This window comes from Nonomuraea fuscirosea (genome assembly GCF_003001935.1).
Taxonomy (GTDB): Bacteria; Actinomycetota; Actinomycetes; order Streptosporangiales; family Streptosporangiaceae; genus Nonomuraea; species Nonomuraea fuscirosea.
On sequence record NZ_PVNG01000029.1, the window covers coordinates 112,564 to 168,828 of the forward strand.

Genomic DNA, 56,265 nt, shown 5'->3' on the forward strand with positions numbered 1-56,265 from the left:
TCATGGTCAGATTCCTCACTTCGATCACACCGCGTCCCCTTCGTCCGGCCGGGCTCGATCGGCTCGTTCCGATCGAGCCCGGCCAGCCTCGCGCGCCGGAGAGCCGGTTCCCATGGGCGCCGGCCCACCCTCCGGGGTGGGAATCGGCCACCCCGGAGGGTGGGCCTGGCCCTACCGTCTTCACCTCGCGAGCACGGCAGACTGGCAGCCGTGAGGGGAAGACGACCCGCGTCCGGCGGGCTGAGGAGGTCCGTGCGGAACGGGGTGGCCGGGCTGGGGGCGCTGGGACTGAACGCCGTCACCGGCCTGGCGGCGCTGGCGCTGCTCTGCCTGGTGCCGGTGAGCGGCGTCCTGGTGCCGCTGGGCCGTATCGGCCGGGCGCCGCTCGGCTTCGTGCTCGCCCTCGTCCACCGCCTGGCCGCCTTCCAGCGCCGCTGGGCGGGAGGGGTGCTCGGCGGGCACGAGACTCAGGGTCACAGGCCGGCGTGGCGCGAACTGGCGTGGCTGGCCGTCCACGGTGTCACGGGCCCCGCTCCGGTGGCGGCGCTGGCGGCGATGCTGGCCGCGCTGGAATACGTCTTCTTCCGCCTGAAACCGGCCGAGACGAGCGTCCTGAACACGTTCGCCCTCAGCCTGTCCACCGTGGCCATCGCGGCGCTCGTGATCGCCGCCGTTCCGCTGTTCCGCACCGGCCAGGCGCGGCTGGCGCGAGCGCTGCTGGACGGCGGCCAGGAACCGGACGCGCGGATCCGGCAGCTGACCGCGTCCCGGGCCGCGGTGGCCGACGCCCACGCGGCCGAGGTGCGCCGCATCGAACGCGACCTGCACGACGGCGCCCAGGCCAAGCTCATCGCCGTCCGCATGCACCTGGGCCTGGCCGGCGGCTCCCGCGACCCGGACGAGCTGGCCCGGATGATCGACGAGGCGCGGGAGCTGGCCGGTCAGGCCCTGACGGACCTGCGTGATCTGGTACGCGGCATCCATCCGCCGGTCTTGGCCGATCGCGGGCTGTCCGGCGCCATCGAGGCCTCCGCGCTGTCGTGCCCCATGCCCGTGGAGGTCGACCTCGACCTGCCCGGCCGCCCGCAGCCGCCGGTCGAGTCGGCCGTCTACTTCGCCGCCGCCGAGGCGCTGACCAACGCGGCCAGGCACAGCGGCGCCTCCCGCGCCTGGATCCGGCTGCGGCACACCGGCGGCGTGCTCCGCCTGACCGTGGGCGACGACGGCCGCGGCGGGGTCCGCCCGGCCGGCGGCACCGGCGTGCGGGGCATCGAGGACCGCCTGTCCGCCTTCGACGGCGCGCTCACCGTGAGCAGCCCACCGGGCGGACCCACCGAGCTGACCATGGAGGTCCCGTGCGCGTTGTCATAGCCGAAGATCTCGCCCTCCTGCGGGACGGTCTGGTACGCCTGCTGACGGCGCACGGCTGCACCGTGGTCGAGGCCGTCGACAACGGCCCCATGCTGCTCAACGCGCTGGTCAGGCACCGCCCTGACGTGTCCGTGATCGACGTACGGCTGCCGCCCGGCTTCACCGACGAAGGGCTGCGCGCCGCCCTGGAGGCCCGCCGCCGGGTCCCCGGCCTGCCCGTGCTGATCCTGTCGCAGTACGTGGAGCAGCTGTACGCCAGGGAACTGCTGTCCGACCGCTCCGGCGGGGTGGGCTACCTGCTGAAGGACCGGATCGGCGACGTCGGCCGGTTCGTCGACGCGGTCCGCCAGGTGGCCGCGGGCGGCACCGCGATGGATCCCGAGGTGGTCTCGCAGCTGCTGACCCGGCACGTCCGCGACGAGCCGCTGGCCGCCCTGACCGTCAGGGAGCGTGAGGTGCTCACGCTCATGGCGGAGGGCATGTCCAACCTGGCCATCGCCGCCCGCTTCCAGGTCACCGACAAGGCGATCGGCAAGCACACGAACAACATCTTCGCCAAGCTCGGGCTGCCTCCGTCCGACGACCACAACCGGCGCGTCATGGCGGTCCTGGCCTACCTCCAGGCCGCGCCCGCCCCGCCACGACCACCGAAGTAGCCCGCAGCGGTGCCGGATGCGGGTCAGGCGCCGGTGAGCCGGTCGAGCACGGCGTCCACGAGCGTGTCGGTGAACTCCTCCGGCACGCTCTGGCCGGTGACCAGGACGCGGTAGTAGACGGGCCCCATGACCTGGTCCACGGCGAGATCGAGGTCGGCGCCCGGATCGAGCGCGCCACGGGTGACCGCGCGCTCGAAGGGGAGCCGGTCGTAGCGGCGCTGCTTCCCGAGGTGCTCGGCACGCAGCCGCGCGGCGAGCACGGAGTCGTGCTGGGCCTGCGCGGTGAGCGCGCGGAAGACCGCGCCGGCGTCGGACTTCGTCAGGAAGAGGGCGACCTTCCGGGCATGGGCGCGCAGGTCCCGCCGCAGGTCGGCGGTGTCCGCCGGGATGAGGTCCTCGGCGGCGTCCTGGACGAACGCGTCCATCAGGATGTCGTTCTTCGACGGCCACCAGCGGTAGATCGTCTGCTTGGCCACGCCCGCGCGCTCGGCGATCCCCTCGATGGTCAGCCGGGTGTAGCCGACCTCCACGAGCAGGTCGTCGGCCGCCTCCAGCACGCTCTGGCGGGCCTCTTCGCTGCGGCCGTGCCGGTTGCCGGTGTGTCTGGCCGTGGTGGCGCGGCGATTGTCGGTGGTGCCGCCGGCGTCAGCGCCCATCGGGTTCCCTTCCGTCGATCGCCTCAGCCTATCACCTTGCCTAGACGCAACGGTGCGTCTACGGTAGCGGTCATGAACACACTCAGCACACCCGAGACCGCCGCCGTGCTCGACCGGCTCTTCGCCGCCGCCGACCGGGAAGAGGCCGATCCCGCGCCGTGGCCGCTGGACATCCCCATCGCCGAGGCGTCGGCGAGACAGCGGGCCGACGCGCTGGCGGGGGAGTACATGCCGATCTCCAAGCCGGCCGGCCGGCTGCTCTACACGCTCGCCCGCCACGGCCGCCCCGAGACGATCGTCGAGTTCGGCACCTCGTACGGCATCTCCACCATCCACCTGGCCGCCGCGGTCGCCGACAACGGCGCCGGCCACGTGTGGACGACCGAGCTCAGTCAGGTCAAGGTCGAGGCCGCGCGCGCGAACCTGGAGCGGGCCGGCCTGGCCGGGCACGTGACGGTCCTGGCGGGCGACGCGCTCGAGACCCTGGCCGGCATCCGGGGGCCCATCGGCCTGCTGCTGCTCGACGGCTGGAAGGACCTCTGCCTGCCGGTGCTGCGGCTGCTCGAAGACCGCCTCGCCCCCGGCGCTCTCGTCGCCGCCGACGACAGCAGCTTCACGAGCATGGCCGATTATCTGGCCTACGTCCGCGACCCGGGAAACGGCTACGTCACCGTCGAGTTCCCGGTGGAGGACGGCATGGAGATCAGCTGCCGGGCCTGACGCCGTCCCTCTCCTGGCCGGCGGGGCTCGCCGCGGCCCGGTGCAGGCGCCGGGCGGCCTGGGCGCCGAGGCTGGTGTCGACGTGCTCGCGCATGACGGCCGCCGCCGCGTCGGCGTCCCCGGCGATCACGTACTCCAGCAGGGATTCGTGCTCGGCGGCCGTACGGTCGCGGTCCCGCTGGTCGCGTCCCGACGCCAGGGCGAGGCGGCGGTAGCGGTCGGACTTGTCCCACAGGCCGTCGAGCGACTGGACGAGCAGGTCGTTGTGCGAGGCGGCGAAGAGGGCGGCGTGGAACGCCCGGTGGGCGGCGAACCGCTCGCCGGCCGGGTCGCCGGGCAGCGGCGCCAAACCCTCGTGGGCGGCGCGCATGGCGGCGATGTCGGCCCTGGTACGCCGCTCCGCGGCCAGCGAGACGGCCAGCGGATCGAGGCTGCGGCGCAGCTCCAGCAGGTCGCGGGCCTCCTCGGCGGACAGGGGCGCCACACGGGCGTCCCGGTGGGCGTCGAGCTCCACCAGCCCCTCGCTCTTGAGCCGGCGCAGCGCCTCACGCAGGGGAGTGGTGCTGATGCCGATGTCACGGGCGAGCCGGGCCTGGGCGATCACCGACCCAGGAGCCAGCGTCCCGGACAGGATCAGCTCCTTGACCCGCAGGTAGGCGATGTCCGCCTTGGTGGTGCAGAGCTCCGCCGCCGATCCGCTCATCGCCGTCCCGTCTCGCTGTCCGATGACGTCACAGGTTATAAGCAAGCGGGACGTACGGGAGCGATGCGACAGCCAGGCTGGACTCTCCCTCCGAGGGAGACGCCATGCTGGGGGCATGGACGAGGACCTGCTGCCGATCGGGCAGTTCGCCAGGCTCGGCCGGCTGAGCGTCAAGCAACTGCGGCACTACGCCGAGCTCGGGCTGCTGGTGCCCGCGTACGTGGACGAGCACACCGGCTACCGCTACTACCGGCCCCAGCAGGCGCGCGACGCGCTGTCGATCGGGCTGCTGCGCTCGCTCGACGTGCCGCTCGCCGTCATCGCGCAGGTGTTGTCCGGCAGCTCCGGCGTACTGGAAGGGGTGCACGAACGGCTGGAGGCCGAGCTGGCCAGGCGCCGGTCGACGCTGGGCGCCCTGGAGCGCGTGATGGCGGAAGGGCTGCCGTCCGCCCCCGTCACGGTGGTCACGGAGTCGGCGCGGCGGGTGGCGGTGATCACCACCACGGCGGCGGACTCGTCCGACATCGGCCGGGCCACCTCGGCCGCCGTCGCCGGCCTGCTGGCCGCGGCGGCGCCCGCCGCCGCTCCCGAGCTCATCGGCCTGTTCCCGCTCGACTTCGGCGAGCCCGTTCCCGTCACCGTCGCGCTGGTCAGCGAGGAGCCGGTGCCGGGGGCCGAGCTCGACGTGCTGCCGGGCGGCCGGTTCGCCCGAGCCACCCACGTCGGCCCGTACGACCAGGTCGGGCTGACCGCGCACGCGCTGCTGTCGTGGTGCGCCGAGCGGCTGTGTCCCGTCCGCGGCCCGATCCGCGAGGTGTACGTGTCCGACCCGGCCACCACCCCGCCCGACCGGCTGATCACCCACCTGATGATCCCCCTGGAGGAACGATGACCCCGCGCGTGGTCCACTGCGGCCCCGTCACCTGCCTGAACGTGACCGGCATGGGCGAGCCCGGCGGCGCCGAGCACGTCTCCGCCATCGGCGCGCTGTACGCCGTGGCCGCCGCGATGGGCGGCGCCGCGAGCCCGCTGGAAGGCCGGTGGTGGGTGGAGGACACCTCCCGGCAGCCGCTGGAGGTGCCGCGCGACCAGTGGCGCTGGCACCTGCTGCTGCCGCTGCCCGCCACGCCCGAGCCGGGGGCGGCCGAGTCGGCGCGTGAACGGGCCCGCGCGTCCTGCGCGGCCGTGGACCGCGTGCAGGTGGTCACCTTCACCGAGGGCGAGTGCGTCGAGCTGCTGCACGAAGGCCCCTACGACGAGGAGAAGGCGTCGCTCGACGTGATGGACGCGTTCATGGCCGAGCACGGTTTCGCCCGCAACGGCCCGCACCACGAGATCTACCTGACCGCGTTCACCGATCCCGAGCCCAGGACGATCCTGAGGCAGCCGGTGACCCGCTGACCCGCGCCTCCGGATCACGCGGGCTGGACGGCCTGCATGGCGTCGGCGATCCAGACGTAGGGGATGGGGTCGTGCTCCTGCCCGGTGGTTCCGTTGATCGCCGCCACCAGGGCCAGGTACCGGCCGTGGGTGTCGCCGTAGCCGGGCCCGCCGGCGGCGGCGTCCTCCTCGTCCAGCTGACGGAGGATGCCGGGAATCTGCCGGTAACCGTCGGCCATCCGGTCACGGGCCTCGGCCGTGAGCGGCGTGCCGGACAGCGCGGTGACCGCCTCCAGGAAGAGGGTGACCGTCCGCTGCACGCGGCCGGACAGGGGCGACTCGCCCGCACGGTGCGCCGCGAGCAGCTCCTCCATGAGCGCGGCCCCGCTCCCGTGCATGAACTCCTGGAACGGCTCGGTCGCCAGCGTCCTGGCCTCCGGCGCCGCGTACGTGTCCCGCAGGTAGGTGCGGACCGCGCCGCGGAACGCCGGGTCCGACACCAGGTCGGCCAGCTCGATCCAGGCTTCGAGCTGGGCGGCCGTCGGATCCGCCGGCAGGACGGGGCGCATCGCCCGCAACCGGTCCACGAAACCGTCGGGGACGTCGAGATTCGCGCCGACCTCGGTCCAGAAGTCGTCGATGGTCCGCTCGCGTTCCTCGTCCGTCATCGAGACGAGCTTGTGCATCAGATCGGCCTGAGCGGTCGTGCCGCCCTGCTTGATCAGCGTCCTGAGCACCGCCCGCCTGGCCCGCAGGGTGCGCTCCTGGCGCTCGACGATCCCGAGGTGCGTCGTGAGCAGGTCGTGCAGGGTCGTGCCGCCGTCGAGCAGGCGGCGGATCTCGGCCAGGTCGGTGTCCAGCTCACGCAGGGTGCGGACGAGCTCCAGCCGGGCGATGGCCTGGATGTCGTACATCCGGTGGCCGGCCTCGTTCAGCCTGGTGGGCTCGATGAGGCCGGCGTCGGCGTAGAACCGGACGGCGCTCACGCTCAGCCCGCTGCGGCGGGCGGCGTCGCCGATGGGGTACAGCTCATGGTCGCTCATGGATGCCACTGTGCTACCTCAAGCAACTTGAGACGCAAGCCGCTCGCGTCCCGATCCGGGCGGGGATCCTGTACGGCTACGCGGCGGCGTACAGCCCGGCCAGCCGCGCGCCGAGCTCGGCGCCGTAGTCCTGGTGGTACACCTGGGCGGAACAGTAGACCGGACCGCCCTTCCTGACCAGGCCCGCGGTCCACACGGCCGCGTTCTCCACGCCGGGGTCGCTCAGCTGCAGGCCCGTGGCCACGATGTCGTCCACACCGGCGTCGACGAAGTAGTCGCTCACGCCCTTGCGCTCGTACAGCCGCCACTCCAGCGTCGCGCTCGTCGCCCCGGCGAGCGCGGCCGTCAGGTCGACCGTGACCCGCTGCCAGGCGGTGCCGTCGGCGGTGACGTCCCGCTGCCACACCACCCGGCCGTTGAGCAGCAGCTGCTTGACGTGGTATCCGGCGGGGTGCCCGGCGCCCCGGCCGTCCCGGTGCCAGAAGCTCACGCTCCGCTTGGCCGCGCCGGACGTCAGCTTGACCTGCCGGCTCGCGCCGCACGACATGCCCGCCTCGGTGGCGGTCTTCGTCTGGACGACGAAGCTCAGCCGCCCGTCGCCGGTGCGGGCCAGGTTGTCGGTCGGCGGACGCGTCCAGCCGGCGTCGGCGGCGAGGAAGGGCAGCTTGTACTGCACGACCCCGGCGAGTTCCCCGGCGCGGACGTGCTCCAGGGACTTCCTGGTGACGGCCTCGACGTAGGCGACCGTCGGCTTCTGGGCAGCGTGGCTGAGCGGGTGGGCGTACGGCATCAGGTAGACGTCCGTGCCGGGAAGCCGCTTCGCGAGCTGCTTGACCTGGTACGACAGGCTCCACGTCCACGAGGTGTCCCGATGCGGCTCGTCCCTGAAGGGGAAGACGACTCCGTCCAGCAGCGGGATCTGCTCGGCGATGAACGCGTCGGTGAACTGGCCGTAGTAGACGGTGGGGACGAACTTCAGCGACGGGTTGACCGCCTCGGCGGCCGCGGTCATCTGCTTGACGTACGCCGGCGTGAACGTCTTGAGATCGTAGCCGTAGTCGTCCACGGTCCAGCCGGTCAGGTTCGGATGGCTTTTGGAGGCGGTGGCGATCTCGCGGGCCCAGGTCACGTAATCGTGCTTGTACGGCCGGGAGACGCAGCAGACCGCCTGGCTCGGCGAGTACACCAGCACCCAGACGTCGATCCCGGCGGCGGCCGCCGCCGGCAGGAACTCGCGGCGCAGGTCGTCCCAGTGCACGTTGTCGCCGGCCATCGGGTAGACGTACGTGTTGGCGTTGAGCGCCGTCAACCCCGCGATCATCGCCTTGGAGTCGACGTGCCTGATCCCGTCGGCCCGCGGTTGTGCCTCGCGGATGAGGTTCCCCGCGGTCCCCACCACGGCGGGGGTCTCGGCCCGAGCCACACCGGGGAGTAGGGACAGCAGCACGGCGATGAGCCCTGAGAACGCGAGACGGGACACAAGACTTCCTTCGGCATGATCGTGAACGAGCGCGCGTCAGCCTAGGAGACGCCGGTATGCCGCCGGTATGCCGGGCTACACCAGGCCGAGCTCGCGGGCCCGTACGCCGGCCTGGAACCGCGACTCGGCACCGAGCGCGGCCATCAGCTCGGCCACCCGGCGCCGGTAGGTGCGCACGCCCAGGCCGAGCCTGCGGGCGGCCGCCTCGTCCTTGACCCCCTCGCTGAGCAGGTCGAGCACCGAGGGCGCGAGCTCGCGGATCTCGGCCACCTGGGCGTCGTAGACCGCGAGGTCGGTCGCCGACCGCCAGGCCGTCTCGAACAGCGACATCACCCCCTGGACGATCTCCGGCTGACTGATCACGCTGTAGCCGCGCCGGCCGGCCTTGAGGTCGCCCGCCAGGATCACCACCCGGCGGTCGAGGACGACCGTCTCGTTGATCTCCTCGGTGGTGATGCGGATCTGCGCGCCGAACTCGTCGCGGCGCCGCGCCAGCTCGCGCGCGGACGCCGAGTTGAGCAGCAGCTCGGGCCGGTAGAGCTTGCGGACGCGCATGCCGCGCACGTGGCTCTCCGTCGCCGCGGCGAGCGTGTCCGCCCGGTGGTCGGTCATCCAGCCGGCCAGGCCGTCGGCCGCGCAGGCGAAGTCGGTGGCGGCCGTGAACAGATGTCCCGCCCGCCGGAACAGCTCCTCTTCGCCGTACACGATCGTGACCGTCTCGCTCACGCGCGTGAGTTCGTCGCTCGTCAGCACACCACTGATTCTGCCTCAGCCGTCCGCGCCGTGGGCGGCCCGGCAGCTTGTTGCCATTCCCGTACGGGTGGCGAGCGCTGCCCGCAGGCTGGACTCATGACGATCGACAGCAACCTGAACAGCACCCCGTCCGCCGCCGCGGCGGGCACCTGGCGTCTCGGCGACCGCACCGTCAACCGGATCGGGTACGGCGCGATGCGCCTGGCCGGCATGCCCTGGGACGAGCGGCCCAGGGACCGCGCCGACTCCGTCGCCCTGCTGCGCCGCGCCATCGAGCTCGGCGTCGACCACATCGACACCGCGGCCTTCTACTTCCTGCCCACCCGCTCGGTCAACGAGCTGATCAGCACGGCGCTGCAGCCGTACCCCGACGAGCTGGTCATCACCACGAAGGTGGGGGCGGGCCGGTCCCGTGACGGCGCGTTCGAGTACGCGCGGCCGGACCAGCTGCGCTCCCAGGTCGAGGAGAACATCCGCCAGCTCGGGCTCGACTGCCTCGACGTCGTCAACCTGCGCTGGGGCGCCGGGCTGGAGAGGGAGGCCGGCTCCGTGGCCGAGCACTTCGGCGCGCTCGCCGAACTGCGCGAGGCGGGACTGATCCGGCATCTCGGCATCTCCAACATTGGGGCGGAGCAGCTGGCCGAGGCGATGGAGATCGCGCCGGTGGTCTGCGTGCAGAACCGGTACGGCCTGACGGACCGGCAGGACGACGCCCTGGTCGACCTGTGCGGCCGGCACGGCATCGCCTTCGTGCCCTTCTTCGCCGTCGCGGCCGCCGTGCCCGGTGGCCTCCCCGGCGCCGCCGGGCACGACACGACCGGCGAGAGCGAGGTCGCCAAGGTCGCCGCGGCCCACGGCGCGACCCCGGCGCAGGTCCGGCTCGCCTGGACCCTGCACCGCGGCGACCACGTCCTCGCCATCCCCGGCACCGGCGACCGTACCCACCTGGAGGAGAACATCGCCGCGGGCGGCCTGCGGCTGAGCGAGGAGGAGCTGGCACTGCTCAACGGCATCGCCACGGCCGGGTGACGCGGCGGCGCGGGGCCGGCCGAGCGGGCGGACCGCCGACGTGTTGACGTTGGTCAGACCGGCCGGCCGAGGGGGCGGACGACCACCGTGTCGACGTCCACGCCGGACGGCTGCCGGAGCGCCTGGATCGCGGACCGGACGAGCATGGCCGGCCCCAGGACGTTCGTAGGCCCTAGAGCCGGCTCTAGGGCAAACCCCTAGTCTTGGGCACATGCCGTCCACGTCCTTCACCATCGGCCAGGCCGCGGAACGCACCGGCCTCAGCGTGCACACCCTGCGCTTCTACGAGAAGGAGGGCCTCTTCGCCACCCCCGTGCGCCGGGTCGGCGGGCAGCGCGTCTACAGCGAGAACGACCTGCGCTGGCTCCACCTGTGCACCAGACTCCGCGCCTCCGGCATGCCGCTGCCCGCCATCCGCGAGTACGCGGCGCTGGTGCGCGAGGGAACACGGACGATGCGAGCCCGCCACGCCCTCCTGCGCCACCACCGCGAGCACATCACCGACCAGATAGAGGAACTGCACCGCTGCCTCGACCTGGTCTCCCTCAAACTGGCGATGTACGAGGAACACCTCGCCACGGACGCCGACGACCCGCTGTGGCCCGGCACCTGCCCCACCGAGGAGCAGCCCCTCACCTGACCCCGCCCGCAGCCCCGTCAGGCGATCAGGAGGCGGAGGCCGAGTTCGGCCGTGTCGAGGTCGGTGAGGTCGGCGTTGCGGGCGGCCCAGCGGCCTGAGGCGAGGTCGGTGCGGAGGGCGTGCACCGCGCGCTGTTCGGCCTGCGGCCCGACCTTGGTCCAGACCGAGGTTCCGCGGCGGACCTGCTCGTCCAGGTACGCCTCCGGCCGGCGCCAGTAGGCCTCGAAGAAGCCGTCGGCGCAGTCCCACGGGATGGGCACCGGCTCCGTCCTGGCGCCGATCGCGTCGGCCAGTTCGGTGATCGAGGGCCGGCCGGACACCAGGTCCCCGACCTCGGGCAGGTAGTCGCGGGTGAGCCAGAACCGGTGCAGCCAGCCGGCCTCGGTGGTGTCGTGCGTGAACACCACCACCCGGCGGGCGACCCGGCGCAGTTCGCGCAGGCCCGCGATCGGGTCGGGCCAGTGGTGGATGGAGGCGACGGACATCGCGGCGTCGAAGGACCCGTCGTCGAACGGCAGCCGCTCGGCCGACCCGATCAGGCAGGGCGCCGCGCCGGGGCGGCGCTGCGAGCGCATGAGCGCCGACGGTTCGACCGCGAGGACGTAACGGTCGGAAGGCTCGTAGGAGCCGGTGCCGGCCCCGACGTTCAGCACGGTCCTGGCGTCGCCGAGCGCGGCCTCGATCTGCGCCGCGATGCGCGGTTCGGTACGCCGGGTGACGGTGTAGGAGGCTCCGATGGTGTCGTACAACTGCGCGCTGGACATGGACGCTGCCTTTCCGGCCGGCACCGACGCCGTCGTCGCGCCGCCCCGTGCCGTGCGAGAGGTCGTTCCGAGCGCCATTCCACCACATTGATCGGCACCGGGCGAGCGTCCTCGTGCTCAGTCCAGTTCGGCGGCGCCGGCCCTGCTGTGCGGATAGTGGATGTCGAAGGCGGGCCGTTCCGAACGGATGCGCGGCATGCTGGTGAAGTTGTGCCGGGGCGGCGGGCACGAGGTGGCCCATTCCAGGGAATTGCTGAAGCCCCAGGGGTCGTCGATGGTGACCTTCTTCCCGTGACGCCACGTGTACCAGACGTTGTAGAGGAACGGCAGCGTCGAGGCGCCCAGGATGAACGCCCCGACGGACGAGATCTGGTTGAGCAGGGTGAAGCCGTCGGCGGGGCTGTAGTCGGCGTAGCGGCGCGGCATGCCGAGCGCGCCGATCCAGTGCTGGATCAGGAACGTGGTGTGGAACCCGATGAACAGCAGCCAGAAATGCCACTGGCCGATGGTGTCGTTCAGCATCTTGCCGGTCATCTTCGGCCACCAGAAATAGAATCCGGAGAACATCGCGAACACCACCGTGCCGAAGACCACGTAATGGAAATGCGCGACGACGAAGTACGAGTCGTGCAGGTGGAAGTCCAGCGGCGGCGAACCGAGAATGACGCCGGTCAGCCCGCCGAGCAGGAAGGTGACGAGAAACCCGATCGCGAACATCATCGGCGTCTGGAACGTCAGATGCCCGCGCCACATCGTGCCGATCCAGTTGAAGAACTTCACCCCGGTCGGCACCGCGATGAGGAACGTCATGAACGAGAAGAAGGGCAGCAGCACCTGCCCGGTGGCGAACAGGTGGTGCGCCCACACCGTCATCGACAGCCCGGCGATGGCGATGGTGGCCCCGACCAGCCCGATGTAGCCGAAGACCGGTTTGCGGCTGAAGACCGGGATGACCTCGGTGACGATGCCGAAGAACGGCAGCGCGATGATGTACACCTCAGGATGGCCGAAGAACCAGAACAGGTGCTGCCACAACATCGCCCCGCCGTTCTCGGGGTCGTAGATGTGCGTGCCGAGCTTGCGGTCGGCCTCCAGTGCCAGCAGCGCCGCCGCCAGCACCGGGAACGCCATCAGCACGAGCACGCTGGTCAGCAGCACGTTCCAGGTGAAGATCGACATCCGGAACATGGTCATGCCCGGCGCCCGCATGCAGATGATCGTGGTGACGAAGTTGACCGAGCCGAGGATCGTGCCCAGGCCCGACAGCGCCAGCCCCATGATCCACAGGTCCCCTCCGACGCCGGGCGAGAAGGTCGCGTGCGACAGCGGCGTGTAACCGGTCCAGCCGAAACTGGCCGCCCCGGCGGAGCTGACGAACCCGGTGACCACCATCAGCCCGCCGAACAGGAACAACCAGTAGCTGACCGCGTTGAGCCGGGGAAAGGCCACGTCCGGCGAGCCGATCTGCAGCGGCATCACCACGTTGGCGAACCCCGCGAACAACGGGGTGGCGAACAGCAGCATCATGATCGTGCCGTGCATGGTGAACAACTGGTTGTACTGCTCGTTGCTCACCAGCGCCAGACCGGGATGGGCCAGCTCGCTGCGGATCACCAGGGCCATCAGGCCGGCCAGCGTGAAGAAACAGTAGGAGGTGATCAGGTACAGGTAGCCGATCACCTTGTGGTCGGTCGACGTCAGCCAGCTGACGATCAGCCGGCCCGCGCGCTCCGGCCGCGCTGGCGGGCTGGGCGGCGGCACGTCCGCACGCTGCTTCTGTACGGTCATCCGAACGGGTCCCCTCTGGCACGACGACAACTGGCCTTCGGGGGAAGCGGGCGGACGGCGCCGGCGGTGCCGACCGGAAGTCTGAGATCTCCTTACCCTCTTGCACCTGGGCATATGCCGCATGGCGCCCGGCCGCCGCGGGGACCGGCGTCGGGCATCGTCAGGACTTCTCGTACGGGATGATCTCGGCGAGCGAGGAGGCGCCGCCCATGCCGTAGTCCACGCGCAGCCGCACGTACCTGGCCGGGACGCCCTTCATGTCGACGTCGTTCGGCGCCGTCATGCGCGGCCACTCCACCCGCTCGACATCCCTGAAGGTCGTCCCGTCGTCACTCACCTGCACCACGCCCTTGAGCACGGTGCCGTTCATGTCGTAGCCCAGCTTGGGCTGGAACCGGACCGCGGACAGCTTCCTGACCCGCCCGAGGTCGACCGTGACGAAGTGCGGCTGCGGCGCGATCTCGGGATGGTCGGAGTGGTAGTCGGTCGTGACGTCGCCGTCGACCGCCCTGGACGGTTCGCCGGCACCGGGCTTGAAGGTGGTCGCCGTCGCGCTCAGCTCGGCCGGCGGGATCCGGGTTCCGGCCGGGGTGGCGGGCCAGACGCCGGGGGCGTGCTCGGGCTCCTCGCTGACCACCGGACGGTCGGGCCCCGTTCCGTTGCCGCGGATCACCACGTCGGTGACGACCGAGCTGTGGTCGGAGTAGAACGGGTAGGTCTGGTCGAGGGCGCTGCCCTGGTGGGCGGGCAGGCGGCGGTCGTCGATGCGGGAGCCGAGGACGCGGACGGCGCCGCGGGCGAAGATGTAGTCGATGCGGGCCGGCGCGGAGCGGTAACCGCTGAGCGAGCTCCACGTGCGGCCCGGATACCGTCCGGCGTCGGGGTTGGCGTGGCGGAAGGTGTCGACGAAGCCGGCGTCGGCGTACATCTTGGTCAGCGGCCACGGCAGCACCATCCCCGCGTGCCCGCGCGCGTTCCTGAACTGCTCGGTCCAGTCCAGGTACGGCCAGGCGTTGAGGTCGCCACCCATGAGCACGGGTGCGTCGTCGTCGCCGATGAAGGACGGCAGGGCCTTGTCGAGGATGGCTCTGCCCATGGCGACGCGACGGAAGCGGTCGTCGTCGAGGAGCTGGGCGTCGGTCTTCGTCCGCGGCCGGCCGTAGAGGTTCTGCACGGCCGCCTCGTGCACGTCCCAGTTGGCGGAGATCTCGTGCCAGGTCCACATGCTGAAGGCGTGGACATGCCGGCCGTCCGGCAGGCCCAGCCGGGCACCGCCGAGGTTGAACGAGGAGATGTCCGCGTCGGCGTAGCGCGGATAGACCTTCTCGACCTTGAGCTTCGTGTAGAGCCACAGGTTGTCGCCGTTGGCGCTGTAGTCCTCCGGCCTGGTGAGCCGCACGCCGGTGAACCGGTCATCCGCCGGCCGCCCGGCGTTCAGGCCGTCGAGGATCTTCTGCCCCGAGCCGTAGCCCTCGATGACGAACAGGACGTCGGGATCGACGTCGTTGAGGTACTCGATCATCTGCCTGAGGTTCTCGCCCGTCTTCTCCTGGCCGTTGATCGTGCCGCCGACGAAGAGGTTCCACGACATCAGCCGCAGCGGCGTGCCCGCACGCCTCTCGGGCAGCGAGGTCACCAGCGCCCTGACCGTCACGTCCTGCTCGGGCAGCACGAACGGGCGGCTGCGCGCGTGCCCGTCCCGGCTGTAGAGGGTGTCGCGGGCCCACACCTGCTCGCCGCTCCTGACGGTGATGGCGAACTCCTCCACGTGGCCCGGGCTCGGCCTGCCGGTGGCGAGCACCGTGCAGGTGCTGCCCGGCCCGTCGCCGTCGCAGTCCAGCTGGTACGCGGCGGGCCTGGGAACGGGCGGGCGATAGGCGATGGGGTCCGCGGCGGCGGAGACCGGGGCGAGCAGGCCGGTCAGGGCCAGAACCGCGGCGGCCAGGGGAGGGACGGCTGATCCGCGCATGGGCGTCTCTTTCTGCGAGGGGGGTGTGTCAGACGAGGCGTCGGGGCGCCGAGGGGCGGGAGATCGAACCGTCGGGCGAGAAGAAGTGCTCGTCCACGTGGGTCAGCGCCAGGCAGGCCGCGCCGAGTGCGGCGCATTCCTCGCCCAGCGTCGAGGGCCGGATGTCGGGGACGCGCAGGCAGTGGGGTTCGAGGGCGCGCCGGAGGGCGGGCAGCAGGACATCGGCCGAGCGGGAGAAACCGCCGCCGAGGACGACCAGTTCGGGGTCCAGAGTCAGGACCATGGCGGCCGTGCCGAGCGCGAGATGGTGGGCGTAGGCGTCGACGGCCGCCAGGGCGGCGGGATCGCCGGCGCGGGCGGCCGTGAAGACCACCCTGGCGGCGTCCTCGGGCGGGGCGTCCCGGGCGGCGGGAGAGTTCTCCAGGTCTGTGGCCATGGTGCGCCAGCCGGTCATCTCCATGAGGCCGACCTCGCCGGTGGCGCCGCCGAAGCCGTGGTGCAGGCGGCCGCCGAGGATGAGCGCGGCCCCGGACCGGCGGCCGGCGTGCAGGTAGACCAGGTCGCTGACGCCCGCCGCGACGCCCAGCCGCTGCTCGGCGAGAGCGGCCAGCTTGCTGTCGTTCTCGACCGTGATCGGGCAGGACAGCCGCTGCCCGAGGTGGCCGGCCAGGTCGACCCCTGGCCAGTCGGGCAGGGATTCGACGCGGGTGACCGTGCCCTCCCGGTTGACGACGCCGATGCTGCCGACGGCGACGCCCCACAGGTCGGTCCCGCTCAGGCCCGAGGCGACGAGCGCGGCGTCGACGGCCCGCCACACCGCCTCCAGGCGCTCGGGCCGGGCGGCGTGCGGGTCGACCGCGACCCGGCCGCTGGAGACGGTCCGGCCGGCCAGGTCGGTGATCACGGCGAGGACCTTGTGCACTCCTATGTCGATGCCGAGCACGTGACCGGCGTCGGCGCGGAAGCGGTAGCGCTTGGCGGGCCGGCCCATCCCGCCGGGAGCGGGCTCCACTTCGGCGATCCAGCCGCATTCGTGCAGGCCGGTGATGACGTCGATGACGGAGTTGCGTGACAGCCCGGTGCGCGCCGCGAGCTCGCTCACTGTGAGCGGGCCGGAAGCCTCACGCAGGGCGCGGATGCTGCCCAGCGAGTTCAGCTGACGCAGCCGCTGAAGGTCACCGCCGCTGACCTGCACAGGTCGCTCCTTACTAATGTCGGTCTCCGCATTATCTTCGATCCGAAGCGATTCCGCTAGCTGGATCATCCGGTACGAAGGGTCTTGACTGCAAGAGCTGATCCGTGACTATCTATGGACTCCACCATAAGTCGGGGAGCGGAATGACCATGACCACAACCGTCGCCGATGGGGCCGCCGAGCGGGCCCGCGAGATCCGGACGGTGCACACTCGGTGACGACGAATCCGGCACGTCCCTTGGCGGCGATCCCCGCCCCGTCCCGCCTCACCCCGGCCGAGGGCCGCTTCACCATGACCGCCGCGACCCCGCTGACCGCCGATCCGCCGCTGGCCAGGGCCGCGGCCTGGCTGCGCGAGACTCTTCAGCCGGCCACCGGCCTGCCGTTGCCCGAAGGGCCGGGCGGGATCGAGTTCCGCCTGACCGGTGGGCTGGGGCCGGAGGAGTACCGGTTCACGATCACGGCGGAGTCTGTGCTCGTCGAGGCCACGGCCGCGGCGGGCGCCTTCTACGGGGCGCAGACGCTGCGGCAGTTCCTCGGCCCCGCCGCGTTCCGCAAAGGACGCACGGGGACCCGGACATGGACTCTCCCCGCCGCCACGATCGCCGACGCCCCCCGCCACGGCTGGCGCGGCTGTCTCATCGACGTGGCCCGCCACTTCCTGCCCAAGAACGACCTCCTGCGCTACATCGACCTGCTGGCCGCGCACAAGCTCAACGTCCTGCACCTGCACCTGACCGACGACCAGGGCTGGCGGCTGGAGATCAGGAAGTACCCCAGGCTGACGGAGGTCGGCTCCTGGCGGCGCGAGTCGCCGCTGGGAGCCGCGCGGAACCGCCGTTCCGACGGGCGCCCGCACGGCGGCCACTACAGCCAGGACGACATCCGGGAGATCGTCTCCTACGCCGCCGACCGGTTCGTCACGATCGTCCCGGAGATCGACCTGCCGGGCCACACCCAGGCCGCCATCGCCGCCTACCCGGAGCTCGGCAATCTCGAGACCCCGCTGGACGTGCGTACCGAATGGGGCGTCGGCGAGAACGTGCTCAACGTCGCCGACAGCACGATCGCCTTCTTCACCGACGTCCTGGAGGAGGTCCTGGAGCTCTTCCCCGGCCGGTACGTGTGCGTCGGCGGCGACGAGGTCCCCAAGACCCAGTGGAACGAGAGCGTCCCCGCCAAGGAACGCATCCGCGAACTGGGCCTGCGCGACGCCGACGAGCTGCAGACCTGGCTGATGCGGCACTTCACCGACTTCCTGCTGACCAGGGGACGCAAGCCGCTCGGCTGGGACGAGCTCATGGAAGGTGGCCTGCCGCCGGGAGTCACCGTGGCCGCCTGGCGCGGCGACACCTGCGCGGCAATGGCCGCGCGAGCCGGCCACGACGTGGTCGTCCAGCCCTTCACCGAGACCTACCTGGACTTCCGCCAGGCCGAGGGCGAGCAGGAGCCGGTGCCCATCGGCAGCGTGACGTCCCTCCGGGCGGTGCACGCCTTCGACCCGTTCCCCGCCGGCCTCACCGGCGCGGAGCGCGACCGGATCCTCGGCGCCCAGGCGGCGTTGTGGACCGAGCACATCGACTCGCCCCGCCTGCTCGACTACATGGCCTTCCCCCGCCTGGCCGCCTTCGCCGAGGCGGTCTGGAGCGGCGAGCGTGACTTCGAGGACTTCCTCGCCCGGCTCGCCGTGCACGAGAAGCGGCTCGACGCGCTGGGCGTGGAATATCGCCCGGCCGCCGGCCCGCATCCCTGGCAGCGACGTCCCGACGCCCCCGGCCACCCCCGGACCAGGGCGGAGATCGACGGCAAGCTCGCCGCCTGGACCGCGAACCTGCGCTCCTGACCCACCCCCCCCAACCTGGAGAACCCCATGCGTTTTCGCCTCCCCCTGGCCGGACTGCTCGGCCTGACCGTGCTCACGGCCGGTTGCGGCGCCTCAGCGGAACCGGCCGCCGACGGCAAGGCCACCATCAGCTACGCCATCTGGGACAAGAACGACCAGGCCGCCGCCGAGAAGATCATCGCCGCCTTCCAGCAGGCCAACCCGAAGGTGACGGTCAAGCTGGAGATCACTCCGTGGGAACAGTACTGGACCAAGCTCCAGACGGCCGCCTCAGGCGGCGCCGCCCCCGACGTCTTCTGGATGAACAGCCTCAACGTCCGCCTGTACGCCGACGGCGGCGTCATCGCCCCGCTCGACGGGTCCAAGGCGGCGGGCCTGCCCGAGGCGGTCGTGAACGGCTACCGCCACGACGGCAAGCTGTACGCGCTGCCGCACAACGTGAGCATCCCGGCCCTCTGGTACGACAAGAAGATCTTCGACGCGGCCGGTGTGGCGTACCCGACCGCGGACTGGACCTGGGACGACGTCAAAGCCGCGGCCAAGAAACTGACCGACCCGGCGAAACAGCAGTTCGGCATCCTGGCCCCGATGTGGGACCAGGGCGGCTTCTACAACACGATGATCCAGGCCGGCGGCCACGTGCTCTCGCCGGACGGCGGGAAGAGCGGCTTCGACGACCCCGCCTCCATCCAGGGCCTGGAGTTCTGGACCGGCCTGATCGAGGACAAGCTCGCCCCCGTCGCCGAGGTCTACACCGACACCGACCCCATTCAGCTCTTCCAGTCCGGCAAGTACGGCATGTACTACGGCGGCGTCTGGTTCGCCTCCACCTACTGGGCCGACCCCGAGATGCGCGCGCGGGTCGACGTGGCCCCGCTGCCCAAGGGCCCCGCACGAGAGGCCGTCATCCTGCTCGGCCTGGCCAACTCCGTCTCGGCCAAGAGCGAGCACCCGCGCGAGGCGGCGGCCTTCGCCGAATTCGTCTCCTCCGATCAGGCCCAGAAGATCCTCAGCGACAGCGGGGGCGGCGCCCTGTCGGTCCGCCCCGGGACACAGGACGGCTGGTTCGCGGCGTTTCCCTCCTTCCACCTGAAGGAGACCTACGACGCCTCCATGCCGCACGGCGTGCCCTACCCGGCCACGCTCAACACCGCGCGGTGGCAGGACGTCCAGAACAAGCTGCTCGCCGACGCCTGGTCGGGCAAGCGGCCGGTCGCCGACGTCGCCAAGGAGATCGCGACGCGGATGAACGAGATCCTGGCCGAGGAGTAACGGATGCACTCCACGCGCGAGTGGGCATGGGGTTACCTGCTCATCGCCCCCATGGCGCTGGGCCTGGCCGTCTTCTACCTGTGGCCCATCGTTCAGACGATCTATCTCAGCTTCACCGAGTCCGGCGTCTTCGGCGGCCACACCTGGGTGGGGACGGCCAACTTCACCGAACTGCTCGGCGATGAGGAGACGCTCGGCGCGCTCGGTAACACTCTGCTGTACGCGGTGCTGGTGCTGGCGGGAGTTCCGCTGGCCATCGTGATCGCGGCCCTGCTCAACGTGCCGGGACTGCGGGGCCTGGGTCTCTACCGGACCCTGTACTTCCTGCCGGTCGTCACCATGCCCGCCGCCGTGGGCCTGACCTGGCGCTACCTTTTCAACGGCGACTTCGGCGCGATCAACTACCTGCTGAGCGAGGTGGGGATCGACGGGCCCTACTGGGTGGGCGACCCCGACTTCGCCATCTACGCGATCGCCGTCGTCGGCGTCTGGAGCACCGTCGGCTACAACGCCGTGCTGTTCCTGGCGGGACTGCAGGGCATCCCGCGCCCCTACTACGAGGCGGCCTCGATCGACGGCGCCGGACGGCTGCGGCAGTTCTTCCACATCACGCTCCCGCTGCTCACACCGACCACCTTCTTCGTCATCGTGATCACCATGATCAACGCCTTGCAGGTCTTCGACCTGGTCTTCCTCATAATCGACCTGAAGAGCCCGGCGCTGAGCGGCAGCCGCACGATCGTCTACCTGTTCTTCGAGAAAGGCTTCGTGTACAACCAGCGCGGGCTCGCCGCGGCGATCGCCGTCCTGCTGCTCGGGCTGATCCTCGTGCTGACCGCGATCCAGTTCAGGCTGCAGAAGAGGTGGGTGCACCATGAATAGGCCCAGAACCTGGCCGGCCCACGTGCTGCTGGCCGCGGGCGCGCTGCTCATGCTCGCGCCCTTCGCCTGGCAGGTCGTGGTGTCGCTGCAGACCCTGCCCGAGTCGCTGCGCGTGCCGCCGAAGTTCACGCCCTCCTGGCAGTGGTCGAACTTCGCCGACGCCTTCCGCTCGGTGCCGCTGGCCAGGCAGTTCCTCAACACCGTCGCGGTCAGCGCGGCCGTCACCGCCGGACAGCTGCTGCTCTGCTCGCTGGCCGCCTACGCCTTCGCCCGGCTGCGCTTCCCCGGCCGGGGCGCCGTCTTCCTGCTGTTCCTGGCCGTGCTCATGGTGCCAGGAGAACTGTTCATCATCCCCCGCTACGAGATCATGCAGGAGCTCGGCTGGCTCGACACCCTCCAGGCGCTGATCGCGCCGGGCGTCTTCGGAGCCTTCGGCACGTTCCTGCTCCGGCAGTTCTTCCTCAGCCTGCCCAGGGAACTGGACGAGGCCGCGCGCCTCGACGGGGCCAACCCGCTGCAGATCTACTGGCACATCATGCTGCCCCTGGTCCGGCCGGGCCTGCTGGCGCTGGGCCTGCTGACCGTCATGTGGTCGTGGAGCAGCCTGCTGTGGCCGCTGGTGGTCAACACCGACCCCGAGATGATGACGTTGTCGGCCGGGCTCGCCTCGCTGCGGGGGCAGTTCCAGACCAACTTCCCGATCCTCTTCGCCGGATCCGTCGTGGCCTCCCTGCCCGTGATCGCGCTGTTCGTGGTCCTGCAACGGCATCTCGTCGCCGGCATCGCCTTCACCGGCTCGAAGGGCTGACCCCGGCCCGCGCGCCGGCGTCGGCCATCCGCCGGCCATCCGCTGCCGGTCGGTCGCCGCCGGTCCGCCGGGTCAGCCGGCGGCGGTGCGTCCCTCGGCGGCGTCCAGGGTGATGGTGCCGGTCGTGCCGCGCAGGGCGAAGCCGTGACGCCAGCGCGCCCGCTCCTCCGCCGTGCCCGGCAGGTCCACGGAGACGGTGTTCAGCTTCCGCCAGGTGCCGCCGGTCTCGGCGTACGAGGTGATCGTGCTGCCGCCCGACAGCACCAGGGCCAGGCGGTCACCGGGCACGAGCGACAGGTCGGCGCTGTTGCTCCCGTGCCGGAACTCGCCACCCATCCGCACGTCGATGCCGCTCTCCTTGCGGGTGTTGTTGTACCAGGCGCCGACGTACGTGCCCGCGTCCTTCACCCGGCCGACGAAGACGCTGTCCTCGGGCTCGCCGGTGCCCGCCATCGCGCCCAGGGTGACCAGGCTGACCGTGTCGCCGGAGGACGGCGCCCCCGGCAGGGCGAACCAGCCGAAGAACGGGCCCTGGCTCGTGCCGCTGAGCCTGCCGCCCGCCGCCTTGATCACCGGCAGCGCCTCGGTGCCGAAGGGCTGGTAGCGGTCGTAGCCGGTCTGGGCGGTGTCGAAGCCGTCGGTCACGTCGACCGTCGCGTACGTTCTGCCGCCGATCACCAGCGGGGCGGCCTTCTTTCCTTCGCCCTGGTTGGCGGCCGTCCAGGAGGGCACGAGCAGCACGCCCGCCGTCACGGCCAGCGCCACCGCCACGGCCGCGGCCGCGAGCGGCAACCGGCGCGAACGCTCGCGCCGCGCCTTCGCCCCGTCGAGGCCCGCGGGCGCGGTGGGGACGGCGGACGCGGCCGGCGGCCGCATGCCCTCCACAAGTGTGTGCTCGGTGCCGAGGTGCGCACTGCTCGGAGACGCGGTCTCCGGGGACGCGGCGGCGGCGCGTACGTCGCCGGCGGTGAGGTTGCGCAGCAGGTGGTCGGCGGCGGGGCGGTCGGCCGGGTCCTTGGCCAGGCAGGCGGCCACCATCGTGCGCAGCGGCTCGGGCACCCCGGACAGATCGGGCGGGCCGTGCAGGACGGAATGCATCACCGCGGGCACGTTCGAGCCGGTGAAGGCCCTGCGCCCGGTCGCCGCGAACACCATCGTGGCGGCCCACGAGAACATGTCCGAGGCGAGCGTGAGCGGCCGGTCGCCGAGCTGCTCGGGCGACATGTACGCGGGCGTCCCGGCCACGTGGTTGGTGGTGGTCATGGTGTCGAGGGTCCTGGCGATGCCGAAGTCGATCACGACCGGTCCCTCGGGGCCGAGGATCACGTTGGCCGGCTTGAAGTCGCGGTGCACGATCCCGGCGCGATGGATCGAGGCGAGGGCGGTCAGCGTACTGATCGCCAGCCGGTCCAGCCCGCCGCCGACGCGCGGCCCGTCCCGCTTGACCAGCTCGTCGAGCGACGGGCCCTGAACGTACTCGCTGACGATGTACGGCCGCTCGCCCAGCATCCCGGTGCCCATCACCCGCGCCGTGCAGAACGGCGCGACGCTGGCGGCGACCTCCGCCTCGCGCAGGAACCGGCGCCGGACCTCCGGATCGCCGGCGAGCCGCTCGTGCAGCACCTTGATCGCGACGTGCCCGCCGACGGGCGATCTGGCCAGGTAGACCGCGCCCTGACCGCCCTCGCCGAGGAGCCGTTCGACCTGATGCTCGCCGATACGCCCCTGGCCGTCCACGCCCAACACCCGGGAGCCCGTCACCGGCACCCCCGCCACCTCGAAACGATCACGCCCCAGGCTATCCCGTACGACCCGCCCACCGGCCCCGAACGCCGACCTTCCGCGTACCGCCCCTGAAGGTCCACTTTCCGCGCACAGCCCCCGAACGCCGGCATCGTCCCCCGAATGCCGGCCTTTCCGCCCGAGCCGCCCGTTCTCAGGCGCCGGCGCCGCCGTCCACCGGGAGGATGGCCCCGGTCACCATCGAGGCGCGGTCGCTGAGCAGCCACGCGGCCGCCTCGGCGATCTCGCGAGGCTCGGCCATGCGTCCGAGCGGGATCGAGGACGTCACCCGGTCGATGACGCCGGGAGTCGCCGCCTCCCACGTGTCGATCATCTCCGTGGCGGTGCCGCCCGGCGTGATGCCGTTGACCCGGATGCCGTCAGGCCCCCAGGTCACCGCGGCGGTCTCGGTGATGCTGTTGAGCGCGCGCTTCATCGCCCCGTACGCGGGCAGGGCCGGGTTCGCGCGGCGGCTGCCGATGCTGGAGGTGTTCACGATCGCCCCGCCACCGCTCCGCCGCATGAGGGCGGCCTCGGCGTTCATGGCGGTCCAGTGGGCGCGGAAGTTGACCGCGAACTGCTCGTCGATGTCGTCCTCGCTGGTCGTGTCCAGCGGTCCCGGCTGCTGGATCGCGGCCCCGTTGTTGAACGCGCCGTCGAGCCGTCCGTGCAGCTCCTCCACGCGCGCGACCGCCGCGCGGACGCTCTCGCGGTCGGCCAGGTCGAGCGGGACGGCGTCGGCGACACCTCCCTTCGCGCGGATGTCGTCGACGATCGCCCGAAGTGCGTCTTCGCCGCGGGCGGCGAGCACGACCGCGGCGCCCTCGGCGGCGAAGAGCCGGGCCGCCGCGGCACCGATGCCGCGGCTGGCGCCGGTGATGAACACCACCTTGCCGGTGAGCAGGCCGATGGGTGCGAGCTGAGTGTTTGTCGTCATAGAGACAGTGTCAGCCCGGGGACCAGGGCGGATGCAGGCACAGACAGTACCTGGCTCAGCGTGTCGCCCACCCGGCCGGGTGGCGTAGGGCCGTCGCCGGGTCCAGCCCGCTGGCCCGCACCGATGGCGCCCGGATCTCAGCGGCAAGGGCTGTCCGCCGGTTCCTCGGTCCCGGTCTTCGCCCGTGCGATGCGGGCCTTGACATCGCGGAAGTGCAGCCGCATCGCCTCCCTGGCGGCCTCGGCGTCCCGGGCGCGCAGCGCCGCCACGATCCTGCGGTGGTTCGCGACGATCTCCGCGGTCCGCTCCTCCGGCGGGTCCAGCGTCGGCTCGACCTCGTGGTAGACGTCCCAGAACAGGCCGATCAGCTGCAGCACCAGCTCGTTGCCGCTCGACTCGTACAGCAGCGCGTGGAACGCCCGGTCCGCCTCCCGGTCCCTGTCCATGCCGTTGACCAGGGCGTCCAGCGCGGCCAGCCGGGTGACGCTGGCGCTCTTGGCCACCTGCCCGATCAGCCCGGTCTCCAGCAGTTCGCGGACCTCGACCAGGTCGCGCAGCGCCTGGATCCCGCCGCCTGGTCCCGAACGCACCTGGAAGGCGAGCGACGGCGTGAGGACGTCGAGCGAGGCGTGCCCGACGAACGTCCCATGTCCGTGGCGGATCTCGACGATGCCCAGCGCGCGCAGCGCCCGCACGGCCTCGCGGACGCTGTTGCGGCTCGCCCCGAGCAGGTCCATCAGCTGCACTTCGGTGGGCATGGGGGACCCGGGGGCCAGCCCGCGTTCGTGGATCAGGGCGACGATGCGCTCCTGAAGCGACGCGCCGTCACGCGTGGGCATGCTGCCTCCAGGCTCGTCCAAGACCTTGTGTCGAACATCCCACCTCCAGGTCCCGGAAGGCCAGGCGGTGCGGAAGAGTTTACGCCGACTACACGGGCGGGCCATCGGGGGAACGCCGCCCGTTCGCGCTCGTACCGGACATGGGATGTCCAGGCCGCCGGGTGTCGCCTGACGATCGTCGTGCGAAGGCGCGGCGACGGTGCGAGTGCGGGAGGGCGGCGGCTCACGACCGCGAAGGCGCGGCGCCCGCGGGTTCCGCGGGCGCCAGCGCCTTCGTGTCGCCTTCGTGTCGCTCAGCTGACGTCGCTCCTCAGCCGATGCCGCCGGTCTGTCGCCGCCGTTTCCCAGCTACCGCCGTTTCCCAGCTCGCGCTGGTTCTCAGTTGACGGTGTCGAACGGGAGCCGCAGGCCCAGCCGGCCGCCGATGGGCAGGTTGCGCTGCCTGATCAGGTCCAGCTCGGCGCCGGAGAGGGCGCGCCGGTAGACGCGTACCTCGTCGAGCGTGCCGCGGAATCGGTCCGCGCCGTCCAGTCGCTGCCCGATGTGGATCCCGTCGAGCCCGAGTTCCTTGCCGAGGGTCAGCGACCCGCCGGGCACCGGCGCCGACGACACCTGTGCGCCGTCCACCGAGAGCCTGAGCTCGCCGTTCGCCCGCTGGAGCGCGACGAAGTGCCACTGCCCGTCGTTGTACGCGCCCGGCGACTGCACGGTCACGTCGAACCGGTCCACGGACAGGACCGCCCTGATGCGATTGCTGGCCGGCTCGGCCCGCAGCCACAGCCCCGGCGGGTTGGTGCCCCGGTCCACCCGGTGGAACCAGAGGATCGCGTGCGATCCGGCCGTCTCCGCGTAGCGGATCCAGGTGGTCAGCGTGAAGTCCTGCGCGCCGAGGTCGATGGAGTCGTCGAACGGCACCTCCACCCGATCGTCCACCCGGTCGAGGGCGAGCCCCTTCCCGAAGCGCCCTTCGGCCGGCTGCGCGCCGCCGCGGACGTAGGCCGGGTTGCGGGCCGGCGAAACGTCCGGTGTCGTCGGGCCGGGCGCGGGCGGGCCGGGGATGCCGGGCGGGGTGCCGTTCGGCGTCTCCAGGTACGCCTCGTTGAACCGGGTGAACCGGATCTGCTCGTACGGCGTGACCGCGCCGGCCTCGTACATCAGCGCCGCCTCGTCGCCGTCCAGCCGCACCATGTCCGAGTACGCCGACGGCCCCCAGTGGAAGACCTTGCCCTCGTCCCACGTCTCGAAGCGGCGGCCCTCGTCGTAGGACGACCGGATCCCCATCGCCTCCCTCGCGCCCGGGTGCATGGGCGAGGAGAACAGGACGCGCCGGTCACTGAAGCGCGCCAGCGAACCCTGCACGTCGGTCGTCGCCAGCGCCGGCATGGTGCGGATCGGCCCGTCCCAGCTCTCGCCGCCGTCGCCGCTGATCGCGTACGCCCGGTTGCCCTTGGCGGTGCCGCGCTCCCGGCCCGAGGCGTAGATCCGTCCGTCGTTGAGCTCGACGACGGTGACCTCCTGGGCGATGATCGAGCCGTCGTCGTAGGACGTCTCGGCGCCGATGTGCCACGTCACGCCGCTGTCGTCGCTGTAGAGCAGGTGCGTGCCGTAGGCGTGCGCGCCGACCCGGTCCCAGCTCTCGTAACTGGCGCCGACGACCAGGCGGCCGGCGTGCGGGCCGCGTTCGAGCTGGATGCCGTGCATCGGGCCGGTGGCGTACCAGAAGTTCCACTCGGGGCGCTTGCCCTCGGTCATCTCCCTGGCGGCCGACCAGGTCGCGCCGTGGTCGTCGCTGTACTGGACCCAGGGGTCGCGGTCGCAGCCGTTCGGGCACGGCTCCGCGCCGTTGTGGGTGCTCACCAGCACGACCCGCCCGGTACGCCGGTCCACGATCGGCACCGGATTGCCGTGGGTCGTCCCGTTGCCCTCCGAGACCACCTGCAGCGGGCCCCAGGTCCGCCCGCCGTCGGCGGAGCGACGCAGCACCAGGTCGATGTCCTCGTCGTCGCCGCAGTCCTTCACCCGTCCCTCGGCGAAGGCCAGGACCATGCCGTTCGCGGCCCGTACGACGGCGGGGATCCTGAAGCAGGCGTACCCGAAGTCGCCCTGCTGGTAGAGGACCTGCTCGTCGGCGAACGGCGCGCCGCCGCCACGCGCACCCGTCTCGGGAGCCTCGGCCGGTGTCGTCTCAGTGGCCGTCGATGGCGTAGTCGCCGGCGTTGTCGTGGATGCCGTCACGGTCGGCGTCGCGGGGGCCGGCGTCGGCGCCGCGGCCGCCGGCGCGACGGACGCGCCGGTGAGTAAGCCCGCGAGCATCGTGACGGCGCCCGCCCGGCACCGCCATGAGCGCCCGGTACGGCCCTCCGGGGGATACCCCTCGTGCATGTCTTCGCCCTTTCGCCAGGAGGAGCTCTGAGATGGGACATCCTACGTCCAACGTTGGATGTTAAACAGAGGGCAAACGGAGAATGTTGACGAGGGACGAAGGCATTAAGGGCCGGTGACGGCGCAGGGCGGCCGCGTTGCTGAACGTGGGTCAGGGTCGCCGGGAGGAACGACGTGTCGCCGCCACGACGAGCGTGCCGGCCGTGATCAGGCCGCCGGCGTGCAGGCAGAGCATCGGGACGATGCCGAGCCGGTTCCCGAGTAGGCCCGCCAGCGCCATCCCGAGCAGTGACGTCGCGGCATGCGCGCTGGCGAGCAGCCCGAAGACCGCGCCCAGCCGGTCGCCGCCGGTCACCGTCTGGGCATACGTGGTCAGCCCCGCCATCGCCGCCGCGGCGGGCAGCCCGGCCAGGGCGATCAGTGCGAAGGCGGGCCACAACTCCCGCGTCATGAGCGGATAGGTGAAAAGCGCCAGGTCGGCCAGGCCGAAGACGACCGTTCCCCACCCGAACAGCACCCGAGGGGTGACGTCGCCGAGGCGGGCGGCGATCAGCAGGCCGCCGGCGATCCCGCCGACCGCCTGCGCCGACAGGAACAGCCCGTACGCGTCCGCCGACCCGTCCAGCACGTCGGCCACGAAAGGCGCCGCGAGCGTCGCGAAGACGCCCTCGCCCAGCCCTGTGATCACCATGTACGTGACCAGCAGGCGCACCCCACGGTCGGAGCCGGCCAGCCGCAGCCCCGACACCCACTGCCCGCCGATCGTCGTCGTCGCGGCCGGAGCACGGCCGGGCCCGCGCAGACCGGACAGCAGCAGCGCGGAGACCACGAAGCCGGCCACGCCGATCCAGACGACGGCGGCCAGCCCGCCCGCGCCCACCGCGGCCCCGCCCACCAGCGCGCCCAGCAGCCGGGCGGCCTGGCCGGTCTGCCCCTGCAGCGCGTTGGCCCTGAGGAGCTGCGTGGACGACACGATCTGCGGCACGAGGGCCTTCTGGGCGGGAAACAGGACCGTGCTGACCACGCCCGTCCACAGGGCGACGCCGTAGACGATCCAGGCCTGGCCCGGCTCGCGTACCGCCAGCAGCGGCAGCAGCCCGAGCGCGAGCAGCACGTCCGCGATCACCAGCAGCCTGCGCCGGTCCCACCGGTCGGCGAGCACGCCGGCCGCCGAGCCGAGCAGGACGTCCGGTAACCGGCCCGCCAGCAGCATCGCGGCGCTGGACAGGGTGGAGCCGGTGAGCACGTAGACGTGGTAGGCCAGGCCGGTGCTGACGACCCAGTCGCCGGTCTGCGAGATCAGCCCGGCCGAGAGCAGCCGCCGGTAGTCCCGATTCGCCCCGAGCAGGTCCCGAATCCCACCCACAGACCGCTCCAGCGGCTCGCCCGAACCGTCCGCGACCTGCGGCGTTGTGGCCCGCTCCAGTGCTGCCGCGTCCCGCGGAGCGCTTGTAGCGGGTCCTGGCACTTCCCCCCTGTCCTGCGCGGTGGCCGCGGTCCGCGCTGCTTCTTCGCCGTGGTGCGGGGCGGCGTGGCCGGGGTCAGTCACCGGTTCCGGTGGTGCGGAGTGGGATGGTGAGGGTGGTGAGCAGGACGGGTCTGGCGCCCTCCGGTCGTTCGGACGGGTCGGCGATTCGCGCCATCAGCGGCTCCAGCAGGCGGCCGACCGCGTCGTCCAGCGCGGCGAGCTCTTCAGGGGTGACGTAGAGGTAGGAGTTGCCGATCCCGCCGGCGTTCCGCCAGGCGTCCGGCTCGTCCGCGCGACGTTCCTGCCATTCGGCCAGCCGGCCCAGCGCCCGTTCGGCCATGACCTGCTCCAGCAGGCCGCGGGCGGCCGACGTTTCCGGGTTGGCGCCGGTGTCGGACCAGCTCTGGGTCAGCGACGTCGCCTTCCACGGACGTTCCCGCTCGTCGCGGGCCTCTGCCTGCTCCACCAAGCCGTATCGGGCGAGTTGCCGTAGATGGTAGGAGGCCAGCGCCTGGCTGACGCCGACCTCGCGGGCGGCGTCTGCGGCGGTCATCGCGCCGGCCCGCATCAGCAGCTCGTGCAGGGCCAGGCGGACGGGGTGGGCGAACGCGCGCAGGGCGGCAGGGTCGTCCAGGACCTGCCGCGGCCGTTCCCTCCAGGATTCCAAAGACATGCTTGGAATCATCGGCTCGGCGAGGAACGGATGTCAAGGAATCCTTTGGAATGCCCGGTCTGGGAGGCGGGCCAGCTTCTCCTGCAATGCCAGAAATAACCCTTTTGTCGGATAGATCAGGCTCAACGGAAGAGTGTCCTGTTTGTCGGCATAGGGGGAGCCGGCGGGGTGATGATGGAGAGAGAGGGGATCGGCTCTTTGAGGGAGCGCGCTGATGAAGGGTCACGTCGTCGCCGCGGTGGACGGGTCGGCCCCGGCGACCGCGGCGGTGGAGTGGGCCGCGGTGGACGCCCAGCGGCGCGGAACCGCGCTGCGCGTCGTGCACGTGTGCGAGCCGCAGGTTCACGACGCGAACGTGTGCGAGCCACGCGTCCACGACGAGAGCACCGCGTCCTGCACCGACATCCTGGAGGCGGCCGTCCGCCGCGCGCGGGAGCTCACCCGCGACGTCGAGGTGAGCGGCGACCTGCTCGGCGGCGACGTCGTCAGGGCCCTGCTCGCCGAGTCGCACTCGGCGGACAGCGTGGTGCTGGGCAGCCGCGGGCGCGGCGGGTTCGCCGGGATGCTGCTCGGCTCCGTCGGCCTGGCCGTGGCCGGGCACGCCACCGGGCCCGTCGTGATCGTCCGCGCGCCGACCCCGCTGTGGTACGACCGCGTCGTGGCCGGCTACGACGGGTCCGAACACGCCGAGGTCGCCCTGGACTACGCCGTCGAGCAGGCCCGCGCCCGCGGATCACAACTGCATGTGGTGTACGCCTGGCAGCTGCCGCTGTTCTCCGCGTACGCCGCCCCCTACGCCGTGCCCTACGACGGCCTCATAGAGGACATCATGGCCGCGCAGTTCCACCGCGTGGCCGAGCGGATCGCGGGCCGGCGTGAGCGCGACCCCGGCATCGTCATCACCGACGAGCAGGTGTGCGCTCACCCGATCACCGCGCTCATCGAGGCCGGCCGGACGGCCGACCTCGTCGTCGTGGGCTCACGCGGGCTCGGCGGCCTCGCCTCGGCCGTGCTCGGCTCGGTCAGCCACGGCGTGCTGCACCACGTGACCTGCCCGGTCGCGGTCGTCCGGCCCCACGCCGAGGAGCCGCCGGAACCGTGACCGGCCCGGAGTCGTGACCCGCGAGGTCAGTTCGTGCACGGGCAGTGGCGGGCGAGTTCGATCTGGTGGTCCTCGACCTCGCCGCTGTCCGCCCACCCGGTCGGCGACGCCGTCACCGCGCCCTGCGTGGCGAGCCGCAGCCGCATCCAGGTGACGCCGGTGTGCAGCGGCTGCGGAACGGTCCAGCGCAGCGTGGCGGTGGTGGCGGACGCCCTGACCCTGGCGGTGGCGCGCTCCACGGCGTCGAAGCGGCCGTTCCGGTCGAAGTCGATCCAGCCGTTCAGCCGCGACGGGGACCCGGCCCGTACGGGGACGGCCAGCGTGTAGGCCTTGCCGGTGGGTGCGATGCGCGCCCGCGGAACGGTCACGGCGTCGTCGGCGTCGGTGCCGGCGGGCAGGGCGCGCGGCGTCATGCTGACCGCGTCGGTGTGGTCGGCGGTCACCGTCCGTCCGAGGGACGAGCGGGTGATCGCGTGGGAGGCGGCGCCGTAGGAGGCGGGGGCGTCGGAGTCGTCCTCGGCCAGGGAGAGCTTGAAGGCGGCCCACAACTGCGGGGTCGGCCCGCCCTTCCCCTGGCGGTCGTCATGGGCGCGCAGCTTGACGGTGAACGAGCTGACGATGCCGCTCACCTTGACCGTCCCGCACGCGTAGACCACGCCGCAGGTGGTCGAGCCGGTGGGATACGTCCATTCCGGCTCGATGGCGGTCGCGGTGGTCCGGTAGCCGGGGAAGCCGGCCACGCGGGCGAAGGCGGGCCTGGCCGGGGTGCCGCCGGTCAGCTCGATGGCGGGCCAGTAGTCGTCGTGGTCGCCGGCGTCGCCCGAGGAGCCGCCGGTGCCGAAGACGTGCAGGTGAGGATCGCGTACGGGCCTGGAGAAGGTGAACGTCAGGGTGGCGACGTCACTCCAGGCGCCGGGCCGGGCCGCGAAGTGCTCGTAGAGGTCGACGAACCCGGCCGTCGTCTTGGCGTTGGCCGGGATGAGGTATTCGTCGTCGGGAGCCGCCGGGTCGGCGGGCAGGACCTTGGCCGAGGCCACCCGGGACTTGCCGATCATGGTCTTGGTCACGGTCACCCGCACCCCGGAGGGCGTCCGGCCCACGGCGGCGGTGACCGAGTTGGTGAAGGACGAGGACGCGTTCCCGGCATGAGTGCCGGTGATGGCGGCCGGGACGCTCGGGAAGGTGTTCTCGGCATGCGCGCCGGTGACCATGCCCGGGAGGCTCAGGAAGGTGGTGGCCGCGCAGGCCACCATGGTGCGACAGATCATTCTTTCCCCCGTGTTGCTGGTTCAGTTGTGCCTGGTGGTGGTCCGTGACGGTGCGCGCAGGCGGCCGACGAGCCCGCTGGTCACCCGGCGGGCGGCGAAGTCGCAGCCGCACACGAACCGCATGGCCGGCCCGAACGTCGGCGCCGCCGCCAGCCCGACGAGATGCAGTCCCGCGACGGACGTCTCGAAGGTCCGGCTGAGCCGGGGGCCCGGCCCCGATGACGCCACCGCGCGGCGCAGGTCCTCGCTGAGGACGCCGATCCTGCCGACGTCCACCCGGTATCCGGTGGCGGCGATGACGTGCTCGGTGACCATGGTCGTCCGCGCGCCCGTGGCGTCCCGGAGCTGCAGCCGCACCCCGTCGCGGTGCTCGCCGGCCATCAGCCGGGTGCCCAGCGTCACCGTGACGGCCCCGTCGAACCGCTCGCGCAGCCACCACGAGCCGGCGGGCCCGAGCGTGGTGCGCACGATGTGGCCGCGGGCCGCAGCCGGCAGGTGCCGGACCGCGCCGGGCAGCCGCGACCAGGCGACGGAGGGCCACCCGCTGCCGAGCGCGGAGCGGGGCTCGCGCAGGCGCGCCAGCGTCGAGCGCCGCCGCGCGGGGACGTCGTTCCAGGCCAGCGCGTCCGTACGGGCGAGGACGCGGACGCTCGCGCCCGCCTCGGCCAGCAGCGTCGCGGTCTCCAGGGCGGACTGCCCCGCGCCCACCACGGTCACCTCCCGGCCGGCGAAGGCGCTCAGATCGGCGTGGTCGGAGCTGTGCGTGCACACCTCGGGCGGCAGCGCGGCCAGGGAACGCGGCCGGTAGGCGAACGGCAGGAAGCCCAGCGCGAGCACCGCCGTCCTGGCCGGGACCACCTCCCCTGACGCCAGGGTCACGGCGAACCGGCCGCCGTCCAGGCCGACGGAGGCCACCTCCTGCTCCTCCAGGGCCGAGCCCACCGCCCGTGCCTGGAACCACCGGCCGTAGGCGGCGAACCGCTCGACGGGCACCGGCTCGCCGTAGGCGTGGCGGTGGAAGGCGTCGAGGCCGAAGCGCCGCGCCGGGTCGGCGAGGTGGGAGGCGTCCGCCTCGGACTTCAGCAGCATGCCCCTGGGCATGTGCCGCTCCCAGGCGTGCATCGGCCGGCCGAACACCCGGGCGTCCAGCCCGGCCGGCAGCGCGTGCGCCGCCACGGAGAGGCCGTACGGGCCCGCTCCCACGATCGCCACGTCGATCATCGGGGTTCCCATGTTCTCTTCCTTCGCCGTCTCGGTGACCGGGTGATCCGGTCGAGGCCGCGCTGCACCGTCCGCCCGCCCATGGCCACGAAGGGTCGCAGGTCGTCGGGGGAGAGCCAGGCCAGCTCGTCGCCGGAGCACAGGGCGCGCAGGCAGCCGGGACCGGCGGTGAGCAGGTCGTAGTTCTCCACCACGTACGTCCGCCCGTGCCCGGCCCGCCCCGGCGCCGCCGCCCGGCCGGAGAGGTGCAGGTGCGCGACCCGTACCAGGTCCAGGCCACTGGAGTCGGTGAACAGCCGGAACTGGGCGCCGAGCCGGGGGTTGAAGTCGAGCAGCTGGTAGGCGTCCGTGGCCGGGTCGTGCCGGAAGTCGATGTCCAGCACGCCGCGGTAGCCGAGCGTCGCGGCCAGGTCGCGGGCGATCCGCTCGACGGCCGGGTTGGGCAGCCAGCGGCCGTAGGTGGTCAGGCCCGCGCCGCGCGGGTACGAGCGTTCCTTGCGGCCCGCCCCGCCGTACAGGCAGCGCGAGTTCTCGTCGAAGTAGCCGTGGAAGAACCAGTCCGAGTGCCGCCCGCCCGGCACGAAGCGCTGGAACAGCAGGTCGTTGCCCGGCAGGTGCCGCAGCAGCGGCAGCACGTGCTTGGCCTGCCGCACCAGGCTGGTGTTGCGCAGCCCGTGGCCCGCGGGCAGCAGCCAGGGCCGCGCCCACTTGGCGACCAGTGGCAGGCCGAAGTCGGCCACGGCCGCGGCGGCGTCGCGCTCGCCGGTGATCACCCGCGACTCCGGCTGCGGGATCCCGAGTGCGGAGCACAGGCGGGCCAGCAGGCGCTTGTCGGCGAGCACGCGCGGCAACCCGGGCGCCTGGCCGGGCAGCAGGAAGTGGGAGCGCAGGTCGGCCGCGTGCTCGGCCACCGCGATGGCGGCGGCGTCGTCCATCGCGAGCAGCACCGAGCGGCGGCCGATGCGGTCGCCGACCTGCCGGAGCGCGCGGATGACGTCCCGGTCGCGCGGCCAGGCGTGCGAGCGCGCCAGGTAGCGGGAGCGGGAGGCAGGGGTACGCCGGTCGTCGATGAGCCCGTGCACCTCGACGCCGGCCCTGCCGAGGGACCGGATGGCGCCGAGAGTGCCGTGGTGGAAGACGTTGTCGTCGATCCGCAGCACGAGCGCCGGAACGGTGCGATCAAGCATGGTGAACGTCCTGCTCTTCCAGGAAAAGCCATGGATCGGGCAAATCGCGAGTTGAATATCCGGTTTGCGGCTACCTGCCTTATATGGAGGAAACGCGAGGTGACACCGCGACGGTGATCAGGAAGGGCTATCGGCACTGTGCGATGGCCATCGTCGCGGGGACGATGGCGGGCACGACGCTCGGCCTGGGCACGCCGTCCGCCGACCCGGCGCAGAGCCCCCCGCCGCACAGCCCCGCGCCGCAGAGCCCTCCAGCGAGCCCCCCGCCACAGGGCCCACCGCAGAGCCCACCGCAGAGCCCACCGGCGGCGCTGGGCGTCTTCCTCTCCTCCGACCGGCGCGGCCCGCAGAACCTGCCCGGCTTCGAGTCGTGGCTGCGCAACACGGTGACGGTCGGGCGCACGTACCTGCCCGGCGACCGCTGGGACGCCATCGCGGGCGCCCCGTTCGTCCTGGAGCCCTGGACCCGCTGGCGGGCCGCCCGCCCCGGCCGGGTCCTGGCGCTGAACGTGCCGATGGTCGCCCCCAACGAGGCCGGGCTGCCCGACAGCGTCGTGGCGCGGCGGCTCAGCGAAGGGGCGCGCGGCGAGCACGACCACCACTTCCGCCGGCTCGCCTGGAAGCTGGTCTCCTCCGGCGCCGGCGACACGATCATCGTCCTCGGCTGGGAGATGAACGGCACCACCTACTCCAGCCGGTGCGCGCCCGACCCGCCGGCGTGGAAGGGCTACTGGCGGCGCATCGTGGCCGCCATGCGCTCGATGCCCGGCCAGCGCTTCCGCTTCGACTTCGCGCCCAGCCGCGGGCACGACGCCATCCCGTGGACGGAGTGCTACCCGGGTGACGACGTGGTCGACATCATCGGCATGGACAGCTACGACCAGGGGCCCGGCCGCGGGTTCGCCGACTACGTCAAACAGCCGTACGGCCTGCGTGCCCAGGCGGAGTTCGCGGCGCGGCACGGCAAGCCCCTCTCCTTCCCCGAGTGGGGGCTGTTCCGCAGAGGCGACCGCTCCGCCTACGTCCGGCGGATGCTCGACTGGATCGGCAGTCACAACGTGGCCTATCACTCGATCTCCGATTACTGTCCCCACGGCGTCTGGCAGTGCGGGGCCAACCCGCGCTCGTCGAAGGTGTTCCGCGACCGGCTGCGCGCCGCCCCCGCCCCGGTGCCTTCGCCCGTGCCCAGCACCTCCAGCGTGTGCGCGGCGAGCTCGTCCAGCGACCTGTCCACGTCGAAGCCGCCGGCCAGCGCCGCCGCGGCCGCACCCTCGGCCGCCGTCAGCGCGGGCTGCCCGAGCCTGGCCAGCAGCGCCTCCGCCAGCGCCCCCGCGTCCCCCGGCGGGACCAGCGCGCCGGTCGCTCCGGTCACCACCTCCGTCAGTCCCGGCACCGCCGAGGCGACCAGCGACCGTCCCGTCGCCAGCGCCTCCAGCGCCGTCAGCGGCAGCCCCTCCCAGAGCGACGGCAGCACGACCACGTCGGCCGCCGCGTACCAGGACCTGACGTCGCTCACGCCGCCGGCGAGGTGAACGCGCGGCCCGCCGCGCGACCGCAGGGCGGGCAGCAGCGGGCCGTCGCCGACGATCGCCAGCCGGGCCCGGTCGTCGCGGTCGGTCACCCGCTCCCACGCCGCCAGCAGCACCTCCTGCCCCTTCTGACGCGAGACCCGGCCGACGCAGACGGCCAGCGGCGTCCGCTCGCCGATCCCGTGGCGGACGCGGGCCGCCGCCCGCTCGCGCGGGCAGGCGGGCGGGAAACGACGCAGGTCGACGCCGTTGCGGACCACCACGATGCGCCCGCGTACGCCGTGCCGGTAGGCCAGGTCCGCCTCGCCGGCGCCCACGCAGATCACCCGGTCGGCCCAGCGCGCGGCCCGCCGCTCCCAGGCGAGCGCGGCGGCGGCCACGGGGCCGCCGGCCGTGAGCCACGACCAGCCGTGCGGCTGGAAGAGCGTCGGCACCCGGCCCCTGATCACGCCCCTGCCCACCAGCCCGGCCTTGGACGAGTGCAGGTGCACGACGTCGGGGGCGAACCGCCGGACGATCCCGGCCAGCCCCGCCGCCCGCGCCAGATCGCCCGGCCCGGGTGCCCGGCCCGCCGCCCACGGCAGGCACGGCACGCCGGCGCCCGCGAGCTCGCCGGCGAGCCACCCGGAAGGAGGGCAGGCCACCGCGACCCGCCAGCCCCGCCGGATCTGGTCGGCGGCGGCCGTGGCCACGTACGCCCCGACCCCGCCGTCCACCGGCTGCGTGACGTGCAGGACGCCCGGCCTCACTGCCATGCCGCCACCTTCCGCGCCAGCCGCGGGCAGCGCCGCTTGACCAGCTCCCGGCCGGTCGCGCGCGCGTTCGCGGTCGCGGCGTAGGCGGCGGCGCGCAGCCCGCGCCCGAGCATCACCCGCTGGTTCACCACCGCCTCGCAGCCGAACTTCGTCTTGTACGGCTCGTCGCCGCGCAGCAGGCTGAGCACGGGCCGGCCCAGCCGATGGGTGAGCGCCAGGTTGTGCCGCAGCAACATCGTCAGCACGTCGGCCTCGGACCGCAGGTCGGGATGGGCCCCGTACAGGTAGCCGCCCACGAAGTCCTTGCCGACCAGCACGAAGTCGCAGGCCATCAGCCGCCCGCGGACCCGGTACTCCGTCAGCGTGGCCTGGTTCTCCACCACCAGCGTGCGCACCGCCCTGGCCAGATGGTCGCGGAAGCGCCGCTCGGTGTGCTGGACGTTGATGGCCCGGCTCTCCCACTGCATGGCGTGCAGGCGCAGCAGCTCGGCCACCGACCCCTCGACCTGGTCCGCCCCGACCGTGACCGCCTGCGCGTCCAGCGCGTCGATCTTGCGCAGCGCGTGCCGCAGCCGGTGCCCCCGGCGGCTGTTCAGCCCGGCCAGCACCTGCTCGATCGGCTGACCGGGCAGTTGCAGGCAGGTGGACGCGGGCAGCGACCAGGCCCGGCCCTCCCACAGCTCGGCCAGCCTGCGCACGGTCGCGCCCGGCCGCGCCTCGGGCAGGTCCATCACGTCCCAGCCCGGCTGGGCGAGCATCCCGGCGCGCAGCTCGCGCAGGCCCGCGTCGCCTTCGAGGTCGTCCACGACGATGTCGGTGAAGTCGGCCTGGCCCGCGCCGACGGGGGTCAGCACCCGGCAGCCGCCGCGACGCTCCAGCAGGAACGGCGCCGCCGCCACCAGCCGCCCGCCCCGCCGGGCCAGGAACACGCGCAGCCGTCCAGGGGTCCCGTACGCCCGCCACCAGGAGCACAGCCAGCCGTAGGACTGGAACGGCGTGGCGGCCGAGCTGCGGGCATACAGGTCCGTCCAGTCGGCGGACAGCGCGGCCAGGTCGCCGTCCTCCCTGACCACCTGCACCGTCAGCCCCGCGCGCGAGGTCCGCGACGGCGCGGCGCTCACGCGTTCGCCCCGACCGGCTCGGGCATCTGCTCACGTACGGCGCGGCGGCGGGCCGGCGGCGCGGCCAGCCGGAGCAGGCCGCCTGCGAGGACCGCGGCGCAGCCGCCGACGGCCAGGTTGACCAGCGGCACGGGCGCGGAGGGACGGCTGGGGGAGGAGGCGCCGGCGAAGGGGGCCAGCCGCACGTGGGTGTCGCTGGCGTGGGTGCCGGCGTACGCGATCAGCGCGGTCGCCAGCCGGTCGGCCCGGCCGGCGGCCTCCGCCGCGGTCGGGGCCGCCGCGGTGAGGCGGATCAGCGGGGCGTCGGGCGAGGCGGCCACGCTCAGGCCGTCCAGGTCGGCCGCGGCGACGCCGAGCACGCCGGGCTGCGCCGCCACCCGGGCGTAGGCGGCGGCGTAGTCGCCCGCCCGCGTCGCCTCGCCGCCCGCCACCACGACGACGTACGCGTCCGAGGTGTAGACGGCCTGCCCGGCCAGGGTGTACGCGAGGCCGCCGAGCAGCCCCGTCGTCAGCGACAACGGCAGCCACCAGCGCGACAGCGGGCCCGTGAGGCGGGCCGGGGTCCAGTTCATCGTTTCTCCTCCTCGGGTGCCGCGCCCAGCAGGCGCAGATACAGCGACTCCAGCCGGTCCGCCTGGTGGCGGACGTCGTAGCAGCGGACGGCCTCGGGCGGCGGGAGCCGTTCCGGCGGCCGGGCGGCCAGCTCGGCCAGCTCGGCGGCCAGCCGGTCCGGCGCGACCCGTCTCGCGCCCGGCGCCGCGCCCGGCGGCAGGTCCTCGACGGCCGGGCAGGCGCCGTACAGGACAGGCAGGCCGGCGGCCAGCGCCTCGACCACCGCCAGGCCGAACGCCTCCTCCGCCGAGGGCGCGGCCAGCACGTCCATCGCCGACAGCAGGGCGGGCACATCGGTGGACTCGCCGGCGAAGATCACCCGGTCCTCCGCGCCCGCGTCGCGGGCCAGCCGGCGCAGCCGCGGCTCGCACGACCCGGTGCCGGCCAGCAGCAGCACCGCCCCGCCGAGCGCCGACACCGCCTCCACCAGCACGTCGAAGCGTTTGCCGGGCTCCAGCCGGCCGATCCCGCCGACCACGAAGGCACGCGGGTCCAGGCCGAGGCGCTCCCTGGTACGGCGGCGCAGCTCAGCGTCGAAGCCGAAGGCCGCGCCGTCGACGCCGTTCGGGATCACCACGATGCGCGAGCGGGGCACGCCCCAGAGCGACAGCCGTTCCGCGACCGTCGGCGACACGGCCACGGTCGCGTGCCCGAGCAGCTCGCTGGCCAGGTAGAGCGCCCTGACCGGGCGGGTGAGCCTGCGGCCCTCGATGTGCTCGTGCCCGATCGAGTGCTCCGTGGCCACGATGGCCGGCACGTTGGCCAGCCGCGCCGCCAGCCTGCCGTACACGCAGGCCCGGTACAGATGGGTGTGCACCACGTCGTAGCGCCGCCCGCGCATGAGCCGGGCCAGCCGTCCCACGGCCCGCAGGTCCGTGTTGCCGCGCATGCCGATCCGGTGCACGGGCAGGCCGTCGCGCTCGATGGCGTCGGCCAGCACCCCGCGCCCGGTCAGCACCGCCACCTCGCACCGGGCCCGCAGCCGGGGCAGCAGGACGCGCAACTGCTGCTCGGCGCCGCCCGCCGCCAGCCCGGTGATGACGTGCAGGACCTTCACCGCCCCCACCTGACCCGGTGGCGGACCCGCTTGACGCTCAGCCGCAGGCCGCCGTCGCGCTCCCCGACGTAGGTCCTGGGCAGCAGGTGCCTGCCGTTGAGCGGGCTGCGCCAGATCGCGCAGGCGTAGCCGTACCCGGCCGCGCGGACGGCGTTCACCTCCCGGGCGGTGGCGTGCCCGTACGGGTAGCAGAATCCGCTCACCTCGTCGCCGAGCACCCGCTCCAGCGTGGCCTTGCTGGCGGTGACCTCGTGACGGAGCTCGGCCTCGCTCAGGCCCGCCAGCGAGCGGTGCCCGGCCGAGTGCGACCCGATCTCCATGCCCAGGCTCGCCGCCCGGCGCACGCCGTCCTCGTCCATGAGCCGTTTGCGCGGGCCGCCGGCGTCCCAGCCGTTGTGCCCGCCGAGCAGCTCGGACACCACGAACACCGTCGCGGTGAACCGGTGCTTGAGCAGCAGGGGGACGACCTCGCCGAGGAAGTCGTCGTACCCGTCGTCGAACGTCAGCCCGACCAGGCCGCGCGCGGTCCCCTCGGCGTGGCGGCGCAGCAGCTCGCGCATCGAGACGCCGGTCAGGCCCTGCCGGGCCAGCCAGCCCAGCTGCCGGGCGAAGCGGCCGGGGGAGACGGTGACGCGGAACGGGTCGCTGTCGTACCGCTCCACGGAGTGGTACATGAGCACGAGCGGCATGGTGGTCACGCGCCACCTCGCAATCTGGTCCATCGGGTGTCTCCGGAGGGGTGGGTGAGCGTGGTCAGGGCCCCGGTGCTCACCGCCACGGCGCAGAAGACGGCGGTGATCGCGGCGCCCGTCAGGGCCAGGACGACCGGCTGCGGCAGGCCCGCCAGCGCGGCCCGCGCCGCCCAGCCGGCCGCCGCCGCGACCGTCGCCGACAGCAGCAGCAGGCCGACCGGCCCGGCGGAGTCGCGCAGCGGCAGCGCGACGATCCGGGTACGCACCCGGACGAGCAGCAGCACGGCGGTCACCGTGATCCCGGCCGCGTTGGCGGCGGCGATCCCCGTGACGCCCCACGAGGGCCGGGCCAGCACCGCCATCACGGCCAGCCCCGCCGCCATCGCCACGGCCGGGTACCAGGAGGCGCGCGCGGCGCAGAAGTACGCGCGGCACACGACGCCGACCACCGCCTGACCGAGCAGCCCCAGCACGTACACCCGCATGATCCCCGCGGTGGCCGCGGCGTCGGCCTCGGTGAACGCGCCGTACCGCAGCAGGACGGTGACGACGTCCCGGGCGCAGACCAGCAGCACCGCCGTGGCGAGCAGCACGATCGCGGCGGCGGCGACCAGGTCGGCGAGCAGCGTCCGGCGGGCCGCCGCGCCGTCGCCGGCGGCGATGGCGCGGGCCAGGCGCGGGAAGCTCACCGTCGCCGCGATCAGCGACACGACCATCGCGACCTGGGACAGCTTCTGCCCGTAGTTGAGGTGCGAGATCGAGCCCGCCGGCAGGGACGAGCCGACGTACCGCTCGATGAAGACCTGGCACTGGCGGGCCAGCGTGAACACCGCGACCGGCACGAACACCCCCCACGACAACGCCACCCCGCCGGCGGGCCCGTCGCCGGGAGCTCGGCGGGACCGGCCGAGGCGCAGCGCGAACGCCGGGGCCTGGACGGCCACCATGGCGACGCCGCCCACGGCCACGCCGACCGCCGCCCCGAACGCGCCCTGACCGCTCAGCGCCCATACGCAGCCGACGATCCCCGCGTTGTAGGCGAGGTAGATGGCGGCCGGCGGCGCGAACGTGTGCTGCGCGCGCAGGGCCGCGCTCAGGTAGCCGGCCAGCCCGAACGTCAGGATGGTCATCGAGGTCAGGCGCATGCAGCCGACGGCGAGATCGGCCCGGGGGATGCCGGGGGCGAGCACGCCGACCAGCCACGGCGCGCCCGCCGCGGTCACCGCGCTCAGCGCCGCCAGGGCGAGGCACAGCGCCGGCATCGTGGCCGACACCAGCTTGCGCAGGTCGTCGCCCGCCTCCAGCGCCCGGCTGAACAGGGGGACCAGCACGAACGCCATCGCCCCTTCGATCAGCAGCGGAGCGGCGGTCTCGGGGATCGTCCAGGCGACGAGGAACGCGTCGGTCTCGGCGTCGGCGCCGAAGGTCGTCCCCAGTGTCAGATCCCGGACGAACCCGAGCCCGGATCCGAGCCCGACGAGCACGGCGGTGACGCCGACGGCCTTCGCCGCCCGAGGGGTGGCCGTCGCCGTCATCGCCGACCACCGCCGACGCCGGCATCCACCCGCGCGCCGGAGAACAGGGACGTCTCGCGGCGGGTGACGAGCGACAGGGCCAGGCCCAGCGCCACGGACATGACCAGCGTGGGAGCGCCGCCGATGTCGCCGTAACAGAAGTCGACGAGCTGCCAGGTCAGCAGGCCGGCCGCGACGAGCGAGCGTTCCCGCACCGCCCACCACGCCAGCGACCCCAGGCATCCGGCCAGCGCGGCCAGCCCGAGCAGCCCCTGCTCGCTGAGCGTCAGCAGGTACATGTTGTGCGGCGACAGCAGGGGCCGGCGCTCGAAGCCGTGCACCGGGTCCTCGGTGTCGCTCCCGCTGGACAGCTCGATCGGCGCGTACGTGTCGCGCAACCGCGCGAAGCCGCGCGGACCCGCCCCCGTCACCGGGTGCTCCAGCCAGATGTCCACGGCGGTCCGCCACAGGCTGTACCGATCGCGCAGCGACTGGTCGGGCTGCGACACGGAGGAGGCGACCGAGTCCAGCCGCCGCCCCAGCGGGTCCGCCCCCGTGCCGACGCCGAGCGCCAGCACAATCGCCGCCGCCGTGCCGGCCAGCACCACCCGGGCGGCGAGCACCCGGCTGTGCAGGAAGAGCACGACCAGGCCCGCGGCGGCCAGCGCGAGCCAGGTGCCGCGGCTGAGCGACAGGGCGAGCGGCACGCAGAGCAGCGCCGCCGCGGTCAGGGCGGCGGCGCGGCGCCGGCCCCGCAGGGTCAGCCCGGTCCCCAGCAGCACGATCGCCCCGAAGCTGACCACGCTGGCCATGCCCATCACGTCCGGCGCGCCGAAGGTGCCGACGGCCCGCACCTGCTCGCCCGCGTACGACGCCCCGGTGCCGGTGACCGCCTGGACGCAGCCGACCAGGCCCTGCGTGGCGGCCGCCGCGACCAGGGCCCCGCCCACGATCAGCATGTCCGTACGGTCGCGCACCGCCACCAGCACGGCCAGCGGAATGACCACGAAGACCTGGACGTACCTGGCATAACCCGGCACACCGGCCAGCACGTCGGCGCAGGCCAGCAACGAGACACCGGCCGCCGCCGCGACCGGCGCGAACACCAGGACGCGGGCCGGCAGCCGCTCCGCCGCCGGACGGGACAGCAGGACGGCGACCGCCGCCACCGCCAGCACGAGCGACATCACGTCGGCGGCCGTCGGCCGCACGCCGGAGGACGGCTCCTCGTGGCCGGCGGGCAGGCACGTCAGCAGCACCAGCGCGGCGGCGAGCAGGCTGGGCCGGAGGCGGACGCGCACCGCTAGCTCCCGCTCCGGCGCACCAGGCACCACATCGTCCGCATCATGATCTTGATGTCGGACCGGAGGGACCAGCCGTCCACGTAGAAGTTGTCGAAGCGGGCGCGGTCCTCGATCGAGGTGTCACCCCGCAGCCCGTGGATCTGGGCCCAGCCGGTGAGCCCGACCGGCAGCCGGTGCCGCAGCTCGTAGCCGGGGATCGTGCGGGAGAACTGCTCCACGAAATGAGGGCGTTCCGGACGCGGGCCGACGATGCTCATGCTGCCCTGGAGCACGTTCCACAGCTGCGGCAGCTCGTCGGCCGACGTCCTGCGCAGCGACCTGCCGACGGGGCCGACCCGGTGGTCGTCGGCGATGCTCCACAGCGTCGCCGACTCGTGCGGGTCGGCCGGCCGCATCGTCCTGAGCTTGAGCAGCTCGATCGGCCCGCCCCCGAGCCCCACCCGCTGCTGCCTGAACAGCAGCTTCGGGCCGACCTCCGAGCGCACCATCATGGCGCAGAGCGCGAGGATCGGCGCGGTCAGGACGAGCCCGGTCAGCGCCACCGCGACGTCGAGCACCCGCTTCACCGGCCAGGTGGCCCGCCGCTGCGCCTCCGGACGCATGCGCAGCAGCGGGAAGCTGCGCACGTGCTCCCGCAGCGCGACGAAGTCGACGATCACGTCGCCCGGGTCGGGCGCGAGATACACCTCGCAGCCGAGCGCCCGCGCCGTCCGCGCGAACGACTGCCGGACCGCCCCCGCGATGACCACCGCGCGCACCCCATGGGTCTGCACGATGTCGGTGACGTCGCTCAGCCCGCCGAGTACGGGCACGCACCGGCTCTCTCCCGAGCCCTCGTCCAGGAAGCCCACCGGCAGCAGCCCGTGCTCAGGATGGGTCAGCAGGAGGTCCGCGAGCCGGTGACCGTGCGCGCCCGCGCCGACCACCAGCGTGGGCGCGGACCTGCCGCGCTCGCGCGCCCTGCGGACCGCCAGGCACAGGACGCTCCTGCCGCAGACCGCGAGGAAGGTGAACAGCCCCGCGGACAGCGTGACCTCGACCAGCGACGCCGCACCCCAGAACGCCACCAGGACGCTCACCAGCCCTGATCCCGCCAGCCAGAGGCCGCGATCGAGGCAGGAGGGCACGACCCGCGGCTGGTAGACCCGGCCGGCGCCGTTCAGCGCCAGCACGACGATCCCGGCGACGGCGATCCGGCGCAGGTCCGGTCCGGCGCCGGCCGTGGCGAACGTCATGCACACCGCGTCCACGCCCACCAGGCCGAGCGGCTGGACAGCCCGCCGATGCCCCGCCCTCTGGGCTCCGGCCCGCCAGGCGATCTGGCGGCCGGCCCTGATACTTACAGCCACTGATTCTCCGGAATAGCTAGTTCGACCAGGTCAACGCTTGATCGGTCGGCCCGATCCGCCCGCGGGCCGATGCCCGCGCGCTCGCGCCGGTGCCGCCTTCAGGCGGGCGCGGGACGCTCACGACATGACGCCCAGTCCGAGCGGGCCCGCCCGCTCGGGTAGGAGCGCGGGCAGGTCAGGCCGGTACGGCGTGCCGCGACGACGGCTCGGCGAAGGGCCGGCCGGAGCCGGTCACTCGGTCGGTTCGCCCGCGCAGCCGCTGACGCGGCGGGACGGCCACATCCCCCGGCGACGTCACCAGGGGCGGCGCACGGTGGCGTCACCCGGCTGTGTCGCACGGTGGCGGGCCGGACGGCGGCGGTTCCTCGTGCGGAGACGCCTCGGATCGCGCGGCAGGATGGATCCGCATCACTGCCCGAGACGGCGTCGCCGGCTGGTCCCTCGTGGGTCGTCGCGCCCCGGCCGATGCCGGTACCGATGCCGGTGTGGAAGCCGGCTACACCTCGCGCCGGCCCCCCTGCGCCGGCAGACATCGCTCGTGCCCGTGTGCGAGTGGCCTGGCGGTGGCGTGCACGGCCAGGCCGACAGCCGGGACGAGACCGGTGGCGGTCGGCGCGCGGCCGTCCTCCAGGATGTGATGCAGCACGGGATTCCCTCGGCTCCGAAGAGATGCGTCATCACCGAAATTAGGTTCACGGAGGCGAATGCGTGACGAGCCACCCCGCTTGCCACAATCAAGCTTTCTTGGTTGAGCGCAAGTGAACCTGTGGCCTGGTTCGGGCGTCCCGCGCCGATCAAGGGCTAACTCTGCAGGGGTTCGTCCGGCTTGTCCCGGCGTGAGCGCGCACCGGCGGTCAGCGCGTCACGCTGGGCGGAGCTCAGGCGGTCAGGTCTCGGAGCGACGGCGTACGCGCCGCGCCCGGTCCTCGCCACGGCGAGCGGGTCGGAGAGGGCCGGCCGGCGGCTGATCGCGTCCAGGGCGCCGGCCGCCCGCCGGGCCGGCCAGCCGAGCGCGGCGGCGAGGTCGGCCACGGTGAGAGGGCGGGCGGCGTGCACCAGCGCGGCCAGCACCGTCAGCCCGTCCTGCACGGCGGCGTCGGTGAGGTCGCTGCCGTGCATCTGCTCGTGGATCCAGGCGAAGAACCCCGCCATCCGCCCCAGCCGGGCGCCGGCGGGCGTGCCGGCGCCGAAGATCTCGATCCCGTGCCGCGCGGCCGCCGCCACCTCGCCGTGCGCCCCGGTGTCGGCTTCGAACGCGCGGAGCCAGACGTCGTCGTCGATGACGTACCGCTCCCGGCGGCCGGAGTCGCGGGTGCGCCTGACCAGCTCCATCCCTTCGAGGTAGCCGACCGCCTTGGACACCGACGCGGGGCTGACCTTCAGCCGGCGGACGAGCTCGGCGGAGGTCAGGTTGCCGGCCTCCGCGGTGAGCAGGCAGGAGAACACGCGCGCGGGCATCCGGGGCAGGCCGGTCCCGGCCAGCAGGGCCGCGAACCGTTCCACGAACTCGCGTACGGACGCCTCCTCCCCGGCCGGTGGCTCGCCGTCCTGAGCCGGCCTGCGGCGGCGGGCACGCCGGCCCGCGACCTGCTGGGCGCGGTCGGCGAGGTAGCCACCGGGGGCGCGGTTGCGTGCCACCTCGCGGCTGATCGTGGAGGTGGGCCGGCCGAGGCGCCGGGCGATCTCGGCGTATCCGAGCCCTTCGGCCAGCCAGCTCGCGATCCGCCGGCGATCGTCGTGGGTCAGCCTGCCTCCGGGCATCGACTCATCCTCTGCCGGTTCGGTTCACGGGTGCGTTCACCCACAGTACATTGCAACGATCATCCGGCGTGAATTGCGTTTCCCGTCACTGTTGTTGCAACGATTCCGCGAGAGAAGCCAGTTCAACGCCATATATGGCCGCAGATTAATTGACGAGATCTGAAACGCTACGTAGCCTTCACTCGCCTGGAAAGATTCGCGGCGGACGAAGGAACCCCCTGATGACACAACCGCTGGACGTGCCCCTGATGCGAGCCCGCATCGCGGAGTTGCTGGCCGAATACCGCATCCCGAGCGCCACGATCGGCGTCCTCCAAGACGGGCAGATCACCGATTTCGCGCTCGGCGTCAGGAACGTCGCCACGCGGGAGCCCGCGACCACCGGCACCGTCTACCAGTGCGGCTCCGTGTCGAAGACCTGGACCGCCCTCGCCTTCATGCGACTCGTCGACGAGGGGAAGGTCGCCCTCGACGAGCCCGTGCGGACCTACCTGCCCGGCTTCCGCGTCGCCGACCCCGAGACCACGGCCCGGGTCACGCCCCGCCACCTCCTCAACCACACCAGCGGCATCGAGGAGGGCTACGGAGATCCGGGCGAGGACGACGACGTGTACGAGCGCATGGTGGCGAACATCGCCGACGCGCGGCAGGTCCACCCTCTGGGCCACACGCACGGCTACAGCCCGGCCCTCGGCTACGCGATCCTCGCCCGCATCATGGAGGTGAGCGACGGCAGGCGGTGGGACGACATCATGCGGGACCGCCTGTTCGGCCCGCTGGGGCTGACCTCGACGAGCACCAGGCCCGAGCACGTGGACCAGGACCTGGCCGCGACCGGCTACCTGATCAGGTCCCTCGAAGAGGGGCCCGTCCGCTCACCGCTGACCCACCTGCCGCGCGCCTTCGGCCCCGGCGGCAACATCAGCACGACGGTGGCGGACCTGCTCACGATGGCGCACGTCTTCCTCAACGAGGGCAGGGCGCCGAACGGGACCGCCATCGTCTCCCCGGACGCCATCCGCGAGATGAAGGGGTCACGGGTCCCCGTACCCGACCCGTACACGTTCGGGCCGGAATGGGCGCTCGGTCTCATCGTCTGCGACTGGCACGGCCAGACCGTCTACGCCCACGACGGCAGCGCGGTCAGTCAGAGCGCCCGGCTGCGGATCCTGCCGGAGCCGGGCCTCGCCGTCGCGATGCTGGCGAACGCCGGGCCCCGCGACAGCTTCTACCGCAAGGTGTTCGGCGAGATCCTGTCCGCCCTCGGCGCGGCCACGATCCCCGGCCTGCCGGAGCCGGACCCGGCTCTGGTGCTCGACCTGTCCAGGTACGAGGGCTCCTACGAACGCCCCGGCACCCGCTACGACGTGACGGCGGAAGACGGAAGACTCCACCTGAAACACACCCTGGATCCCATGGAGGCACGACTCCTCGGCAAACCGGACCAGCTCGACCATGAGCTGCTGCCGATCAGCGACACCCATTTCCTCATGCTCTCCGACGACCCCCTGGAAGACCCGCAGACCTTGGCCCTCTACGAGATGGAGAACGGCGCTGCCCGCTACCTCCACCTCAACTGCCGCGTTCATCCGAGAATCGACGAGAAAGGCGCCACCGTGCACGTCATGGCCGTCTCCAGCGTTTCCGACGGCGACGGCTTCTGGGAATCCGTCAAAATGGCGCACGGCCGGCTTCCCCAAGGCGCCCGATGGACGATGGCCGTGGCGAGCACCGACGGCACCAAGGCGGTGAACGTCATCGTCCACGACTCGATCGACGCCGTCAGGCGTTTCTTCGAGGACCACGCCGGCCCCTACGCGACCACGGAATACTTCGAGGCCGACGCGCCCAACGCGGTCGGGCTGCCGACGGCGTGAATGCCGGGGGCCCGTACGCCTACGGGCTCCCGGCACGAACAGACCGGTCAGGACATCGTCTCCAGCTCGGCCCGCGTCACTTTGATGGTGTTCTCCGGCAGCGGCGCCGGATTGTTCGAGGCGTCCAGCGGATATTTGGCCTGCACGGGATTGAGCAGTGCCGCCGGAGAGTCGGGGAAGGTCTCCAGGAACAGGACGTAACCGCTGTCCTGCTTCAGCCCGCTGGTGTGCTCCTCCTCATAGGTGACGCCGTCGAAGACTCCGCCGAGCTCCTTGACCTCGATGGTCTGACCCACCTCGGCCTCGCCCTTGAACACCTTCAGCACCTGGGCGGTGGAGACGGTGATGACCGTGGGCGGCGGCTCGGGCTGATCGGCGGCCACCTCGGCGGGAGCCCCGGCCTCGGGGTTGAGCTGCGGGTCCGTCGTCGTGGGGTCGGGCGCCGTCACCTCCTGCAGGTAACGCGGCGCTCCGACGATCCGGGCCTCGACGACCAGGCTCGCCTTGTCGAAGAGCGCGCCGGCGCTCTCGTACTGGGGATAGTCGGCACGGTAGAGCACGGGTTCGTCGTGGGACGAGCACGCGGTCACGAAGAGCGCGGTCAGGACGAGCGCGCCGAGACGTCGTAGCACCGGACGGCCTCCTTTAGTAATAGGCGTTGACGTCGCTGACATCGTGCGGCTGGGGTTTCGTCATCGAGTTGCGGTTGCGGCTCGTGTTCATGATCGACGTGCCCGAGTTGTGCGCGAGGTTCAGCGCGTGCCCGAACTCGTGGACGAGCGTGCTGGTGACGAAGTTGGCGAAGTTCGAGGCGTCCCGGTTGATGGTGCGGGAATTCAGCTTGATGTACATGCACATGCCGCCGCACCGCTGGTAGAGCCCGTACCAGGTGTTGCTGTACGACTTCGCCGTGATGGTGGAGCCCGAATTCGAGTTCTTGTAGAAGTTGGCCGGGCTGGACGTGGCGTTCCAATTGGACAGCGCCTTGTTCATCGGCGTCTGCCACGCGCTGTTGTAACTGTAGGGGCGGAGATGAATGCTGGCGATGTCCTGGCCGGTTCCGTTCCAGTGGGCGAACGCCGGATTGGCGTTCGTCGTCAGTATCAACCCCAGCACGGCGGCGGTGGCGAGCCCCCGTCGTGCGGTGCGTCCCAGCGCTTTCGAAGGCATGTCGAAAGGTCACTCCCTGCGTGTCCGAGAATGCTGCGCCTGAATGCGGGAGACCGAGTCTGATAAACCCGGGAAAAGGTAAGGCCCAACGGGCGGGGAGAGAAAGGAAAAAGCTTTTCGAAGAGCTTGGAAGGGAGTATGCGAGCCTGCATGATCACGTGTCAAGAAGACCGTGAGCTAAACGATCGCCAGGCCCGCCGGCGGTCGCGCGACGCCGGACGGCAACCGGCCGGAGTGGTCGCGCGACGCGGAGAAGCCGGCGAGCCGGCCGGGGTGGTCGCGGAAGCCGGACCGGGAGCGGTCAGCTCGCGCGGACGCGGAGTCCTTCCAGCATGACGGTGAGGAAGCGGCGGCCCGCCGCCGCGCGGTCCTCGGCGCACGCGGCGGGGTGCACGGACGCCGCGTACACCACCCCGCACATCAGCGGCACCACATGATCCTGCGTCACGCCGGGATCGACGGCGCCCGCCGCGCGCGCCCGGTCCAGGATCCGCCCGGACAGGTCGGCCAGCCGTCGCTTCAGCTCGGCCGTGTGCGGCAGGACGTTCACGGGCGCGGCGAACACCGGGGAGAGCGAGGCGTCGGCGAGCAGCGCGTCGACGGAGGCGTACAGGAAGTCGCGCAGCCCCGCGTAGGGGTCGTCGCCGGCCAGCGCCCGTTCGGCCTGCCCGAGCAGCGCCTCGAAGCCGGGGATGGCGACGGTCTCGACCAGCGCCTCCGGGGTGGGGAAGTGGCGGTAGACGGTGGCCACCCCGACCGAGGCGGCCCGCGCGACGTCGTTGAGCTGGATCGGCGTCCCCTCGTCCACGAACCGGCGGCCCACCTCGACGATGCGGTGCCAGTTGCGGGCGGCGTCCTTGCGCAGCGGGGCGGTGGTCATGGTCACCAGCATAACCGGATGACTCATCCGCTTGTGTTACGGTGAAACGGATATGTCATCCGCTTCTTCGGAAGCGACCACTGCCGACGCTTCTGGAGACTCCTGTGCCCTTCACCGTGACCGACGTTCCCCATCTGCCCGACGGCTTCACCGGCACCTTCACCAGCCGGACCGCCGAGGTCGACGGGCTGACCCTGCACGCGGTGACCGGCGGGCGCGGCCCGGCGTTGCTGCTGCTGCCCGCCTGGCCGCAGTTCTGGTACGGCTGGCGGCTGGTGATGCCGGCCCTCGCCGAGCACTTCACGGTCGTCGCGGCCGACGTGCGCGGCGTCGGCGCCAGCGACAAGCCCGCCACCGGCTACGACCCGGTGACGCTGGCCGCCGACATGGCCGGGCTGATGACCGCCCTCGGGCATGAGCGCTTCGCCGTCGCCGGCCATGACCTGGGCATGATCGTCGGGTACGCGCTCGCCGCCGGCCACCGTGACCGGGTCACCCGGCTCGCCGTGGCGGAGGCCATCCTCCCGGGCCTGTCGCCGATGCCGCCGCTACTCATGGAGCCCGCCCTCAACGAGTACCTCTGGCACTTCGTCTTCAACCGGCTGCGGGACATCAACGAGCGGATGGTGGCCGGACGGGAGGAGATCTACTTCGGCCACCAGTTCGCCTCGAAGGCGGCCACGCCGGACGCGATCCCGCCGCACGCGGTGGACGTCTACGTCGACGCGCTGCGCGACCCCGCGGCGCTGCGCGCCAGCTTCGCCTTCTACCGGGCGGAGGAGTCGGTGGCGCAGATCGCCGACCTGGCGCGTACACCGCTGACCATCCCCGTGCTGGCCGCCGCGGGGGAGCGCGGCTCGGGCGCCGCGGTCGAGCAGGTCATGCGGAAGGTCGCGGACGACGTGACCGGCGCGCTGGCGCCGGACGCGGGTCACTTCCTGCCGGAAGAGGCGCCCCGGTGGACCGCCCGCACCCTCATCGGCTTCTTCGGCTGACCGCCCGCACGACACGACAGGAAAGGCAGGACCGGATGACCCGGCACACCATCGAGGCGGGCGGCAGGCCGCGCACCTACACCGTGGTCGGACCGCGGGACGGCGCGGACGCACGCGCCCTCTACCTGATCTTCCACGGGTCCCGGCAGACGGGGGCCAAGCACCGGGCGTTCACCGGCGGCGCCTTCGACGCGCCGGCGGAGCGCGGCTCGGCGGTGGTCGTCTATCCCGACGGCCACAAGGGGAACTGGAACGACGCCCGCCGCTCCAGCGCGTTCCCGGCCAGGCTGGAGAACGTGGACGACGTCGCGTTCACCCGGGCGCTGATCGGCGAGCTGACCGTCAGCCACCGGATCGACCCGGGGCGGGTCTTCGCGGTGGGCTACTCCAACGGCGGGCAGATGGTGATGCGGCTGGCCCACGAGGCGCCGGAGCTGATCGCGGGAGCGGCGGTGATCGCGGCCACCATGCCCGCGCCGGAGGACTTCCTGCTGGCCGGCGCGCCGCCCGTGCCGATGCCGGTGCTGCTGGTCCACGGCACGAAGGACCCGATCATCCGGTACGAGGGCGGCCGGCCGAGCTGGTGGGTGCGGACCGTGTTCAAGGTCGGCGGGCAGAGCCTGTCGATGCCGCGGACCGCGGCCTACTTCGCCGCCCGCAACGGCATCACCGCCGAACCCGTCAGCACGACGCTGCCGCACCGGCCCGGCTCCACTGGCCGGACGACGGTCGAACGCACCGAGCACCGGCAGGAGGGGCGGCCGCCGGTGGTGCTCTACACGGTGCACGGCGGCGGCCACACCATCCCCGGCCCCGCCAAGGGGCCCGCCGTGATCGGCAGGACCAACCAGGACGTGAGCACCGCCGACCTGGTCGCTGGCTTCTTCGAGGACGTCAGGAGACGGCCGGAACCGGTCAGGAACCGGGCCGCAGATTCCGCCGGGCCCACTCCTCGAACGTCGTAAGAGGCAGTCCGAGGGCCCGCGCGTACTCCGGACGAGCGGGCTGACTGCGGTGGTTGGCGTTCGCCTGCCCGAAGCCCATGTCGGGCATCCCCGCCGCGACCGCCTCCTCCGGGGTCATGTCGGGCGCGGTCAGCTCGACGCCCAGGTGGCGGGAGAGGATCTCGGCGATGGCCGTCATCGACTGGATGTCGCCGGCCAGCTCCAATTCGACCCGGTCGAACCGCTCGGGCTCGGTGATGGCCGTGGCCGCCGCCACGCCGATGTCGTGCACGGCGATGAGACGGAGCTCGGTGGTGGGCTTCAGCAGGGTCACCAGCCCGTTCTCGACCCCTCGGGGGAACAGGATCCGCACGGAGGGGCGGATGTTCTCCATGAAGAAGGCCGGCTTGAGGATCGTCCAGCGCTCGAAGCCCGCCTCCCGCACCCGGTCCTGGATGCCGGCCTTCGCGGTGTAGTAGGGCTCCATCCAGGCCCAGTCGTCCTTGACCCAGCTGGTGTGCTGGCCGGCTCCGGAGACGGAGGTGTGCACGAAGTGCGGCACGCCGGCGGCCCGCGCCGCCTCGATCAGGTTGACGGCCTGCTCCACCTCGCCTTCGAAGGCGCGCCCGTTCATGTCGGGCATCTGGACGGAGAAGACGGCGCGAGCTCCCTCGGCCGCCTTCTTGAGCGAGTCGCGGTCGTCGAGGTCGCCTCGCACCAGTTCGGCGCCGAGCGCCTCGACGGCCTTCGCCCGGTCGCCGGCGGGGTCGCGGACCAGCGCCCGTACGGGGACGCCGGCCGCGAGCAGGGCGCGGGCGGTGGCGCCGCCTTGCAGGCCGGTGCTGCCGATGACCAGGGCGGGTGCGGATTGTGCGGACATGGTTCTCCTCCGGGAAACGAAACGGCGGGGCCCGCCGTTTACGGATTGGTACGATACGGAGGCCCCCGCCAGTTAGCAAGTTCGGAGATGACGCCATGACCGTCAGGCGTGCGGACGCCCAGCGCAACTACGCGCGCATCCTCGCCGTGGCCGAGGCCGAGGTGGCCGCGCACGGCGCGGAAGCCTCCCTGGAACAGATCGCCCGCGTCGCGGGAGTCGGCTCGGCCACCGTGCGGCGGCACTTCCCCGGCCGGCGGGCGATGTTGCAGGCGGTCTTCCACGAACGGGTCGAGGCGCTGTGCGCCCGCGCCGGGGAGCTGGAGGGGGCGGCCGACGCGCGGGCGGCGTTGCTGGAGTGGCTGGGCGCGCTCACCACGTACGCCGCCTCCGCGCGGGGGATGGCCGACGTGCTGGTCCCCGACGGCCAGGCCGGGGCCGATCACGCGAACGCCTGCGCGGCCCAGATCGGCGGAGCGGTCGAGCCGCTGGTGCGCAACGCGGCGAAGGCCGGCGCGGTGGGGCAGGACGTGACGGTCGCCGACCTCGTCGCGCTGGTCACGGGCATCGCGCTGGCCACGGAGCGCCACCCCGACCCGGTCGCCGAGGCGCACCGGCTGCTCGCCCTGGCCGTCCAGGGGATCAGCCCCCGCCTTCCCGGGAACGACGACGGGACGGCGGCGGACCAGGTCCGCCACCGCCCCGCTCAGGAGGTGCGTTAGCCGCCGTTACGCTGCCGGGCTGCCGCTCGGCGCCGGCGCGGTGCGGCGCAGGTGGGCGGGCTCGGAGATGAAGCGGGTGCCGAGCGCCGACAGCAGGCACAGCAGCCCCGACACCACCACGATGGGCCAGAGCTGCCCGCCGGACCAGTCGTCCAGCCAGGCCGCCACGAAGGGGATGCAGCCGCCGACCACGGCGCCGGTGATCTCCCGGGTGAAGGTGACGCCGGTGTAGCGGTGCCGTACGTCGAACAGCTCCGACATCATCGTGGCCTGCGAGGCGAGCGTCAGGTCGTTGCAGAGCGTGAAGATCATCACGAAGGCGGCCCAGATCACCACGGGCGTGCCGGTGTCGAGCATGAAGAAGAACGGGTAAAACAGCACCGCCGCCGAGACCGAGCCGGCCACCATCACCGGGCGGCGCCCGTACCGGTCGCACAGCAGGCCCGCGATCGGCACGGTGACCAGCTTGACCAGGTTGGCGATCACCACGGCGGTCAGGCCGATCCACGACGGGGCGTGCACGTGCGTGGTCAGGTACGTCAGCGCGTAGACGGACGGCAGATAGCTGATCACGTTCGGCGCGACGCTGATGAGCATGCCCGGCACGATCTTGCGGCCGGAGGTGGCGAACAGCGCCCGCAGCGGAGCCGGCGCGTGGCCGCCGCTGTCCTTGGCCTCGCGGAACTCGGGGGTGTCGGAGACCTTCAGCCGCACGATCACGCCGCCCACACCGACCAGGACGCTGAGCAGGAACGGGATGCGCCAGCCGTACGCGATGAAGTCCTCGTGCGACATGAGCGCGGAGACGAGGAAGAAGACGCCGGTCGCGACCAGTGAGCCGACCGCGTTGCCGAGGGTCGGCGCGCTGGCGTTCAGCCCGCGCGACCTGGTCTCGGCGTGCTCGGCCGACATCAGCATGGCTCCGGCGTACTCGCCGCCCGCGCCGAGTCCCTGCACGACCCGCAGCGCAACGAGCATGATCGGCGCGGCCGGGCCGATGGCGGCGTAGGAGGGCAGCAGGCCGATCAGCGTGGACGCCGCCGCCATGAGGAGCAGGGTGACGAACAACATCGTCCTGCGGCCGACGCGGTCGCCGAGCACGCCGATGACGATGCCGCCGACCGGCCGGGCGAAGAACCCGACGGCGAAGGTGGCGAGCGAGGACAGGGTCGCCGCCACCGGGTCCCCGGACGGGAAGAACACCAGGGGCAGGACCAGCGCCGCGGCGGTGCCGTACAGCGAGAAGTCGTACCACTCGAGCGCGGTGCCCACGGTGGAGGCGATCGTGGCCCGGCTGACCCGCAGCGTCATCGTTCAACTCCCTCATCACAACGTGCCGATTGCCTCATTACCAATCGGACCATTAACGTTAATGTGGGCGTTACACTACGAGTGTCCTGTTCAACAGGTCAAGAGTTCCGTCGATCCCGCTGTTCACGTGAACGTTAATGAGAGAGGACCACGCATGGAACGCGCAGCGCCGGTCATCGACGCCGGCCTGTCGAAGTACGACCCGCTCGGCCGGATCCTCTGCTTCGACCGCTTCGACTCCACCACCCACGGCTGGACCGAGCTGATCGGCAACTACGACGGCAGCGGTGACCTCGGCACGGTCGACGAGCATATGCGCGACTTCCGGCCGCCGCAGCTGTCCAACTGCTCGTTCTTCGACGTCGGCACGCACGGCACGCTGAGCGGCAAGTACGCGCTGAAGCTGGCCACCCGCCCGCACAGGGGTCACACGGCCACCGGCATCCGCCGGCTCACCATGGCCGGGCGGGGCCGCGTGCGCATCGAGACGTACTTCGCGTTCAAGGCCGAGGCGACCGTCGGCCACGAGCTGCCCGCCAGCGTGGCCTGGGACGGCAACCGGCACCCCTCGGAGTCGCAGTTCGGGGCGTTCACCGTGGCCACCGACATCTGCGCCGACAACGGCGTGCGCTACCACAACGTGATCCGCTACCAGAACACGAACCTGGCGGGCGAGATGACCCAGCGGTGGATGTATCCGGTGGTGCCCGAGCCGACGCCGCGCGACCACCAGGAGGGCAAGTTCGCGCTGCCGTACGCGGCCGACTTCACCGCCCCCGACCCGGACGACTGGCGCACCTTCGACGAGCCCCTCGAACTGTGCGTCAACGAGGTGCCCACCAAGATCAACTGGCACTACCTGCGCTGGGACATCGACACTCGCACCCGTAAGAACGTGGAGCTGCGCCTCAACGACCGGGTCATGGACATGAGCGACGTCCCCGTGCCGGTCTACCCCGACCGCTACAGCACCCTGGACAACCTGCTCAACTTCTACTTCTCCGTCCGGACCCACGCCGGCATCCGCAACTTCCTCTTCCTCGACTCCGTGCTCATCTCGGTGGATTGGTGACGACGATGCGATCGACCATGACCGCGGTCCTCGAACGCTCCGCGCTCGTGCGCGACGAGCTCGCCACCGAGCCGTACGAGCTCCCGTGGGCCGGCGAGGCGCGCTTCTTCGTCCAGGCGCACGAGCTGACCGGCACGCTGGAGCTGACCACGGAGATCTCGCCGGACGGCCTGACCTGGTGCCCGGCCGACACGCCGCCGGTCCGCGTGGAGACGCCCGGGATGACGAGCTGGCTCGTCACCGGCTTCGGCCAGTGGCTGCGGGTGCGCTGCCGGGTTTCCGGTGACGACGCCCCTGCTGCCAGACTGCGGATCTACTTGGTGGGCAAGAGCTGAGCCGGAGGATGACGGGATGGCACGTTCGCAACGGGTGACGCTACGCGATGTGGCCGACCGGCTGGGCCTGTCGGCGAACACCGTCTCGCGTGCGCTGGCCGGGAAAGACCAGGTCAGCGAGGCCACCAGGGCGCTGGTCAGCGCCGAGGCCAAGCGGCTCGGGTACGTCCCCAACAGTCACGCCCGCTCGCTGGTGTCCGGCCGGACCATGGTCGTCGGCCTGGTCATCACCAACCCGTCCAACCCCTTCTACGCCGCGCTGATCTCGGCCGTCGAACGGGAGTGCCGCGCGGCCGGCTACTCCGTGCTGCTCCTCGTCACCGAGGACTCGGCCGAGAACGAGGAACGCGCGGTCCAGCAGCTCCTGCGCTTCGGCGTGGACGGCGTGCTGGGCGTCGCCACCGAGCTCAGCAGCGACGTGTGGGACGGCCTGAGCGAGGCCGGCATCCCGGTCGTGCAGCTCAGCCGCGACATCCCGGGCCGCGGCCTGGACTTCGTCGGCATCGACGCGGAGTCGGCCATCGCCGACGCGGTGGTCCGGTCGGCCGGTCCCGGCGTCCGGCGGATCTGGCTGCTG

53 protein-coding genes (2 of these 53 cut by a window edge) are annotated in these 56,265 nt (G+C 72.4%); 19 read left to right on the forward strand and 34 right to left on the reverse strand.

Features of this window, described 5'->3' with window-relative positions:
• Positions 1-28, reverse strand: partial view of an ABC transporter ATP-binding protein gene (locus B0I32_RS48220; protein WP_106251251.1) — the 5' end (the start) only. Its footprint begins 998 nt before the window's first position; the window shows 28 of its 1,026 coding nt (coding positions 1-28); it begins with the start codon at positions 26-28; its stop codon lies beyond the left edge, outside the window.
• A 224-nt stretch (positions 29-252) separates the two neighbouring features.
• Between B0I32_RS48220 and B0I32_RS48225 the strand changes: the two genes are divergently transcribed.
• Both B0I32_RS48225 and B0I32_RS48230 read left to right on the forward strand, forming a co-directional pair.
• A complete protein-coding gene (locus B0I32_RS48225; protein WP_245956622.1) occupies positions 253-1,371 on the forward strand; it encodes a sensor histidine kinase in 1,119 nt (372 codons plus the stop codon).
• Positions 1,356-2,027, forward strand: a complete 672-nt coding sequence (locus tag B0I32_RS48230; protein ID WP_106251252.1) for a response regulator — start codon at positions 1,356-1,358, stop codon at positions 2,025-2,027. The genes B0I32_RS48225 and B0I32_RS48230 overlap by 16 nt, the downstream gene beginning before the upstream one ends.
• Before the next feature lie 23 nt (positions 2,028-2,050).
• On the opposite strand, the gene B0I32_RS48235 is transcribed toward B0I32_RS48230, so the two are convergent.
• Positions 2,051-2,683, reverse strand: a complete 633-nt coding sequence (locus B0I32_RS48235; RefSeq protein ID WP_106251254.1) for a TetR/AcrR family transcriptional regulator — start codon at positions 2,681-2,683, stop codon at positions 2,051-2,053.
• Between the two features lie 72 nt (positions 2,684-2,755).
• Here B0I32_RS48235 and B0I32_RS48240 point away from each other — a divergent pair, with 72 nt between their 5' ends.
• On the forward strand, positions 2,756-3,403 hold the full coding sequence (locus B0I32_RS48240; RefSeq protein ID WP_106251256.1) for an O-methyltransferase: 648 nt from the start codon (positions 2,756-2,758) through the stop codon (positions 3,401-3,403).
• On the opposite strand, the gene B0I32_RS48245 is transcribed toward B0I32_RS48240, so the two are convergent.
• Positions 3,387-4,106: a GntR family transcriptional regulator gene (locus B0I32_RS48245; RefSeq protein ID WP_106251257.1), complete on the reverse strand. Its 720-nt coding sequence runs from the start codon at positions 4,104-4,106 to the stop codon at positions 3,387-3,389. The two genes, B0I32_RS48240 and B0I32_RS48245, sit on opposite strands and share 17 nt — an antisense overlap.
• Before the next feature lie 115 nt (positions 4,107-4,221).
• Between B0I32_RS48245 and B0I32_RS48250 the strand changes: the two genes are divergently transcribed.
• Positions 4,222-4,998, forward strand: coding sequence for a MerR family transcriptional regulator (locus B0I32_RS48250; RefSeq protein ID WP_106251259.1), 777 nt, complete (start codon positions 4,222-4,224; stop codon positions 4,996-4,998).
• Positions 4,995-5,507, forward strand: coding sequence for a GyrI-like domain-containing protein (locus B0I32_RS48255; RefSeq protein WP_106251260.1), 513 nt, complete (start codon positions 4,995-4,997; stop codon positions 5,505-5,507). The genes B0I32_RS48250 and B0I32_RS48255 overlap by 4 nt, the downstream gene beginning before the upstream one ends.
• A gap of 14 nt (positions 5,508-5,521) precedes the next feature.
• Here the strand turns inward: B0I32_RS48255 and B0I32_RS48260 are convergent, their stop codons facing one another.
• The 3 genes from B0I32_RS48260 to B0I32_RS48270 form a co-directional block, all read right to left on the reverse strand.
• Complete coding sequence (locus B0I32_RS48260; protein WP_106251262.1) at positions 5,522-6,529, reverse strand: MerR family transcriptional regulator; 1,008 nt, start codon at positions 6,527-6,529, stop codon at positions 5,522-5,524.
• A 76-nt stretch (positions 6,530-6,605) separates the two neighbouring features.
• Positions 6,606-8,009, reverse strand: coding sequence for a hypothetical protein (locus B0I32_RS48265; protein ID WP_106251264.1), 1,404 nt, complete (start codon positions 8,007-8,009; stop codon positions 6,606-6,608).
• 75 nt (positions 8,010-8,084) lie between these two features.
• Entirely contained in the window at positions 8,085-8,762 is a 678-nt protein-coding gene (locus B0I32_RS48270; RefSeq protein ID WP_106251265.1) for a helix-turn-helix domain-containing protein, read from the reverse strand.
• Positions 8,763-8,858: 96 nt separating this feature from the next.
• On the opposite strand from B0I32_RS48270, the gene B0I32_RS48275 reads away from it, so the two are divergent.
• Together B0I32_RS48275 and B0I32_RS48280 are read left to right on the forward strand one after the other, a co-directional pair.
• Positions 8,859-9,791: an oxidoreductase gene (locus tag B0I32_RS48275; protein WP_181308604.1), complete on the forward strand. Its 933-nt coding sequence runs from the start codon at positions 8,859-8,861 to the stop codon at positions 9,789-9,791.
• Positions 9,792-10,002: 211 nt separating this feature from the next.
• On the forward strand, positions 10,003-10,431 hold the full coding sequence (locus B0I32_RS48280; protein WP_106251267.1) for a MerR family transcriptional regulator: 429 nt from the start codon (positions 10,003-10,005) through the stop codon (positions 10,429-10,431).
• Positions 10,432-10,448: 17 nt separating this feature from the next.
• Here B0I32_RS48280 and B0I32_RS48285 read toward each other — a convergent pair whose 3' ends face one another.
• From B0I32_RS48285 to B0I32_RS48300, 4 genes are all read right to left on the reverse strand, one after another.
• Positions 10,449-11,195, reverse strand: a complete 747-nt coding sequence (locus B0I32_RS48285; protein WP_219912397.1) for a class I SAM-dependent methyltransferase — start codon at positions 11,193-11,195, stop codon at positions 10,449-10,451.
• Positions 11,196-11,312: 117 nt separating this feature from the next.
• A complete protein-coding gene (ctaD, locus tag B0I32_RS48290; RefSeq protein WP_106251271.1) occupies positions 11,313-12,983 on the reverse strand; it encodes an aa3-type cytochrome oxidase subunit I in 1,671 nt (556 codons plus the stop codon).
• Between the two features lie 160 nt (positions 12,984-13,143).
• Positions 13,144-14,952, reverse strand: coding sequence for a discoidin domain-containing protein (locus B0I32_RS48295; RefSeq protein ID WP_106251272.1), 1,809 nt, complete (start codon positions 14,950-14,952; stop codon positions 13,144-13,146).
• Positions 14,953-14,980: 28 nt separating this feature from the next.
• Positions 14,981-16,147, reverse strand: a complete 1,167-nt coding sequence (locus B0I32_RS48300; RefSeq protein ID WP_106251274.1) for an ROK family transcriptional regulator — start codon at positions 16,145-16,147, stop codon at positions 14,981-14,983.
• Positions 16,148-16,361: 214 nt separating this feature from the next.
• Between B0I32_RS48300 and B0I32_RS48305 the strand changes: the two genes are divergently transcribed.
• The 4 genes from B0I32_RS48305 to B0I32_RS48320 are packed head-to-tail and all read left to right on the forward strand — an operon-like array spanning position 16,362 to position 20,952.
• Complete coding sequence (locus B0I32_RS48305) at positions 16,362-17,990, forward strand: beta-N-acetylhexosaminidase (protein ID WP_245956623.1); 1,629 nt, start codon at positions 16,362-16,364, stop codon at positions 17,988-17,990.
• A 27-nt stretch (positions 17,991-18,017) separates the two neighbouring features.
• Positions 18,018-19,262 carry an ABC transporter substrate-binding protein gene (locus B0I32_RS48310; protein ID WP_106251277.1) on the forward strand — a complete coding sequence of 415 codons (1,245 nt, stop codon included), beginning with the start codon at positions 18,018-18,020 and terminating at the stop codon, positions 19,260-19,262.
• Positions 19,263-19,265: 3 nt separating this feature from the next.
• Positions 19,266-20,144: a carbohydrate ABC transporter permease gene (locus B0I32_RS48315; protein WP_106251279.1), complete on the forward strand. Its 879-nt coding sequence runs from the start codon at positions 19,266-19,268 to the stop codon at positions 20,142-20,144.
• Positions 20,137-20,952 carry a carbohydrate ABC transporter permease gene (locus B0I32_RS48320; protein WP_106251281.1) on the forward strand — a complete coding sequence of 272 codons (816 nt, stop codon included), beginning with the start codon at positions 20,137-20,139 and terminating at the stop codon, positions 20,950-20,952. Before B0I32_RS48315 ends, B0I32_RS48320 begins: the two co-directional genes overlap by 8 nt.
• A 72-nt stretch (positions 20,953-21,024) precedes the next feature.
• Here the strand turns inward: B0I32_RS48320 and B0I32_RS48325 are convergent, their stop codons facing one another.
• From B0I32_RS48325 to B0I32_RS48350, 6 genes are all read right to left on the reverse strand, one after another.
• Positions 21,025-22,719, reverse strand: coding sequence for a serine/threonine-protein kinase (locus B0I32_RS48325; protein ID WP_146178578.1), 1,695 nt, complete (start codon positions 22,717-22,719; stop codon positions 21,025-21,027).
• 169 nt (positions 22,720-22,888) lie between these two features.
• Entirely contained in the window at positions 22,889-23,671 is a 783-nt protein-coding gene (locus B0I32_RS48330) for an SDR family NAD(P)-dependent oxidoreductase (protein ID WP_106251284.1), read from the reverse strand.
• Positions 23,672-23,808: 137 nt separating this feature from the next.
• The gene (locus tag B0I32_RS48335; RefSeq protein ID WP_106251285.1) at positions 23,809-24,510 is read right to left on the reverse strand and encodes a FadR/GntR family transcriptional regulator; all 702 of its coding nucleotides are present in this window, start codon (positions 24,508-24,510) and stop codon (positions 23,809-23,811) included.
• Between the two features lie 378 nt (positions 24,511-24,888).
• Positions 24,889-26,892, reverse strand: a complete 2,004-nt coding sequence (locus B0I32_RS48340; protein ID WP_219912398.1) for a sialidase family protein — start codon at positions 26,890-26,892, stop codon at positions 24,889-24,891.
• A gap of 151 nt (positions 26,893-27,043) precedes the next feature.
• On the reverse strand, positions 27,044-28,258 hold the full coding sequence (locus B0I32_RS48345; RefSeq protein WP_181308607.1) for an MFS transporter: 1,215 nt from the start codon (positions 28,256-28,258) through the stop codon (positions 27,044-27,046).
• A 175-nt stretch (positions 28,259-28,433) separates the two neighbouring features.
• Positions 28,434-29,033, reverse strand: a complete 600-nt coding sequence (locus tag B0I32_RS48350; RefSeq protein ID WP_106251288.1) for a winged helix-turn-helix domain-containing protein — start codon at positions 29,031-29,033, stop codon at positions 28,434-28,436.
• Positions 29,034-29,247: 214 nt separating this feature from the next.
• Here B0I32_RS48350 and B0I32_RS48355 point away from each other — a divergent pair, with 214 nt between their 5' ends.
• Positions 29,248-30,135: a universal stress protein gene (locus B0I32_RS48355; RefSeq protein WP_106251290.1), complete on the forward strand. Its 888-nt coding sequence runs from the start codon at positions 29,248-29,250 to the stop codon at positions 30,133-30,135.
• A gap of 26 nt (positions 30,136-30,161) precedes the next feature.
• Here the strand turns inward: B0I32_RS48355 and B0I32_RS48360 are convergent, their stop codons facing one another.
• From B0I32_RS48360 to B0I32_RS48415, 13 genes are all read right to left on the reverse strand, one after another.
• Positions 30,162-31,403: a GEVED domain-containing protein gene (locus B0I32_RS48360; RefSeq protein WP_146178579.1), complete on the reverse strand. Its 1,242-nt coding sequence runs from the start codon at positions 31,401-31,403 to the stop codon at positions 30,162-30,164.
• Between the two features lie 21 nt (positions 31,404-31,424).
• The gene (locus B0I32_RS48365) at positions 31,425-32,636 is read right to left on the reverse strand and encodes an NAD(P)-binding domain-containing protein (RefSeq protein WP_106251294.1); all 1,212 of its coding nucleotides are present in this window, start codon (positions 32,634-32,636) and stop codon (positions 31,425-31,427) included.
• Positions 32,621-33,811, reverse strand: a complete 1,191-nt coding sequence (locus tag B0I32_RS48370) for a carboxylate--amine ligase (protein WP_106251296.1) — start codon at positions 33,809-33,811, stop codon at positions 32,621-32,623. The genes B0I32_RS48365 and B0I32_RS48370 overlap by 16 nt, the downstream gene beginning before the upstream one ends.
• A gap of 1,081 nt (positions 33,812-34,892) precedes the next feature.
• A complete protein-coding gene (locus B0I32_RS48375) occupies positions 34,893-36,095 on the reverse strand; it encodes a glycosyltransferase (protein ID WP_106251297.1) in 1,203 nt (400 codons plus the stop codon).
• Complete coding sequence (locus B0I32_RS48380) at positions 36,086-37,216, reverse strand: GNAT family N-acetyltransferase (protein WP_106251299.1); 1,131 nt, start codon at positions 37,214-37,216, stop codon at positions 36,086-36,088. Before B0I32_RS48380 ends, B0I32_RS48375 begins: the two co-directional genes overlap by 10 nt.
• Entirely contained in the window at positions 37,213-37,788 is a 576-nt protein-coding gene (locus tag B0I32_RS58400; protein WP_106251300.1) for a lipopolysaccharide biosynthesis protein, read from the reverse strand. The genes B0I32_RS48380 and B0I32_RS58400 overlap by 4 nt, the downstream gene beginning before the upstream one ends.
• A complete protein-coding gene (locus tag B0I32_RS48390; protein ID WP_106251358.1) occupies positions 37,785-38,885 on the reverse strand; it encodes a glycosyltransferase in 1,101 nt (366 codons plus the stop codon). Before B0I32_RS48390 ends, B0I32_RS58400 begins: the two co-directional genes overlap by 4 nt.
• Entirely contained in the window at positions 38,882-39,574 is a 693-nt protein-coding gene (locus B0I32_RS48395) for a polysaccharide deacetylase family protein (RefSeq protein ID WP_106251359.1), read from the reverse strand. The genes B0I32_RS48390 and B0I32_RS48395 overlap by 4 nt, the downstream gene beginning before the upstream one ends.
• 5 nt (positions 39,575-39,579) lie before the next feature.
• Entirely contained in the window at positions 39,580-41,112 is a 1,533-nt protein-coding gene (murJ, locus tag B0I32_RS48400) for a murein biosynthesis integral membrane protein MurJ (protein ID WP_181308609.1), read from the reverse strand.
• Positions 41,109-42,392: an O-antigen ligase family protein gene (locus B0I32_RS48405; protein WP_106251304.1), complete on the reverse strand. Its 1,284-nt coding sequence runs from the start codon at positions 42,390-42,392 to the stop codon at positions 41,109-41,111. Before B0I32_RS48405 ends, murJ begins: the two co-directional genes overlap by 4 nt.
• 2 nt (positions 42,393-42,394) lie before the next feature.
• Positions 42,395-43,744: a sugar transferase gene (locus tag B0I32_RS48410; protein ID WP_146178580.1), complete on the reverse strand. Its 1,350-nt coding sequence runs from the start codon at positions 43,742-43,744 to the stop codon at positions 42,395-42,397.
• 496 nt (positions 43,745-44,240) lie between these two features.
• Positions 44,241-44,390, reverse strand: a complete 150-nt coding sequence (locus B0I32_RS58405; protein WP_181308611.1) for a hypothetical protein — start codon at positions 44,388-44,390, stop codon at positions 44,241-44,243.
• A 155-nt stretch (positions 44,391-44,545) separates the two neighbouring features.
• Positions 44,546-45,505 carry a helix-turn-helix domain-containing protein gene (locus B0I32_RS48415; RefSeq protein ID WP_106251321.1) on the reverse strand — a complete coding sequence of 320 codons (960 nt, stop codon included), beginning with the start codon at positions 45,503-45,505 and terminating at the stop codon, positions 44,546-44,548.
• Positions 45,506-45,726: 221 nt separating this feature from the next.
• Between B0I32_RS48415 and B0I32_RS48420 the strand changes: the two genes are divergently transcribed.
• Positions 45,727-47,382, forward strand: coding sequence for a serine hydrolase (locus B0I32_RS48420; RefSeq protein WP_106251322.1), 1,656 nt, complete (start codon positions 45,727-45,729; stop codon positions 47,380-47,382).
• A gap of 47 nt (positions 47,383-47,429) precedes the next feature.
• Here the strand turns inward: B0I32_RS48420 and B0I32_RS48425 are convergent, their stop codons facing one another.
• The 3 genes from B0I32_RS48425 to B0I32_RS48435 form a co-directional block, all read right to left on the reverse strand.
• Positions 47,430-48,014 (reverse strand): hypothetical protein, encoded by a 585-nt coding sequence (locus B0I32_RS48425; protein ID WP_106251324.1) that lies wholly within the window; start codon positions 48,012-48,014, stop codon positions 47,430-47,432.
• A 13-nt stretch (positions 48,015-48,027) separates the two neighbouring features.
• On the reverse strand, positions 48,028-48,552 hold the full coding sequence (locus tag B0I32_RS48430; RefSeq protein ID WP_106251325.1) for a zinc metalloprotease: 525 nt from the start codon (positions 48,550-48,552) through the stop codon (positions 48,028-48,030).
• 301 nt (positions 48,553-48,853) lie between these two features.
• Positions 48,854-49,432: a TetR/AcrR family transcriptional regulator gene (locus B0I32_RS48435; protein WP_106251362.1), complete on the reverse strand. Its 579-nt coding sequence runs from the start codon at positions 49,430-49,432 to the stop codon at positions 48,854-48,856.
• A gap of 104 nt (positions 49,433-49,536) precedes the next feature.
• Between B0I32_RS48435 and B0I32_RS48440 the strand changes: the two genes are divergently transcribed.
• Together B0I32_RS48440 and B0I32_RS48445 are read left to right on the forward strand one after the other, a co-directional pair.
• A complete protein-coding gene (locus B0I32_RS48440; RefSeq protein ID WP_106251327.1) occupies positions 49,537-50,427 on the forward strand; it encodes an alpha/beta fold hydrolase in 891 nt (296 codons plus the stop codon).
• Positions 50,428-50,462: 35 nt separating this feature from the next.
• Positions 50,463-51,392, forward strand: a complete 930-nt coding sequence (locus B0I32_RS48445) for a CE1 family esterase (protein ID WP_146178581.1) — start codon at positions 50,463-50,465, stop codon at positions 51,390-51,392.
• On the opposite strand, the gene B0I32_RS48450 is transcribed toward B0I32_RS48445, so the two are convergent.
• Positions 51,343-52,251 (reverse strand): NmrA/HSCARG family protein, encoded by a 909-nt coding sequence (locus tag B0I32_RS48450; RefSeq protein WP_106251328.1) that lies wholly within the window; start codon positions 52,249-52,251, stop codon positions 51,343-51,345. The genes B0I32_RS48445 and B0I32_RS48450 overlap by 50 nt on opposite strands.
• 95 nt (positions 52,252-52,346) lie before the next feature.
• Here B0I32_RS48450 and B0I32_RS48455 point away from each other — a divergent pair, with 95 nt between their 5' ends.
• Positions 52,347-52,970 carry a TetR/AcrR family transcriptional regulator gene (locus tag B0I32_RS48455; protein ID WP_106251330.1) on the forward strand — a complete coding sequence of 208 codons (624 nt, stop codon included), beginning with the start codon at positions 52,347-52,349 and terminating at the stop codon, positions 52,968-52,970.
• Between the two features lie 6 nt (positions 52,971-52,976).
• Here B0I32_RS48455 and B0I32_RS48460 read toward each other — a convergent pair whose 3' ends face one another.
• Positions 52,977-54,281: an MFS transporter gene (locus B0I32_RS48460; RefSeq protein WP_106251332.1), complete on the reverse strand. Its 1,305-nt coding sequence runs from the start codon at positions 54,279-54,281 to the stop codon at positions 52,977-52,979.
• A gap of 154 nt (positions 54,282-54,435) precedes the next feature.
• Between B0I32_RS48460 and B0I32_RS48465 the strand changes: the two genes are divergently transcribed.
• The 3 genes in view from B0I32_RS48465 to B0I32_RS48475 are tightly spaced (at most 16 nt apart) and all read left to right on the forward strand, a layout consistent with a single transcriptional unit that may run on beyond the window.
• Positions 54,436-55,353 (forward strand): DUF6772 family protein, encoded by a 918-nt coding sequence (locus B0I32_RS48465; protein ID WP_106251334.1) that lies wholly within the window; start codon positions 54,436-54,438, stop codon positions 55,351-55,353.
• A 5-nt stretch (positions 55,354-55,358) separates the two neighbouring features.
• Positions 55,359-55,688 (forward strand): hypothetical protein, encoded by a 330-nt coding sequence (locus B0I32_RS48470; RefSeq protein WP_106251365.1) that lies wholly within the window; start codon positions 55,359-55,361, stop codon positions 55,686-55,688.
• A 16-nt stretch (positions 55,689-55,704) separates the two neighbouring features.
• Positions 55,705-56,265 carry the 5' portion of a LacI family DNA-binding transcriptional regulator gene (locus B0I32_RS48475; protein WP_106251335.1) on the forward strand. The gene runs 477 nt beyond the window's last position, so the window shows 561 of its 1,038 coding nt (coding positions 1-561); the start codon lies at positions 55,705-55,707; the stop codon falls past the right edge of the window.

Excerpts from the sequence above, each read along its gene's own strand:
- B0I32_RS48235 (WP_106251254.1), bottom strand. The coding sequence starts at position 2,683 with ATGGGCGCTGACGCCGGCGGCACCACCGACAATCGCCGCGCCACCACG.
- B0I32_RS48240 (WP_106251256.1), top strand. The coding sequence starts at position 2,756 with ATGAACACACTCAGCACACCCGAGACCGCCGCCGTGCTCGACCGGCTC.
- B0I32_RS48245 (WP_106251257.1), bottom strand. The coding sequence starts at position 4,106 with ATGAGCGGATCGGCGGCGGAGCTCTGCACCACCAAGGCGGACATCGCC.
- B0I32_RS48250 (WP_106251259.1), top strand. The coding sequence starts at position 4,222 with ATGGACGAGGACCTGCTGCCGATCGGGCAGTTCGCCAGGCTCGGCCGG.
- B0I32_RS48255 (WP_106251260.1), top strand. The coding sequence starts at position 4,995 with ATGACCCCGCGCGTGGTCCACTGCGGCCCCGTCACCTGCCTGAACGTG.
- B0I32_RS48260 (WP_106251262.1), bottom strand. The coding sequence starts at position 6,529 with ATGAGCGACCATGAGCTGTACCCCATCGGCGACGCCGCCCGCCGCAGC.
- B0I32_RS48275 (WP_181308604.1), top strand. The coding sequence starts at position 8,859 with ATGACGATCGACAGCAACCTGAACAGCACCCCGTCCGCCGCCGCGGCG.
- B0I32_RS48280 (WP_106251267.1), top strand. The coding sequence starts at position 10,003 with ATGCCGTCCACGTCCTTCACCATCGGCCAGGCCGCGGAACGCACCGGC.
- B0I32_RS48285 (WP_219912397.1), bottom strand. The coding sequence starts at position 11,195 with ATGTCCAGCGCGCAGTTGTACGACACCATCGGAGCCTCCTACACCGTC.
- ctaD (WP_106251271.1), bottom strand. The coding sequence starts at position 12,983 with ATGACCGTACAGAAGCAGCGTGCGGACGTGCCGCCGCCCAGCCCGCCA.
- B0I32_RS48295 (WP_106251272.1), bottom strand. The coding sequence starts at position 14,952 with ATGCGCGGATCAGCCGTCCCTCCCCTGGCCGCCGCGGTTCTGGCCCTG.
- B0I32_RS48310 (WP_106251277.1), top strand. The coding sequence starts at position 18,018 with ATGCGTTTTCGCCTCCCCCTGGCCGGACTGCTCGGCCTGACCGTGCTC.
- B0I32_RS48315 (WP_106251279.1), top strand. The coding sequence starts at position 19,266 with ATGCACTCCACGCGCGAGTGGGCATGGGGTTACCTGCTCATCGCCCCC.
- B0I32_RS48320 (WP_106251281.1), top strand. The coding sequence starts at position 20,137 with ATGAATAGGCCCAGAACCTGGCCGGCCCACGTGCTGCTGGCCGCGGGC.
- B0I32_RS48330 (WP_106251284.1), bottom strand. The coding sequence starts at position 23,671 with ATGACGACAAACACTCAGCTCGCACCCATCGGCCTGCTCACCGGCAAG.
- B0I32_RS48335 (WP_106251285.1), bottom strand. The coding sequence starts at position 24,510 with ATGCCCACGCGTGACGGCGCGTCGCTTCAGGAGCGCATCGTCGCCCTG.
- B0I32_RS48340 (WP_219912398.1), bottom strand. The coding sequence starts at position 26,892 with ATGCACGAGGGGTATCCCCCGGAGGGCCGTACCGGGCGCTCATGGCGG.
- B0I32_RS48350 (WP_106251288.1), bottom strand. The coding sequence starts at position 29,033 with ATGTCTTTGGAATCCTGGAGGGAACGGCCGCGGCAGGTCCTGGACGAC.
- B0I32_RS48355 (WP_106251290.1), top strand. The coding sequence starts at position 29,248 with ATGAAGGGTCACGTCGTCGCCGCGGTGGACGGGTCGGCCCCGGCGACC.
- B0I32_RS48360 (WP_146178579.1), bottom strand. The coding sequence starts at position 31,403 with ATGATCTGTCGCACCATGGTGGCCTGCGCGGCCACCACCTTCCTGAGC.
- B0I32_RS48365 (WP_106251294.1), bottom strand. The coding sequence starts at position 32,636 with ATGGGAACCCCGATGATCGACGTGGCGATCGTGGGAGCGGGCCCGTAC.
- B0I32_RS48370 (WP_106251296.1), bottom strand. The coding sequence starts at position 33,811 with ATGCTTGATCGCACCGTTCCGGCGCTCGTGCTGCGGATCGACGACAAC.
- B0I32_RS48375 (WP_106251297.1), bottom strand. The coding sequence starts at position 36,095 with ATGGCAGTGAGGCCGGGCGTCCTGCACGTCACGCAGCCGGTGGACGGC.
- B0I32_RS58400 (WP_106251300.1), bottom strand. The coding sequence starts at position 37,788 with ATGAACTGGACCCCGGCCCGCCTCACGGGCCCGCTGTCGCGCTGGTGG.
- B0I32_RS48395 (WP_106251359.1), bottom strand. The coding sequence starts at position 39,574 with ATGCCGCTCGTGCTCATGTACCACTCCGTGGAGCGGTACGACAGCGAC.
- murJ (WP_181308609.1), bottom strand. The coding sequence starts at position 41,112 with ATGACGGCGACGGCCACCCCTCGGGCGGCGAAGGCCGTCGGCGTCACC.
- B0I32_RS48415 (WP_106251321.1), bottom strand. The coding sequence starts at position 45,505 with ATGCCCGGAGGCAGGCTGACCCACGACGATCGCCGGCGGATCGCGAGC.
- B0I32_RS48420 (WP_106251322.1), top strand. The coding sequence starts at position 45,727 with ATGACACAACCGCTGGACGTGCCCCTGATGCGAGCCCGCATCGCGGAG.
- B0I32_RS48430 (WP_106251325.1), bottom strand. The coding sequence starts at position 48,552 with ATGCCTTCGAAAGCGCTGGGACGCACCGCACGACGGGGGCTCGCCACC.
- B0I32_RS48435 (WP_106251362.1), bottom strand. The coding sequence starts at position 49,432 with ATGACCACCGCCCCGCTGCGCAAGGACGCCGCCCGCAACTGGCACCGC.
- B0I32_RS48445 (WP_146178581.1), top strand. The coding sequence starts at position 50,463 with ATGACCCGGCACACCATCGAGGCGGGCGGCAGGCCGCGCACCTACACC.
- B0I32_RS48450 (WP_106251328.1), bottom strand. The coding sequence starts at position 52,251 with ATGTCCGCACAATCCGCACCCGCCCTGGTCATCGGCAGCACCGGCCTG.
- B0I32_RS48455 (WP_106251330.1), top strand. The coding sequence starts at position 52,347 with ATGACCGTCAGGCGTGCGGACGCCCAGCGCAACTACGCGCGCATCCTC.
- B0I32_RS48460 (WP_106251332.1), bottom strand. The coding sequence starts at position 54,281 with ATGACGCTGCGGGTCAGCCGGGCCACGATCGCCTCCACCGTGGGCACC.
- B0I32_RS48465 (WP_106251334.1), top strand. The coding sequence starts at position 54,436 with ATGGAACGCGCAGCGCCGGTCATCGACGCCGGCCTGTCGAAGTACGAC.
- B0I32_RS48470 (WP_106251365.1), top strand. The coding sequence starts at position 55,359 with ATGCGATCGACCATGACCGCGGTCCTCGAACGCTCCGCGCTCGTGCGC.